This is a genomic window from Autumnicola lenta (assembly GCF_031846515.1).
GTDB classification, from domain to species: Bacteria; Bacteroidota; Bacteroidia; order Flavobacteriales; family Flavobacteriaceae; genus Autumnicola; species Autumnicola lenta.
This window is the reverse complement of sequence record NZ_JAVRHO010000026.1, coordinates 1-47420: the sequence shown is the minus strand read 5'-3', so window position 1 is coordinate 47420 and position 47420 is coordinate 1. Positions and strand designations below refer to the sequence as shown.

Annotated in this window: 28 protein-coding genes and 1 pseudogene; 19 read left to right on the top strand and 10 right to left on the bottom strand. The window is 39.8% G+C overall.

Annotated elements, in window-relative coordinates; genetic code table 11:
* A pseudogene (locus tag RM545_RS17650) lies at positions 1–346 on the bottom strand (MerR family transcriptional regulator); the annotation flags it as partial.
* 22 nt (positions 347–368) lie between these two features.
* Positions 369–2432, bottom strand: a complete 2064-nt coding sequence (locus RM545_RS15065; protein ID WP_311496117.1) for an alpha-amylase family protein — start codon at positions 2430–2432, stop codon at positions 369–371.
* A gap of 228 nt (positions 2433–2660) precedes the next feature.
* Between RM545_RS15065 and RM545_RS15060 the strand changes: the two genes are divergently transcribed.
* From RM545_RS15060 to RM545_RS15045, 4 genes are all read left to right on the top strand, one after another.
* A complete protein-coding gene (locus RM545_RS15060) occupies positions 2661–4874 on the top strand; it encodes a hypothetical protein (protein ID WP_311496116.1) in 2214 nt (737 codons plus the stop codon).
* Between the two features lie 412 nt (positions 4875–5286).
* Complete coding sequence (locus RM545_RS15055; protein ID WP_311496115.1) at positions 5287–6201, top strand: alpha/beta hydrolase; 915 nt, start codon at positions 5287–5289, stop codon at positions 6199–6201.
* A gap of 65 nt (positions 6202–6266) precedes the next feature.
* Positions 6267–8099, top strand: coding sequence for a heparinase II/III domain-containing protein (locus RM545_RS15050; protein WP_311496114.1), 1833 nt, complete (start codon positions 6267–6269; stop codon positions 8097–8099).
* A gap of 121 nt (positions 8100–8220) precedes the next feature.
* Positions 8221–9630: a sialate O-acetylesterase gene (locus RM545_RS15045; RefSeq protein ID WP_311496113.1), complete on the top strand. Its 1410-nt coding sequence runs from the start codon at positions 8221–8223 to the stop codon at positions 9628–9630.
* Between the two features lie 182 nt (positions 9631–9812).
* On the opposite strand, the gene RM545_RS15040 is transcribed toward RM545_RS15045, so the two are convergent.
* The 8 genes from RM545_RS15040 to RM545_RS15005 form a co-directional block, all read right to left on the bottom strand.
* Complete coding sequence (locus RM545_RS15040) at positions 9813–11300, bottom strand: SLC13 family permease (protein ID WP_311496112.1); 1488 nt, start codon at positions 11298–11300, stop codon at positions 9813–9815.
* A 44-nt stretch (positions 11301–11344) separates the two neighbouring features.
* The gene (locus RM545_RS15035) at positions 11345–12760 is read right to left on the bottom strand and encodes a purine-cytosine permease family protein (RefSeq protein WP_311496111.1); all 1416 of its coding nucleotides are present in this window, start codon (positions 12758–12760) and stop codon (positions 11345–11347) included.
* A 4-nt stretch (positions 12761–12764) separates the two neighbouring features.
* Positions 12765–13346, bottom strand: coding sequence for a LutC/YkgG family protein (locus RM545_RS15030; RefSeq protein WP_311496110.1), 582 nt, complete (start codon positions 13344–13346; stop codon positions 12765–12767).
* Positions 13339–14706, bottom strand: a complete 1368-nt coding sequence (locus RM545_RS15025) for a lactate utilization protein B (RefSeq protein WP_311496109.1) — start codon at positions 14704–14706, stop codon at positions 13339–13341. Before RM545_RS15025 ends, RM545_RS15030 begins: the two co-directional genes overlap by 8 nt.
* Entirely contained in the window at positions 14703–15443 is a 741-nt protein-coding gene (locus RM545_RS15020) for a (Fe-S)-binding protein (protein WP_311496108.1), read from the bottom strand. The genes RM545_RS15025 and RM545_RS15020 overlap by 4 nt, the downstream gene beginning before the upstream one ends.
* A 17-nt stretch (positions 15444–15460) precedes the next feature.
* Entirely contained in the window at positions 15461–16846 is a 1386-nt protein-coding gene (locus RM545_RS15015; RefSeq protein WP_311496107.1) for an FGGY-family carbohydrate kinase, read from the bottom strand.
* Positions 16847–16856: 10 nt separating this feature from the next.
* On the bottom strand, positions 16857–18137 hold the full coding sequence (locus RM545_RS15010) for a sugar isomerase (RefSeq protein WP_311496106.1): 1281 nt from the start codon (positions 18135–18137) through the stop codon (positions 16857–16859).
* 103 nt (positions 18138–18240) lie between these two features.
* Positions 18241–20337 carry a bifunctional aldolase/short-chain dehydrogenase gene (locus RM545_RS15005; RefSeq protein ID WP_311496105.1) on the bottom strand — a complete coding sequence of 699 codons (2097 nt, stop codon included), beginning with the start codon at positions 20335–20337 and terminating at the stop codon, positions 18241–18243.
* Positions 20338–20513: 176 nt separating this feature from the next.
* Here RM545_RS15005 and RM545_RS15000 point away from each other — a divergent pair, with 176 nt between their 5' ends.
* From RM545_RS15000 to RM545_RS14930, 15 genes are all read left to right on the top strand, one after another.
* A complete protein-coding gene (locus RM545_RS15000; RefSeq protein WP_311496104.1) occupies positions 20514–21560 on the top strand; it encodes a GntR family transcriptional regulator in 1047 nt (348 codons plus the stop codon).
* A gap of 344 nt (positions 21561–21904) precedes the next feature.
* Positions 21905–24319 carry an alpha-L-rhamnosidase-related protein gene (locus RM545_RS14995; protein ID WP_311496103.1) on the top strand — a complete coding sequence of 805 codons (2415 nt, stop codon included), beginning with the start codon at positions 21905–21907 and terminating at the stop codon, positions 24317–24319.
* A gap of 91 nt (positions 24320–24410) precedes the next feature.
* Positions 24411–25592 carry a glycoside hydrolase family 88 protein gene (locus RM545_RS14990; RefSeq protein ID WP_311496102.1) on the top strand — a complete coding sequence of 394 codons (1182 nt, stop codon included), beginning with the start codon at positions 24411–24413 and terminating at the stop codon, positions 25590–25592.
* Between the two features lie 72 nt (positions 25593–25664).
* Entirely contained in the window at positions 25665–28034 is a 2370-nt protein-coding gene (locus RM545_RS14985) for an alpha-L-rhamnosidase-related protein (protein WP_311496101.1), read from the top strand.
* Between the two features lie 34 nt (positions 28035–28068).
* Positions 28069–29088, top strand: a complete 1020-nt coding sequence (locus RM545_RS14980) for a nucleoside hydrolase (RefSeq protein ID WP_311496100.1) — start codon at positions 28069–28071, stop codon at positions 29086–29088.
* Between the two features lie 548 nt (positions 29089–29636).
* Positions 29637–32825: a SusC/RagA family TonB-linked outer membrane protein gene (locus RM545_RS14975; protein WP_311496099.1), complete on the top strand. Its 3189-nt coding sequence runs from the start codon at positions 29637–29639 to the stop codon at positions 32823–32825.
* A 14-nt stretch (positions 32826–32839) separates the two neighbouring features.
* The gene (locus RM545_RS14970) at positions 32840–34396 is read left to right on the top strand and encodes a RagB/SusD family nutrient uptake outer membrane protein (protein ID WP_311496098.1); all 1557 of its coding nucleotides are present in this window, start codon (positions 32840–32842) and stop codon (positions 34394–34396) included.
* Between the two features lie 145 nt (positions 34397–34541).
* Positions 34542–36239, top strand: coding sequence for an FAD-dependent oxidoreductase (locus RM545_RS14965; RefSeq protein WP_311496097.1), 1698 nt, complete (start codon positions 34542–34544; stop codon positions 36237–36239).
* A gap of 260 nt (positions 36240–36499) precedes the next feature.
* Positions 36500–37873, top strand: coding sequence for a 3-keto-disaccharide hydrolase (locus tag RM545_RS14960; RefSeq protein WP_311496096.1), 1374 nt, complete (start codon positions 36500–36502; stop codon positions 37871–37873).
* Positions 37874–37879: 6 nt separating this feature from the next.
* Complete coding sequence (locus RM545_RS14955) at positions 37880–39220, top strand: Gfo/Idh/MocA family protein (protein ID WP_311496095.1); 1341 nt, start codon at positions 37880–37882, stop codon at positions 39218–39220.
* Between the two features lie 70 nt (positions 39221–39290).
* On the top strand, positions 39291–41594 hold the full coding sequence (locus RM545_RS14950) for a GH92 family glycosyl hydrolase (protein ID WP_311496094.1): 2304 nt from the start codon (positions 39291–39293) through the stop codon (positions 41592–41594).
* A 109-nt stretch (positions 41595–41703) separates the two neighbouring features.
* Entirely contained in the window at positions 41704–43176 is a 1473-nt protein-coding gene (locus RM545_RS14945) for a glycoside 3-dehydrogenase (protein WP_311496093.1), read from the top strand.
* A 95-nt stretch (positions 43177–43271) separates the two neighbouring features.
* Positions 43272–43514, top strand: coding sequence for a 3-keto-alpha-glucoside-1,2-lyase-like domain-containing protein (locus RM545_RS14940; protein ID WP_311496092.1), 243 nt, complete (start codon positions 43272–43274; stop codon positions 43512–43514).
* Between the two features lie 120 nt (positions 43515–43634).
* Positions 43635–44450 carry a ChbG/HpnK family deacetylase gene (locus tag RM545_RS14935; RefSeq protein ID WP_311496091.1) on the top strand — a complete coding sequence of 272 codons (816 nt, stop codon included), beginning with the start codon at positions 43635–43637 and terminating at the stop codon, positions 44448–44450.
* An 85-nt stretch (positions 44451–44535) separates the two neighbouring features.
* Positions 44536–47292, top strand: coding sequence for a family 78 glycoside hydrolase catalytic domain (locus tag RM545_RS14930; protein ID WP_311496090.1), 2757 nt, complete (start codon positions 44536–44538; stop codon positions 47290–47292).
* Positions 47293–47420: the final 128 nt, after the last annotated feature.

Genomic DNA, 47420 nt, shown 5'->3' with positions numbered 1-47420 from the left:
TCAATCATCGCCATCTTAAAGGCGTTAACCGTTCTGTTTTCGACACTGGAAGAAGCAGTAATCGCTTAACCATTTTCCCAATTTCTTCTTCGGAAAGCTTTGAAATTCTGGAAATTTTGTATCCATGCTCATTAAGGAAAGCAATGTTCAGAATCTTTTGAAGGCAGGAGCTATCGTAGGTTCATATGTTAGTTGAAGTGCGATCTGGAGTAAAAATATTATAACGTTTTTCCCAAATCCTGATGGTGTGAGCTTTAATACCACTAAGATGTTCCAGGTTCTTAATGCTGAAATTTTGTTTTACAAGGGTTACGGTGTGGGCTGGTACAAAAAGCTTGAGATCTATAGTCTCAGAACCTGAAAAGGTATTAATTTTCTATTATTTTATAACTAAGCAGACTATAGCTATTGGGCTCTGCTACAGTAAATTCCAGCATTCCGTTTGCCCCTGTAGTTGTCTCAAAAGTTTCTCCCGGATGTAAAAGTGGAGATATCCTTACCGTTTTACTTCCTTCTAACCAGGTTTCCATTTTAAAATTATTTTCCGCATTATTTTCTCTAAAAATCAGGAAATAACCTGTCTTTTCTTGTATAGACTGAAAACCTGTCCAGGTAAAACCTGTTGGCATATTGCCTATTGGAAGTATTGTGCCCGCATGTATGTCGTTCATAACAATTTTATACTTTTTCACGACAGGGGCAACGCTAAAAGCTTCTTCTGGCAGTGAAGATAATTCCATCCAGGCAAGGGGCTGGCTCATCATACTTGTAGCAAAGAGATATTCAAAGTCATAATTTATTGGAGCCAAAGAGTCATTTTCTGCATATTTATCACTATTTCTCCATTTGTTTAAAAACTCTATCTGAAGGTTTTTGGGAGGTATATATTTGGAAAGCATCCAAAGGTTGCGTAGTGTTCTGGTAGGATAGTAGTTTCCCCAATCTGTGTACCTGTTTTCAAGAAAAATATTTCCGTATTCGTTCATATAAAAAAAGCCTGTCCTTCTACCTGCCGTGGCATCAAGGTTAAAGAAAACTTCTCCACCGCTTGCAACTTTAACAGAATCCAGTAAAAACCTGAGGTTCCTATCTGCTTCTTTGTCCTGGATTTCAATACCATCCATTTTAAAGTATTTGATATCGTACCTGCGGTACAAATCGATGAGGATTTCTGCATCCTGGCGCCAATTTTTAAAGCTGCTCCCGCTGCTGGGATGAAACCATAAGGCCGGTTCAATTTCTAAAGATCTTGCTTTCTGTACAACAGGCTCCAGCCCGTTGGGGAAGCGCGTGGGATGCGGTTTCCAACTTTCTTTGTCCCATAGCCTCCATAGTTTTCCTTTCTCACTTCCGGAGTTCTTTGAAAGGCCGGTTTGCCAACCATCATCCAATTGAAAATGAGTTATCCCCAGTTTTGCCCCTGCTTCTAATTCCTGAAGAACAAACTTCTCATTCATTCGCTCATCGCGGCTCCTGTCGCCCCAGGTATTGGCCATGATCATTTTTCCCTGATCCTGATTAAACGGACTTTTAGCTTTTAAGTAGGTTTTTATGGCTGTGAGGGTTTTTAGAGCAGAGTTTCCGCCAGCGCCTATTACATAGCCATAGCCCCTGGTCCAACCTTCGTTGTTTATATCTTCCGGTTCCAGGCCTATGCCGTGAATTGCCAGTTTTCCTGCTTGTACCGTGATGTCATGTCCCGGATATGCGAGTTGCATTTTGTCCAGTGGAGCTTCCTTTAAGATAAAGAACCGGTTTCCAGATGGCAATTCCTCTGCAATAAAAACATTGCCGGACAATTTAATCGGCTTTGTGTAAATAATCAGAGATTTTTCATGCACTAAATTGTTATTATCGTCTGTAGCATCGTTAAACTCCACCGCCTTTATACTCCAATGATTTCCCTGAATCCCCAGAAATCCTATTCTGCCTGCCTCACTTACAGTTTCTGAAGTTTCCACCTCTACCTCTACACCATCCGGATTTACTATTTTACTGTGTTTCTTTTGCCAGGAGACCCGGCCGCGGTAATACAATTCAACTGCAACAGCAGGGGTCTCTGGAAAAATCCTGAATATCTGGCGGAGTTTCCAATTTTTAAAATTTGTTTCTACCGTTGCGCTGGTATGTGCGGGAATATTTGCAGAGGCAGCATTTTCTTCAACTTTGAGATTAGCCGATATTGGTTGCTCTACATTCTCGTCTATAAGAAAACCTGGCTGATCAGTGGAAAAATGGAAAGAGTTTCCAGTGCCTTTTTCCAAAAGCTGAACAGCTTTCAACGCTCCTCCGTTCCAGAGATATGATAATGCGATTTTGTCGTTTTGAAGAGTAAGCGTGTCATCCCGTAAAAAAGCTTCTGCATTTTGTGCTTGAGCTATGGAACAGGTTAAAAATAAAAACAGTAAGGAGTACCAGATCTTTACTTGCATAGCATCAAATTTTATAAAACAGGAGGATTTTGTAGTAGGGAAGATAATATAAAATGACAAATATCGACGTTTTTTAAGAAATCCGGTTCTATCTTTTGAAGACAAAAGTTGTTCTAATGCAGGATACTACAGGATTAGAATCGAATTAAATAGATATACTTTTATTGATGTGGTTCAAAGGAATTTTTCCCACGGTTAGCAAACCATTCTGTTTTTAATGTTTTTACTTTGAAAAATTTTTACGTTTTTATCTTTCTACTTTTAATTTCTCCTGTTCAGGCGCAAGAGCATCTGGAAAACGAAGGAAGTACGAAGGACTGGTTTTCTTTTACTCCTGAGAATACATATGAGCCGGGAGTCATCGGGATGAACAACTGGTTGGATGCCCCTGCCGGGAATCATGGATTTTTACAAATAGACAGGGATATTTTGCGCTTTGAGGATGGTACAAAGTTTAAATTATGGGGTACAAATATTAGCAGTAGAAACAGTTTTGTAGATGCAAAAACTGCAGATGATTTTGCAAATTATCTGGCCAAATTTGGAATGAACGCAGTCCGGTTTCATAAATTTAGCTGGTATGCCTATGATGGTGAATATTCTACACGTTTTGACAGCGAAAAATTTAAACGTTTTGATTATTTCCAGGCTAAACTGAGGGAGAAAGGTATCTATTATGGCTGGTCACACATTTATGGACATAGGGTTCAGCCGGGTGATAGTACAAAAATGCTCGCCTATGATGAAATTCGAAATCTGGAATTTCCATGGTCGCACCTCGACGGTTCTACTGCCAGTCTTGTAAATTTTGCACCAGATCTGCAAGAGCTAAGTATTGCACTTACCGTAGATATGCTAAACCATATAAACCCTCATACCGGATTGAGATATGCCGATGATCCCGGATTGGCTTTTATTGAATTTCAAAATGAAGACAATATTTTTTGGAGCGCTATAGAACTTTCCCTGAAGCAGGCACCTACTTATAAAGCATTGTTGAACAGGCAGTTTTCAGAATGGCTACAGAAAAAATATGGCTCTCAATCTGCCCTGGAAGAGGCCTGGGGGAAAGAAAATATTCCCAAAGGGGAAAGTCTGTCTCAAAAAAACATATACCCCCAACCTAACCATAGTCTTTTTAGCGGGGAATATGAGTCTGCTTTAAAGGAAGATCGAAACATGGTCACCCATATTCTGGACAAAATGCGATTTTTGTACGAGACCCAGGTTAAATTCTATAAAAAATTCGAAAAAGCGGTAAGGGCGACGGGATACAAAGGAGTTTTAGTGGCCTCTTGCTGGCAGGCAGGTTCTGGTATTTCGCATTTTTATAATTTGCATGCAGACTATCAGGTGGGGATGATAGACAGGCACAATTATTTTGGTGGAGGCGAAGGCGGTCACAGGATGACCCCCGGCGCTGTTAAAAATCAGGCGATGGTATCTAATCCGGGATCAGGTTTATTATCAACAGGGCTGCAACAGGTTGTGGACAGGCCTTTTTTTTTTTCCGAATGGATGAGCCTGGTTCCCAACCAGTGGACCGCCGAGGCTGCGCCTATTATTGCCGCCTACGGGATGGGTTTGCAGGGATGGGATGCCTCTTTTTCTTTTGGGACTGATATTCCCAGTTTTTCAGACTATCTTACTTCAAAAAACAGGGGCGTCTACAACGCGACCAGCCCATTGCACACAGGCCTTTACCCGGCACTGGCCCGAATGGTCCTTAGAAACGATGTAAAGGAAAGTCCTGTTATCGCAACCAGGAATGTACATGTTCCTTCCCTGATAGAGGGAGAATTAGGGTTTGAAGAAAAGGTGGATCAGGGTTATGATGACAAAAGATTTTCCGGGTCTGTCTCTCCACAAACAATGGCAATAGGGAAAATTCCGGTCAATTTTACGCAGAAACCCCGGGAAACAGTTGTTCCCGATTTATCGGCACAACAAGATACGGTTAATAAAATAATCCATTCCATTACCGGGGAGCTAAGCTGGTGGTATGGTGAAAATAAATATTTTACCATCAACACTCCGGGAACAAAAGGAGCGGTAGGTTTTTTGCCGAAGGAAAAGATGGTATTGGATAAGTGGGAATTAATGTCAGATAATCCTTTTGCTGTTATTTTGATAACAAGCCTGGAGCAGGGGAAAAACCTAAATCAATCCAAAAGGATCCTTGTAACAGCAGTTGCCAGAGGTAAAAATACGGGCATGCTTTACAACAAATCCGGGGATAGCCTGATTCAGACAGGGGATAGCCCCCTGCTGCTGGAACCTGTAAATTTCAGTTTAAGGATGCCTGGTAAAGAAGAATATAGTATTGAAGTTCTGGATCACAATGGGTTACCTACAGGTAATACCAAAAATTCAAAACAGGGAAAAATTGAAATAAAAGGTCGGGAGAGTAAGAGTATATGGTACCTCATTGAGAAACAGTAGATCGAAAATTGACATTTTTTCATGTGCTCTTTTTTAAGCTCAATATGGAAAAAAAACTCTTTTTTAGCCGGAAAAAGCATTTTTTAGTGATGGATTTAGATCAAAAACGGTCTGAACCAGAGATTTCCGGCCTCTTTTCTCAAATTTGCAATAGTATATTCCCGTTTTTTTCTGAATATGCTATCGCGGAAATAGAATTTACATCTCAATAAGGCCTGTTGTAAGTAAAATTGACATTTTCAGTAATCTGCTTTGGAGGATATGAAGCGAAAATCTTTTCTGTATTCTGATTTTTGATTACAGGGAGGTACAGGATGCACTGCAATCTCTAAAACTCTACTTTTATCTTGAAATCCTGAATCGGGAGAGAATATCCTTTTGAAATTAATCATTATTGTAAGAAAAAATCAATATGAAGCTGTTTTTTACTATTCTATTTGTCATTTCCACCATATCTGTAAAAGCACAGGAACGGTATATTGATGATATTTTTGAATTTCAAGAACCCGTTACAAAGACTTATACTTCCAAAGATGGAGAAGATCTGAAACTGGACCTATACCAGCCGGTAAAGGACAATTTGGAAAAAAGACCACTGATCGTTTTTATGCACGGCGGGGGATTTTCTGGTGGCACCAGGAAAAGTGAATCTGAAGTTAAATTTGCGCAGGCGGCAGCAGCAAAAGGATACGTGGCTGTTTCCATTTCTTATCGGCTAACCAGAAAGGGGAAATCCTTTAATTGTGATTTTGCTGCTGACGGAAAAATCGAGACCTTCAAAATGGCTGCTGAAGATTTTTTAGATGCTGTAAAGTTTCTGATAGATAATAAGGAAGAATTTGGAATAGACCCTTCAAAGATTATCGTGGGAGGCAGTAGCGCAGGGGCTGAGGCGGTTTTAAATGCTGTCTATAACAAGAGCCTGTTGTTTGAAGAAACTGAATATAAGGATATTAAATTCGCCGGGGTTTTCTCCCTTGCCGGTGCTTTACTTGATGCCCGTTATATAACAAGGGAAAATGCCGTTCCTGCCATTTTTTTTCACGGAACTCAGGACAAGGTGGTTCCTTATGTAACGGCGCCACACCATTATTGTGATAAAAGTAAACCCGGATATCTTATTCTGGATGGTTCAAAAACAATAGCGGAAAAACTAAAAGAATTAGACGTTTCCTATGCCTTATATAGCGTAGAAGGTGGAGGGCACGGGGTTTCCCGGATGCCCTTTGAGGATTTGCCCGAAGTATTTGAATTTTTTAAGCGCATGTTCCTGGAAGAAAGTGAAATTCAGGTAAATTTTGTAAAGCAGTTAAATGAACAGAAATAGCTGTGCCTTACAAACACATCCGCTTATAACAAAATCTTTATTAAATTATAATGTGTACGAGGAGTATGTATAAGATTAAAATTTCAGCAGGAATAATTTTCTTTTTCATTTTAAATGTATGTGTTGCCCAGAAGGTAAATATTTCTGGAAATTCTGTTAGTACAAGCCATCCAAGGCTTTTTATTTCCGAAGATTTTAAAGAACAGGTTAAGAGAAAAATCGAAAACGACTCGTCTTTAAATTTTCTTCATGATCAAATTCTTACCGCTTCAGATTCTATGCTGCTTCTAGAACCATTAAGCAGGGAGATGACAGGGCGCCGTTTACTTTCGGTTTCCAGAAAGGCCTTAAAAAGATGTTTGTACCTGGCCTATGCCTATCAAACTACTGGTGAAGAACAATACTTAAAGCGTGCGGAAGAGGAAATGCTCGCAATTTCTGCTTTTTCAGATTGGAATCCTTCCCATTTTCTTGATGTAGCCGAAATGACTGCAGGTATGGCAATTGGTTATGATTGGCTCTACAACGGACTTTCAAAATCCTCTCGGGACACCATTAAAGCTGCAATTATAGCAAAAGGTATTGCTCCTTCCTTTGAGCCCGAATATAACGATTGGCTAAAGGTAGAAAACAACTGGAACCAGGTATGCAATACAGGTATTACAATGGGTGCCCTAAGCATTTTAGAAGATAAACCCGGGTTAGCGGAAGAAGTGCTGGAGAGAACTGTAAGATCTATAGAAATTCCGCTGGAGGTTTACAAGCCTGATGGTGTATATCCTGAAGGGCCAATGTACTGGGGTTATGGAACTAGCTTTAATGTGATGTTGTACGACCTTTTACTGTCTGTATTTGGAAAGGATTTTGGAATTGTGCAGGATGAATTCTTACAATCAGTATATTATTTCATGCACGCGACGGCTCCCAGTGGAGACTACTTTAATTACTCCGACAGTAATACTTCCAGGTCAATAGGAACAGTTCAGTATTGGTTTGCTAATTATCTGGAAGATCCGGGAATTCTAAAGGATGAAAGGAAGTTTCTTGAAAAATACATACAAAATTCAAATGTAGTTTCGCCCACCAGCTCCAGTCAAAGATTATTGCCTTTTGCGGTTATCTGGGCTGGATCTGCAGAGGGTGCTGCCATTTCATATCAAAATTCCTTTTTTGGAAAAAGCGAAGTTCCCGTAGCTATGTATAGGAGCAGCTGGGATGATCCAGATGCCTTATACATTGGTATAAAAGGAGGTTCTCCAAGTGCCAATCATGGCCATATGGATGTTGGTTCCTTTGTTTTTGAAATGAACGGGGTGCGTTGGGCTTATGATCTGGGAAGTGAAAGTTACTCTTCCCTGGAAGCTGCGGGATTGGATATTTGGAAAAGCCATCAGGAAAGTGATAGGTGGAAAGTTTTTAGGTATAATAATAGATCGCACAATACTTTAACCATAGATGGAAAGGATCAGAATGTTAAGGGGCATGCCGAAATTGAGAACCTGCACGGGGAGCTCATGGCAGCTTCTATGGATTTAACGGAACTTTACAAGGAATCCATTGAATTTGCGGAGCGTAAATTTGAAGTTATTGATAAGGATCAAATCAAAATTACTGACAGTATATCCAATAATTCTGAGGGATCAACAGTAAGATGGTCTATGTTAACGAAAGCAGATCCCCAAATTTCAGAAGATGGCATTTTAACTCTGAGACAGGATAATGAAGAAATTGAACTTCAGATACTTTCACCGGGCCGTTTAAACTGGCAGGTTTTTATGAGAGATCCCCGGCCTGCAGAACATGATTCCCCTAACCCTGGAATGAAAGTGGTGGGTTTTGAATATAGGTTACAACCTCAGGAACAACACAATGTGACCGTCCTAATAAAGGGGAAATAGATTTTCTTAAAAAATAATTTTGAGTAATAATTCCGCTAAAAGCAAATAGTTTTAAAGAGAATCTAAATATAAACAGCACTTTGTTAATTTTTTCAACCTTAACAGCTAAAAACGAAACCTTATGATGAAATCCTCACTATTCTGTCTCTTTCTTTTTTGTTGTTTTAACCTTGTATTAGGGCAGGAACCTCAATTGACGACACCTTCTTTTTTTGCTGATAATATGGTTTTGCAGCAAAGAGACACAGTGGCAATATGGGGTAAAGATGCTCCAAATCAAACTGTATCGGTAACGGGTAACTGGGGGGAGGAGAGTGTCGTGGTTAGCAATGAGACTGGTAGATGGAGAGCTAATATTGCTACTCCTAAAGCTGGAGGGCCTTATACTGTTTCCATTAAAGGGAGCAGTACAAAAACGATCAAAAATGTATTAATAGGTGAAGTTTGGCTTTGTTCTGGACAGTCCAATATGCAAATGCCAGTAAACGGATATACTAATCAGCCAATTTATGGGAGCCTTGATGCCCTAATCACAGCTAAAAACAAGAATATAAGGTTCTTTCAGGTAGAAAGAAAAGCAAGTGTGGAACCTCTGGACGACGTGGAGGGAGAATGGGTTTCATCTTCGGCATACACTCTTCAGGAATTTAGTGCTCTGGCTTATTTTTTCGGAAAGAATTTAAATGATGTATTAGATGTACCTGTAGCCCTTATTCATACTTCCTGGGGTGGATCCAGCGCTGAGGCCTGGACAGACAAAGAAACTCTTATGAATATTGATAAAGAAACGGAGTTCCTTACTCAGGTTCCGGAGGAAAATGTCAATAAGAAACCAGCCCTTCTCTATAATGCAATGCTTCATCCTTTTATTGGATATGGCTTTAAGGGCATTATCTGGTATCAGGGAGAATCTAATGTTGGTAGATCAAGTGAATATGAAAAGCTTTTTTCTTCAATGATTACCTCATGGAGACAAAAGTGGAATAAAAACTTTCCTTTCTATTTTGTGCAGATAGCGCCATACAATTATGGTGACGGAAGTAATTCTGCTTTTTTGAGAGAGGCACAGCTAAAAACGATGGAGACTCTGGATAAGACGGGCATGGCGGTAACAATGGACGTTGGGAACTGTACAAATATCCATCCCGGAAATAAAAAAACTATAGCAGATAGATTATCTTATTGGGCGTTGGCTAAAGACTATAACATTGAAGGGATTCCTTTTAGTGGCCCGGTATTTTCCGAGATGGAAGCTGAAGATCATAGGTTGATTTTGCAATTTAAATATGCCGAAAATGGTTTTTATAGTGAAAATGATGAATTGAAAGGTTTTGAAGTTGCAGGCTCTGATAAAAAATTTCATCCTGCACAGGCAATAATCAACAGGAATAAAACAATTACCGTAAGTTCAGAAGAAGTAAAGAAACCTGTTGCAGTACGATACGCTTTTAAAAATTGTATTGAAGGAACCCTGTACAATACATATGGCTTACCTGCCTCTTCTTTTAGAACAGACTCCTGGGCCGAGTAAGTTTTTAACTTAACCAGATTTCCTTTTAATAAAGACTAGTGTTATCCAGAGAAATCTGTATAATACCTACGCAGTTATTTTAAGCTCTAAGATCTTCTTCGAAGCCCTCTCTTGAAAAATACTAAGTACTGTAATTCTGCATAGAGATATTCTGATTAAACAGTTATTTCCCTGTCCCATTGTTAAGGCTGGGGCAGGGGTGTTGTTTCTAACCTCACCGGATACTTAAAAGGATCAAAGTCCCACAAGAGGGGTAATAGAAAATAAACTGCTGCGGTCAATAATATAATTGAAATTATATTCATCCAGAGACCGGTTTTTACCATATCTGCTATCCTGAGGTATCCCGAGCCGAAGACGACTGCATTTGGGGGAGTGGCTACAGGAAGCATAAAGGCACAGGAAGCCGCCACTGTAGTACCTACCAGTAGTAAATATGGGTTTAGGTCCAAATTAATAGCAATGGGTGCCAAAATAGGCAAAAGCATTGCAGTTGTCGCCAGGTTTGAGGTGAGTTCTGTAATAAAGTTCACGCTGCATACAATTACCATTATCAGTAATATTAGTGGCAGGGCTTGCAACAAAGTCATTTGTGTTCCAATCCACAGGGCAAGACCTGTTATTTCAAATCCTGACGCAAGAGCCATACCACCACCAAAAAGTAAAATAATCCCCCAGGGCATTTTCACGGCCTCTTCCCACTTAATTATTTTATCTGTACCGTCTTTTGCAGGTATGGTGAAGAGAACAATGCCGGCCATCATGGCAATAATGGTATCATCAATATTTGGAAAGATCAATTCCAGAAGGAATGGCCGTGTAATCCAGCAGAATGCTGTTAGAACAAATACTGCTAAAACCTTTTTTTCTTCCTTTCCCATTGGCCCCAGTTTAGCAATGAGTTTACTGATTTCCTCCTCGCCACCCGGAAACTTCATTTCCCTGCAAGGAAACGCGACCCGGGTAAGGTAAAGCCAGCAGATAACTAACAGAAGCCCGGCAATGGGCAGTCCAAATTTGAACCATTGCCAAAAAGTAATCTCAATATTATAGACTTCCTGTACATATCCTGCGAGAACCAGGTTTGGAGGAGTACCAATTAAAGTAGCCATACCTCCAATAGAAGCACTATAAGCAATACTAAGCATTAGTGCCTTGCCAAACAAAGGATTTTCCTCTTCCTGAGTGGTTTTTTTTTCCTGTAACTGTTTTACTATAGACATTCCAATAGGTAACATCATTACTGAAGTGGCTGTATTTGATATCCACATGGAAAGAAAAGCCGTAGCCAGCATGAAACCAAGGATGATACTCGATACGCTGGTGCCAACAAGCCTGAGTATGTGCAGCGCAATTCTTTTATGCAAGTTCCATTTTTCTATGGCGATGGCCAGTATAAATCCACCCATATAGAGAAATATATACCTGTGCCCATAGGAAGCTGTTGTGGTAGAGAGATCCACCGCTCCAGAAAGAGGGAATAAGATGATGGGTAGAAGTGCCGTAACGGCAATTGGTACAGCTTCAGAAACCCACCAGATAGCCATCCAAAGAGTAGCACAAAGAATATCAAAAGCACTTTCCGGCATTCCCTGAGGTGCCCCCAATTCTTGTAATACTAAATACAGAACCGGGCCCAGGACTAAAAATATATTTCTTTTAATTCTCACTAATAGTATTTTTTATTAAGTATTTAGGCTTCAGGAGTTTCGCTTTATTCTCTTGAACGTTTCTGAAGTTTGCTGAAGATTAAGAACAGGCAACCGCAAAAAATCCATGCAGGTAAAGTGAGGAAGGAAAGGAATATCTCAAACCGGAGGGATAAAACGTAAAAAACACCAAAGCTTATAAGCCACGCCCAAAATACCGCCTGATTAAATTTGGAACCGGTTTTCTCTGCGTAAAAAGATGTTATTCCTGCTTTCTTCCCAAAGTAATAATCAAACACTATTATTGCTCCTATAGGAGCGAGAATAAATCCATAAAAGGCAACAAAACCTAAAAGTTTCATAGCAAAGGCAGGGAAAAGACCTGCAATTGTAGCTAATCCTCCTGCAATAATAGTAACCCAAAATGTAGATGTTTTGGGGATAATTGCCTGAAAAGCCAGTCCCGCCCGATATATTGTGGGATTAGCTGTTGTCCATCCTGCAAGAATTACTGCTATTATTCCAAAAAACCCAATAGCATTATAGGCTAATGGTCCCGGCGCAACCGGTGGTGCTTCCCCGTTATTTATAAAGACTGCTGCCTCTGGCGATTTCAGATAAACCGCATAGAGCAATGCAGCCGAAATCCAGGCGATATAATGTCCTACATAAATTCCGCCTGCCGTAGTCCATCCCGCCCTGGCATTTTTGGCATAACGAAAAACAGAAAGATCAGACATCCCGATATGCATAGCGGCATTGGTAAACCAGGACCAAAGCACTACGTGCCAAAAGGTGTACTTTATTTGTCCGGGAAAAGGGTCTCCTCCTTCTCCCCAGATATTCCAAAAATCGGAAAAGCTGTTTACATCCAGTTGTACAAGGGCCACTCCTCCACATACCAGGAATGCCAGTACAATAAAGGGAGACATAAAATTGGCTGCTTTTGCAACTGTACTATAGCCCCGGGCTGCAATTAAAGATATAACTGCACCAATACACAATACAATCACAACCCAGGTAAAACTGGTAGGCATAGTATCTGTAAGGCGGGGCATTTCCATGTTAAAAGGAATCCCTACGGCCGTCGCGGAAACGGTAATCATGGAACCTGCCAAAAAGCAAAACAATACACCGTTGGCCAAATTATAAATAGTCACCAAACGGGTCCCGCAGATTTTTTCAAGATGGAAATAAAGGGTGTATCTGAATTTTGTTCCTATTTCTGCGGTTAAAAAGCGCCAGCTTAGTACAGCTAAAAAATTTCCGATCAATAATCCTATAATAAGGTCAAAAGCACTAACCCCGGTGGTTAGGAAGAGTGGTCCTATAATAAACTCTGTCCCTGCAGCATGCTCGCCCGCGTACATTCCCAGAAAACTTTTCCAGTCTTTCCACTGGGATTGCGGCACAGGTTCCCTCTCAAATTCTCCGGAGGTCTGAACTTCCAATACTTCTTTTTCTTGTTGGGCTAAACTCATCTTTTTAGATTATTATAGTGGTATTACTTACCGCTCCCTGTGCACCAACAACCAGGGACTGCTCGATATCTGCGGTTTTCGAGGGACCGGCGATCAATACACAATATCCCGTTTCGGATATTTTGATTTTTTGATAAGCCTGGTGCATTGTGGGAACAATATTTTTATGGTTAATGATCATTAAAGTATGTTCACAGGCAAAGGTCGATATTCGTTGTTTTAAGATGCTGTCATCAAACCAAAGTCCACCGTTCTCTGCCACACCCAGTTTTGCTTCAGCAATAAAAAGATCGACAGGCGTTTGTGTAAAATCTACTTCAGAAGGATTAGCTTCAATTTTTAATGTATCGTAAAAAGTTGTTGCCAATGGAAAATTTTTGCTTATAAACTCCTTCAGGTAAGTTTGCAGAGGAACTTCAGAATCTATTATACTCACCACGTTGCTCATATTGCCAGTGGAAACCGAAATAAAGTCTTTAATAAGTTCTTCCCGCGGCACATCATGCTGAAAAACAGATAAATCGGGCAACGCAACCAGTTCCGGTTTATTCTTCTTTATCTTCTCTAAAATCGCTGACTTACTCATTCCTGTTCTTTTTATACCATTGCTTAAATCCTTCTTTTGGAGCATCGGGTAAATCGCGCTGTTTTCCCCATGCATTGAAATTATTATAAATCATAAAACCTGGTAAATTACGCAGTGAACCCCGGGCAATTTTCCCCAAAGAATTATATACTGAAGGATTCTCGAATACCTTCGTAGTAATTTTCAGCGGAATGGTTTTCGATTTTGGAAGTTCATTATTTTTATAAATTTCCTGTCGCCATTTATACAGCTGCTCATGGATATCAATCTTTACCGGACAAACGTTACTACAGGAACCGCACAAAGTGGATGCAAAAGGTAAATCGCTATACTCTTTAAGGTTCTTGTTTGGTGATAAAATAGCTCCTATTGGACCCGGAATTGTAGAATGATAACTGTGCCCCCCACTTCTCCGGTAAATAGGACAAGTGTTCATACACGCACCACAACGGATGCATTTTAAACTGTTTCTGAAATCTTCTTTTCCCAAATGCGTGCTCCTGCCGTTATCCACGATAACCACATGCATTTCTGCACCGGGTCTGGGTTGGTGGTAGTGGGAAGTGTAAATGGTGCTGGGCTGTCCGGTAGCACTTCTTGCAAGCAACCGGATGAAAACGCCCAGATGTTCCGCCTTTGGAAGCAGCTTTTCTATACCCATACAATGAATTTGCACCGGGGCGGAATGACAGCCCATGTCTGCATTTCCTTCATTTGTGCATATTACCACTCCGCCTGTTTCTGCTATTCCGAAGTTGACTCCGGTTATGGCTGCATCGGCTTCAAAAAACTTGTTCCGCAGATGGGTGCGAGCAGCCTTGGTTAAATATGTAGGATCAGAATTGTCTTTTTCGGTGCCCAACTTTTGATGAAAAAGTTCACCTACTTCTTCCTTTTTTATGTGAATAGCAGGTAGCACCACATGGCTAGGTGGTTCTTTTCGCAGCTGTATTATACGCTCACCAAGATCTGTATCAATAATTTCGATGTCCCTTTCTTCCAGAAAATCGTTTAGCTTACATTCTTCGGTAAGCATGGATTTGCTTTTTACGATCTTCCTCGCGTTGTGCTTTTCCAGGATTTCACCAATAATCCTGTTGTGATCTGCTGCATCTTCAGCCCAATGCACAATAACTCCGTTTTTCTTTGCTTCAGTTTCAAATTGTACAAGATAATTATCCAGATTACTCAGGACATTATCCTTAATTTGTGAAGCAGTCTCACGCAACAATTCCCATTCAGGAAGCTGTTCTGCACTGGCATCCCGCTTTTCCCGTACATGCCATAAGGCCTTATCGTGCCAATCTGTACGAGCTTCATCCTTAATGAAATTATCTGCTCTTTTAGAGTGTTGACTCATAATTGATCTCCGTTTAAAATATTGGCGATATGAACGATTTTGGGTCCGGATTTTTGTCTTTTAGCTATTCCCTGTAAATGCATAAGGCATGACATGTCTCCGGAGGTGAGGACTTCTACATTATTTTGATTATGATCTGCCAGGCGATCTTTTCCCATTTTTACTGAAACGGCTTCTTCTGCAACGGCAAAGGTTCCTCCAAAGCCACAGCACTCATCTGCCCGGTTAAGCATAGCCAAATCGATACCGTTCACCATTTTTAGAACTTTGTCCCATTTTGAAGGAATATTGCTCATTAATTCTGAAGGTTTTCCCAGGTGCATTCCTCGCAGGCCATGACAGCTTTGGTGCAGGCCGACCCTGTGCGGAAAACTCGCTTCCAGATGATCGATTTTCAAGACGTCGACCAGAAATTCAACAATATCGAACGTCTGTTTCCGCAGATGTTTAATTTCTTCTGTTTGCTCAACAATATCATAATGTGATCTTATGTGATGCACACAACTTGGGGAGGGAGCTACTATATATTCGCAGCTGAAAAAAAGGTAGGCTAAATCATGATAAATCTTTTTTCCCTCTTGTTCCATCCCGCTATTTGCCATAGGTTGCCCACAGCAAGTCTGCTGATTGGGAAAAATAACTTCACAATTATGCTTTTCCAGCAACTGAAGTGTTGCAATACCAACTTCAGGAAAGAATTGATCTATATAACAGGGAACAAAAAGTCCTACTTTCATTAGTTATTTGCTTGTATTTAAAATTTCAGAAAAAACGGCATAAGCTTTTTCATTCTGTAATTCTCTTTTAGAAATTTGGACGTAACCTTTTTATTAGATATTACCATAGCTGCACCTAAGGCAGAACCCAATGGAGACTGCGTCGAAAGAATTTTAAATTTACTGAAGTGATGCGACATTAATTTCATAAAAACATCATTATCTGTAAACCCTCCATCAATATAAATCCTGTTAATATCTGAATTGCCAATCGCTTTAGTGATTGTCTGGATTTGAAGCTCCATAAGTTCTATCATTAACTGATGGTATGCTTCTTCAAAAGTTTTAAAAGGTTCCAAATCTGTTTTATGAAGTTGCTTTCTTTTAAGAGAAATACCTTCAAATTTAAAATATATAGAAGGTTTCTGCACCAGTTTCAGATATAGCTCCTGGTCAAACTTCACAGTGCGGTGATAACCATATTCCTTTCCATAATATTTACTAAGGATTTCAACCTGGACACGGTATTCATTTCCCATAAAAAAGCGGGAAGCTTTTACTCTTTTTCCGTCTACCCTTAAGTAATTGAGGCAGTTGTTCCGAACATCTTCTCTGGAAAGCTTTTCAGAATTAAAAGGATTTAAGGCAATGCTCCATGTTCCTGTGGACAGCAGTAAAAACGGCTTCTTTTTACTCAGGATATAAGGCAGCAAAGCCGATGAGCTGTCATGAATCCCTACGCCTATCTTTAATTTTTTTCCTTTGTAAGAAGTGTTAATACTTGCTGAAGTTGGTACTATGGTAGCCAGGATTTTGTCTATGCCTTCCCGATAAACCCAATCATGGTAATCTTCCTTCTCATAATTCCATAAATTGGTGTGGCAACCAACACTTGTGTAATCACTTACAGGAATTCCTGTAAACAAGTAGGATAAATACTGCGGAAGATGAAGACTATACCTGATTTGCTTAAATATCTCCGGTCGCTTCTTCTTTAGCCAATAGAGCTGCATTCCCGAATTAAGCATTCCCGATTGCGGAGAAGCAGTTTCAGTTGCTATTTTGAGTTCTCCACCATACTTTTTGTAGAATTCATTAGAAACAGATTCTTCAATCGATTTCGTGTAATTATATAAAGGGGTAAGCACTTCCCCGTTGTGATCTAAATGAACAAAACTCGCACCGTAGGAAGAAAAATTGACTGCCTTTACTTCAAATTCTTCTCTCTTAAGGATGGCATCAAAAGTAGTTTTAATCCATTTTTGCAGTTCTACTATATTTTCTGAAGGATAACCATCTTCATCTTCGGTTTCCGGCAGGCGTGTATATTCTCTGAAGACCTCCTTATAATTCTTGTCAAACAGGAAGAATTTCTTATTGGTTTTACCAATATCAAAAACGGCTGTAACTTTTACTTTGGTCATTCTAAAAATTTTACAAACCTGTGGCCATTGTTTTTGTTCCTCTTTCTTTAATTAATTCTTTCCGGACTCCCAGTTCCCTGTAGGCTTGTAGTGGATTAACAGCTGCTCCCGATTTCTCCCGAGCAGCTTTCAAGATAGGACGAACATCGTTTCGGTAAGCATCCTGTAAAATTTCCTGGCATCTTACCACATCATGCTCCTGTTGTGCAATTGATAAAGCCTTTTGATCAACCAGAAGTGCCTGGATATAGGCAATTAAAATAGCTTCTAAAGACTGAAGTAAATCTTCCAAAGGATCTTTGGTATTATGACTGGCATCGATCATCCAGGATAAACCCGGGTTTTGCGGATTATTTTTCATTCCATACACTAGCTCGTTAAAAATTAGAAACAAAGCGTAAGGCTTAATAGAACCTACAGTTACATCGTCATCCCCATATTTACTGTCATTAAAATGAAAACCTCCCAATTTTCCCTTCAACATTAAAGTGGCTACAATCTGTTCAATATTAGTGTTTGGTAAATGGTGGCCCAAATCCACGAGCGTATAAGCTCTTTCTCCGCAGGCATTGGCCAGCATAAAAGATGTACCCCAATCCTGAATAACCGTGCTGTAAAAGTTGGGCTCGTAAGGTTTATATTCAATAAATAATTTCCAGTCTTCAGGCATAACTTTGTAAATGCTCTTAAGACTATCTTCGGTGTTATTTAAAGCTCTTTGGAAGTTATTCTGACCAGGAAAATTAGCACCATCTGCCAACCAGACGGTTAAACTTTTAGATCCAAGTTCTTTACCTATTTTAATAACATCTTTATTGTGCTGAATAGCATATTCCCTCGCAGCAGGATCGGTATTGCTGAGTGAGCCGAATTTATAAGTTTCTTTGGCATCAGGCTGATCCTGAAAGGTGTTACTATTCATTGCATCAAAAGCAATTCCGTGGCTTTGAGCCACTTCTTTTATAGCTTTTACATCATCGGGAATGTCCCACGGGATATGTAAGGAAACTGCTCCTGCCGATTTAGTGAGGGCCTGTAAAACACCAATATCGTCCAGTTTTTGTTCTAAAGAAGCAGGTTCCCCCCCATAGGAGAACCTTCCAAAACGGGTCCCGCCCGCTCCCAATGCCCAACTGGGAATTGCCACCTGAAAATCAGCAACTTTTTGTATTATTTTATCAATTGAAATTCCTTTTTTTGAAAATCTATTCTTTAAAAGATCCAGTTCATCGATATAAGAATCTTCCTGTTCTTTATTAAATGCCGATATGTGATCAATGTTTATTCTCATTACCTGATTAACTTTAGGTTAAAATAGAGCCTCACTGTCCCGATCATTATAATCAAAACCCGTGAGGCCATATCTGGATTAACTAACAAACAACTATTTAATCTTACCTAACAAAGGCGTTCGCCATCCCTCCATCTACATTTATAGTGTTACCCGTACTTTTGTCCAATACACCTACAAAGGCAAAAACACCGTTGGCAATATCTTCCGGAAAAATAATTTCCTGTAGTAAATTCCTGTTTGCGTAGTACCTGGGCAGGTCTTCTACTGCCACCCCATATGCTTTGGCACGACCTTCGGCCCATTCTCCTTCCCAAATTTTACTGCCTACAATTACCCCATCTGGATTTACTGTATTTACCCTAATATGGTTACCACCCAATTCTGCAGCGAGCAGGCGGGACATATGTTGTTGTGCAGCTTTTGCTGTACCATAGCCTACATTGTTTGGGCCTGAAACCAGTCCGTTTTTGCTGGCAATACTAATAATATCACCGCCCAACCCCTGTTTCTTCATAATTTCCACACCTTTTTGAGCCATCATGAACTGGCCTTTTACCAGCACATCCTGAAGTATATCCCAGTCTTTAAGTGTAGTATCTTCAAGTGATTTTGAAATGGCAAGTCCTGCAGAATGGACGATAATATCAATTCCTCCAAAGGCTAAACAAGCCTGCTGATAGGCCTTTTCAATAGAATCCTCTATTGTCACGTCACAAACTGCAGCGCTTACCTGATCTTTTTTATAGGTCTTTACAGCTTTTTGTAACGCCTCTTCTGTTACGTCTGTGAGCACAACATTTGCACCTTCTTTTACAAGCTTATCGGCAATTGCTTTCCCTATTCCTCCCGCTGCACCGGTTACAATGGCAACTCTTCTGGAAAGCGGCTTCTCTGCAGGCATTCGTTTTAATTTTGCTTCTTCCAGAAGCCAGTATTCTATATCAAATGCCTCTTGCCTTGGCAATGATGTATATTCAGAAATGGCTTCAGCACCACGCATCACATTAATGGCATTTATATAAAATTCACTTGCCACCCTGGTTGTCTGTTTATTCTTTGCAAAACTGAACATTCCAACTCCCGGATAAATTATAATAACGGGATTAGGATCTCTCACCGCCGGGCTGTTATTGTGCTTGCACTTTTCATAGTATTCTTTGTAATCTTGACGATATTGGGCAAAAGAAGGCTCTAACTTTTTTAATACCTCTTCTGTATCATCTATATCCTCAGAAGCGTCTAAATTTAGAATAAGAGGTTTAATTTTCGTCCGTAGAAAATGATCTGGACATGAGGTTCCCATAGGAGCAAGCCTTTCAAGATCATGACTGTTTATATACTGCAATACAGTATCACTATCTGTAAAATGACCAATCATTTTATTTTCCGAAGAAGCCAATCCGCGTAACAAGGGCATTAACTTTGCGGCCTTTTCTTTTCTTTCTTCGGAAGGGAGACTTTTTATCTTCTGCCCACCAAAAACATCACCTTTTTCTTTAATCTTGTGTTCTATATATTCTGAAGCTGTCTCGATAACTTCCAGGCTGTTCATATAACAATCGTAGGACGTTTCCCCCCATGTAAAAAGTCCGTGGCTTCCCAACACGATCCCTCTTATCCCGGGATTATCTGCCAGGCATTTCTCAAGTTGAAGGCCAAGATCAAAACCAGGCCTTTGCCATGGTACCCAGCCCATACTGTCTCCCCAAATTTCCCTGGTTATTTTTTCACTATCCTTTGCTGCTGCAACAGCGATTAAGGCATCGGGGTGTAAATGATCTATGTGTTTAAACGGAAGCAAACCATGCAAAGGAGTATCTATAGAAGGAGCTTTACTGTTCAAGTCGTAAATACAGTGGTTAAAAAGCCCCACCATTCTGTCTTCATCTTCAAGACCTCCATAAACATTTTTTAAGTTTCTGAGTCTTTCTGTATATAACCCGGCAATACCATCTCTGTCCAGGGTTCCAATATCCCCTCCAGAGCCTTTTACCCACATCACTTCAACATCCTCGTTTGTAAGCGGATCCTTCTCTATGGTTTTACAACTTGTATTGCCGCCGCCATAATTGGTAATCCTTAGATCGGCGCCTAGTATATTAGAACGGTACAGGAATAAAGCAACCTGGTCATCGCCCAAATCGGCGGCTTTTTTCTTATCCCAAAGATAATTTACGTGTTGAAATGTCTTCTCCATAATTTAGGTTAAATTAACAATATATTCCAAAAGTAAATTTTCTATAGAAAGTCTCTGTCCTGTAGTGTACTGCTACTAAAAAAGATTCCTTTAATTAGTATTCAAGTCCTTATAATTACATAATTTTACGGGAATAGCTCATTTTTAGGGAAATCAACTGTTAAAATATTAATAATATGGGGCAAACCATGGACATAAGAATCAATGAAAATTCAAGGGTTCCTAAATATAAACAAATTGTTGATTCTATAATTAATGATATTAGCAGGGGGAATTTAAAGATTGGAGAAAAGATTCCTTCTATAAATGAACTAAGTGAGACCTGCTATCTTTCCAGGGATACCGTAGAAAAAGCCTACAGGGAGCTTAAGGTGCGAAAGGTTATTTTTTCTGTTAAAGGCAAGGGATGTTATACCGCGAAAACAGACCTGATTTCCAAAGTGAATGTTTTTTTTATGGTGAACAAGCCTAGTTCTTATAAAATGATGATCTATAATTCTTTTGTTGATGCTCTTGGTGTAAACGGGCATGTAACCCTCTCTATTTACCATTGTGAAGAATCACTTTTCTTAAAGGCCCTGGAAAAAAACAAAGGAGCTTTCGACTATTACATAATAATGCCGCATTTTAGGGATGAAAACCTGAAACATTTAAGCTTTACAGATGAAGTTTTACAAGCGCTTGAAGATATACCAAAGGACAGGCTTATTTTAATGGACAATCCAAAACCCCAAATATCGGGATCCTATGGTCTGGTATATCAGGATTTTAAGGAAGATATCTATCACGCCCTCATACAGGGAATCAAGAAACTCAGGAAGTACGATAAATTGATACTGGTGTACCCCAGTAAAAGCATTCATCCTTATCCCGTGCGCATCTTGCACGGTTTTCGACAGTTCTGTATTGAATATAACTTTGATTTTGAAATACTGGATCAAATTTATGAAGATATGGAACTTCAAAGCAAGGACACCTACATAACCATTGAAGAAATGGACCTTGTAAATCTGGTAAGACAAATTCGTTGCAAAGGCCTGAAGATGGGGACAGATATTGGAGTAATCTCTTACAATGAAACTCCTCTGAAAGAGCTGTTGGGAATAACTGTAATAAGTACCGATTTTAAAGCAATGGGTGAAGCAGCTGCAAAACTCGTACTTAACAACAAAAAAGAGAAAATAAAGAACGTCTTTAAATTTATTGAACGCAACTCGGTCTAGAAAAGCCTCTTTATTAATCCTAATGTTCTTTAATAGTATTAAAATGAGAATTTTTAGTCCGTTGCCACAAAATCTTACAGGTATTTGCCCTTTGTTCCTAAAAAATTCCGACAGGATCGATAATTGCCATTTTTACCATTGCACCTAAAAATTCCAGGCTCTGTACTTTTTATTTATTCATGTGGTAGCAGGCTGCAATCACTACTACATCAGGTGTTTTTAAAAGATAAATATTGGAATTACTTTAAAAAAGTAGCTGTTGCGCAGCATAGTGCAGGATACATTCAATGTTTAATTTGAATAACTTTGAGCCAATGAAGGATTAAATCTCCCTGAACCTGAAAATGCTACAATTTTTACTACATCATTTACACACAACCGGAAGAATACTTTTTTTATTTCTGTTCATAGGATCTAACTGGAGTTTTAAAACAATAGCGCAGGAGAAACTTAACATTTTAACAGAGGAATGGCAGGCAAAATGGATTACTGCTCCTGAAGGGGGAGCTGAAATTTATGGGGTTTATTTATTCCGAAAAAAAATTAATCTCGATTCAGTTCCGTCATCTTTTGTTATCCATGTTTCCGGTGATAACCGTTATAAATTATACGTTAATAATAATTTCGTTTCCCTTGGTCCGGCAAAGGGCGATGTTGCCCATTGGAATTATGAAACCAGGGATATTGCTCCCTTTTTAAAGAAAGGCGAAAATATTGTTGCCGCAAAAGTATGGAATGAAGGTGATTGGAAACCACTTTCACATATCTCCCTGCGAACAGGATTTATATTACAGGGTGATACCAGGGATGAAGAGATAATTAATACTAACAATAGCTGGCAGGCTAAAAAGGACAACAGCTATTCGCCCTTAGAAGTAAAAATACCAGATCTTTATTATGTTGCAGGCCCGGGTGAACAAATTGATATGCGGGAGCATATAAAGGAATGGAAAACACTGAATTTTGACGATTCCAATTGGTTAAAGGCAACAGAACTTTCCTCTGGTGTGCCAAAAGGTATCACGGTACCGTTTGTCTCTGCAAATAATTGGTTGTTGGTGCCTTCTACGCTTCCTGCCATGGAGATGAAGGAGCAAAGATTAAAGAAAGTGAGGAGAGCAACAGGAGTGGTTATTCCTGCCAGTTTTCCCGCAGAGAAACAATCTGTGGAAATTCCCTCAAATACTGAAGCTACTATTCTACTGGATCAAACATTTCTTACTAATGCATATCCTACTTTTATTTTTAGTGGCGGGAGAGATGCATCTGTAAGCCTTGGCTACGCAGAAGCTTTATATTCTAATTTTCCGGATAAAGGGAATAGAGATGTGATAAAGGAAAAAAGTTTTATAGGAAGAAAGGACAGCCTGATCTCAGATGGTAGCAGGCGCCAGGTTTTCACCTCTTTAAACTGGAGAACGTACAGGTATGTACAGGTAAAAATTTCCACCCGGGATCAACCATTAATAATTGAGGATGTCTTTGGTACTTTTACGGGATATCCTTTTAAATATAATGCGAGACTGGAGGCTCCAGGTAACAAGGTAATAAACGAGATCCTTGACAGAGGCTGGAGAACTGCAAGATTGTGCGCTGTCGACACTTACATGGACACTCCTTATTATGAGCAATTGCAGTATATAGGTGATACTAGGATACAGGCAATGGTTTCACTTTACAACAGTGGTGATGACAGGTTAGTGAAAAATGCACTCTCCCAAATGGACCACTCCAGAGAGCCGGAAGGAGTGACCAGCAGCCGCCACCCCAGCAGGACAAAACAAATTATACCACCGTTCTCACTCTGGTATATTGGCATGTTACACGACTATTGGATGTATGGAGAGGATAGTGAGTTTATAAAGGAAAAGCTGCCGGGAGAAAGGGAGGTACTAAAATTCTTTCGAAGCTATCAGCAAGAGGACGGCTCACTTAAAGATGTCCCATACTGGTCCTTTACAGATTGGGTGGTTAGCAAAGGTTGGGATGCGGGAGTTGCCCCTGCCGGTGAGGGTGGTAATTCTGCTGCTTATGATCTTCAATTACTTTGGGCCTACCAGTTGGCTTCAGAGATGGAAGAGGAATTAGGAATGCAGCAGTATTCTGATCGCTATAAACGGTATTCCCTGGAGCTAAAGAACACTATTCAGAAGAAATATTGGGACGATTCCAGAGGTCTTTTCGCAGATACACCTGAAAAGAACCTGTTCTCCCAGCATGTAAATTCTCTTGCAATATTAACGGGAATGGTTAGCGGGGAAGACGCAACAAAAATTGGGGAAAAATTGTTGTCCAACAAAGACCTGGCCCAGGCTTCAATATATTTTAGATATTACTTGCACCAGGCTCTGGTTAAGGCTGGTTTGGGTAATGATTACATGGAATGGCTGGACGTATGGAGGGAGAACATCAATTTAGGTTTAACCACATGGGCAGAAAAATCACATGTCAGTAGTTCTCGCTCTGACAGCCATGCCTGGGGTGCCAGCCCTAACATTGAATTTTTCAGGACCTTATTGGGAATTGATAGTCAGGAACCCGGTTTTTCAAAAGTAATAATTAAACCACACCTGGGTAATCTAACAGAAGTTAGCGGCGCAATTCCTCATCCAAAAGGAGAGGTTTATGTGAGCTACAGTAAGTTAAAAGAAGTATGGAATATAGAGATCATTCTGCCTTTGCAAATATCGGGTGATTTTAGGTGGAAGGGCAAGAATTACAGTTTGAGGGAAGGCAAAAATAATTTCAGGCTAAACTGATGTTATTTCAAGCCCGAATAAACTTTTACAGATTTTATTTCTGTGTCTATGGGTCCAAAAGGCATATTGTAAAAATAAATTAAAATAAATCATGAGTAGAATTAGCTATTGTTTTATAATCTCTTTTATAGTTCTTGTTGGATGCAAAGAAAGTGGAACCAATCGGGAAGAGGAGACAGCACAGCCTAAGGCTTCCTCGCTTTTAGAGGCACGTTACCAAAAATTGTTGGAGTATGAAGTTGATTCAACAGCTTATCCGCAAAGCATGTCAATGAATATCGGGGAAATTGTAAAAACGGGTTCTAACAGCTGGATTAGTGGCTTTTTTCCCGGGAATTTGTGGCAGCTGTACGAACTTACGGGAAATGAAAAATTTAAATCCAGGGCAGTTAACTGGACTGCTTTTCTTGAAAAGGAAAAGATGAATAATACAACCCATGACATTGGGTTTGTATTAATGGGAAGTTTTGGAAAAGGGCTGGAAATAGAAGAAAAGGAGGAATATAAGGATATTCTTATACAAGGTGCCCGGACATTAAGTACCAGGTTTAATGAAAAAGTAGGGGCACTGCGTTCCTGGGACTTTAATAAGGAGGTTTGGGAGTATCCTGTGATTATAGATAATATGATGAACCTGGAATTACTTTTTGAGGCTACTAAATTAAGCAATGACAGCAGTTTTCACCAGATTGCAGTAAAGCATGCGAATACTACGCTTAAGAACCATTTTAGAGAAGACCATAGTGCATATCACCTGGTTGTTTATGATACAATTTCGGGAGCTGTAAAAGAGAAAATTACGCACCAGGGCTTTAATGACGAGTCGTCCTGGGCAAGAGGACATGCCTGGGCTGTTTATGGGTATACAATGAGTTACAGGTATACGCAGGATACTGCTTATTTGAAGCAGGCAACAGCAATGGCAGATTATTTTATAAATCATGAGAGCTTACCTGAAGATGGTATTCCTTATTGGGACTTTAAAGATCCCCAGATTCCAGATGCACCCCGTGATGTTTCGGCTGCCACCATTATGGCGTCTGCCCTTTTTGAACTTTCTTCCTATGCAGAAAATGAAGATTATCAAAAGTATTCCGAAAAAGTTCTAAATTCTCTTCATTCCGAGAAGTATATTCTATCCGAAGATGTTCAAGGACCTTTTATTCTGAAACACAGTACGGGGCATTGGCCGCACAAGAAAGAGATTGATGAACCAATTATTTATGCAGATTATTATTTTCTTGAGGCTAAACTCAGGGAAAAGAAAAGATAGCTTTATAAGAATTAACAGGGCTTAGTGATAGCCTTGGGAAGAAAAAGTTTCGTTTAAGACATTGATATAATTATGAACAAAATAGTGATTTTACTATTGTTGTTATTTGCTCAAGGATCTATGGATGGCCAGTCAAAACCTTTTGTGAGCCATCCAGATCAATTGGACAAAGATGCTTATGCCGAATGGATTGGTCCTGTTTCTAATCCTGAAGAAGGAGTATTTTATTATAGGAAAAAATTTCGGCTTGATTCTGTTTCAGGATCATTTGTAGTACATACTTCAGCTGACAACCGATATCGTTTGTACGTGAATAGCTCCCTGGTCTCCTGGGGTCCCGCCGTGGGTGACCTGGCCAATTACAATTATGAAACCATAGATATAGCACCTTTTCTAAAAAAGGGAGAGAATATTGTTTCTGCTCAGGTATGGAACAAGGGGAAATACAGAGGCGAAAGACAAATTTCTCATCAAACTGCTTTTATCCTTCAGGGAGCAAAAGAGTTGGAACAAATAATTAATTCTGACAGATCCTGGAAGGTGACCAGAGATGAGGGTTATGAATTTCTCAAAATGACCAGAGAAATTGTGGGTGGGGGATATATAGCTGGGGGTACGGAAAGCCTGGACGGTGGGTTACATCCCTGGGGTTGGAAAACTTTGAATTTTGATGATTCAGAATGGGAAAATGCCAAAGAATTGGGTAAGGGAAATCATTCTGGTCTTGATACCTGGATTGGTACAAGATGGCTCCTGAAACCAAGAACAATCCCTATGATGGAGCAAATAGATGAAGATATTCCCAGTTTAATTTATGTAAGAGGGATGGATTATGATATTTCGAAATATAAGGGGGAACTGGATATAAAAATTCCAGCTAATAAAGAGGTTGAAATACTATTGGATAATAATACCCTTACCATGGGATTTCCGCAGTTATTGGTGAAGGATGGCAAGGGAAGTAAAATAAAAGTGCAGTATCAGGAATCGCTTTTTGAGGAGAACGGGCAAAAGGGAAACAGAGACGAGTGGCAGGGAAAAATCATGAAGGGGTATTATGATATCTTCCGGCCCGATGGGGGGGAGCGGTTATTTCAGCCTTTATGGATAAGGGTTTTTCGATATGTCAAGATAACTATAGAAACTGATGATGAACCTGTAAAGATCCGGGATTTTCATAATATTTTCACGGCCTATCCCCTGGAGCAAAACGGAAGCTTTTCTTCAGATATTCCCTCCCTTGAAAAAATTTGGGATGTTTCCTGGCGTACAGCGAGACTATGTGCATTAGAAACTTATATGGATTGTCCATACTACGAGCAGGTTCAGTATGTCGGAGATACCCGCATACAAGCTTTGATCTCCCTTTATGTAGACGGGAATGACCTGTTGACAAGAAATGCCATTCAGCAATTTTACGGGTCAATGCAACCAATGGGGCTTACAAAAAGTAACCATCCTTCACACAATAATCAAATAATTCCACCCTTTTCGCTGTACTTTATTTTAATGGTACACGATTATAATATGTTGCGCAACGATGAACAGTTTGTCAAACAATTTATTCCCGGAATCAGGTTTATATTGGACTGGTTTGTCGGAAAAATAGCAGATAATGGAATTTTAGGCCCATTACCTTACTGGAATCACATTGATGGAGGAACTTCTTTTACAAATGGATCGCCCCCGGGGATAAGCGAGGGAGGCTCTGCGCACATGTCTATTCTGCTGGCCTATACTATTGATCATGCGGCAGAGTTGTTTAATTATTACGGATATAAAAATGACGCACTTCATTACAAGGAAATATCCACTAAACTGAAGGAGAACACCTTTAACCTGTGTTATGATAATGAAAAGCAACTTGTTGCTGAGACTCCACGGAAACTTGTTTTTTCCCAACACACTAACAGTTTTGCTGTTCTTGCCGATTTATTTAATAACGAAACAGAAAAAAAGCGGGTAGCACAAAGAATTATTCATGACCAATCTTTGGTTCAGGCTACACTATATTTCAAGTTTTATGTGTTTCAGGCTCTTAAAAAAGCTGGTTTAGGTGATCAGGTAATTCCACTTATGGGCAAGTGGGAAGAATTTCTTGACTACGGCCTCACAACTTTTCCGGAACATGGAATAAACAGTAGATCAGATTCTCATGCCTGGTCTGCACATCCTATTTATGATCTCTTAAGTATTGTTGCAGGTGTTGAGCCATCATCCCCGGGGTTTGGGACAATAAGAGTGGCTCCTGATTTAGGCAACTTAAAACATGTAAAAGCGGAAGTCCCTCATCCCTTAGGCACTATAACCCTAAACTTTAAAACTGAAAAGGATAAAACAGTAAAGTGTTTAATTGTCCTGCCAGAAGGTTTAACCGGAAAGCTGATTTTTGATGAAGAGGATTATCCGTTAAACGAAGGGGTAAATCGGTATAATTTGTAGAATAATATTTTTCGACCATTTGAACAGTACAAATATGACAGATTTAAAATTTTTGAAAGGGAAGGGACCTGCACTGGCAGTAATTGTTTTTACTGTTATTTTAGCTTGTGGTACAGCACTAAAGAAAAGTGAGAAGAATAGAATTATTTTTGATACAGACGCCAATAATGAACTGGATGACCAACATGCCTTAGCCTATCTTTTCTTTAATGGTGATCACTTTGATTTGGCCGGGGTTACCGTAAATGCAACTTTTAACGGCGGAGACATCACAGAACATTATAAGGAAGCTGAGAGGGTATTGAAATTGAGCAATATCTATAAAAAAGTTCCGCTGTTAGCAGGTGCAAATAAATCCTTTGAAGAAATACGTCCGGGACTTGATGAAAATACATTTGACGGTCAGGAGGCAGTAGATTTCATTATAAATGAGGCTCATAAGGTAAATAATGAAAAGCTGATACTGATGCCCGTAGGGAAATTGACGAATATTGCTTTGGCTCTGGAAAAAGATCCTTCTATAGCTAACAAAGTGCGAATTGTATGGTTGGGCTCCAATTATCCTGAACCGGGTGAATACAATCAGGTTAATGACACAGTTTCTATGAATTATATTCTTAATACTAAGGTTCCTTTTGAAATGGTAACGGTAAGATATGGAAAAACCACAGGTACGAACGCTGTTACTGCCAACAGGGAAGAGATAGGCAAAAAGATGCCTGGCCTGGGGCCCGAAGCTACAAGAACTGTAACAGGGCGCCATGGAGGCACTTTTAGAAATTTTGGTGATTACTCAGTTAATTTATTTAAACACATCGATTCGCACGACGAAAAAGGTACCCGGGCATTATTCGATATGGCTGCGGTGGCTATTGTCAAAAATCCGGGATGGGCAGAAAAAAAAGAAATTCCGGCACCAGTTTTAATTGAGGGTAAATGGGTAGAGCGGCCTGGGAATATGAGAACTATTATGGTTTGGGAAAATTTCAACAAAGAAGCAATAATGGAGGATTTCTATAGTACAATGAGGAAACCGGTGCTTGTAAAGAAATAATTTTTATTAGCAATTTTATCTTCAGTTTTAGGTTCAAGAATATTCTGAAAATGAAATTGCAATATCTGCTATACTAGCTCCAGGACACGCTTTTAAAGCTTCTTCATTTAGAATTTACAAATTCTAGAAATTATTCTTATTAAATTATCAGTTCAAAAAATTACAGCGATAGGATCTAAAGAAAGTAACTACCGGAATTGATATTCGGCTATCAACACTATTTATGTTAATTTATTTAAAATTTCACTTTTTCTTCTTTCTTCTTCTTCTAAAGCAGGCCGTGAACATATCCTTCTAGTAATCATAGTGGTATACTTACAAATATGGTGATTATATTTATTTGCCGTTTTCTCCTAAAAAGGATACGCACTGGTGAAATAATTGATTTTTTGCAGTACAGTACAGGATACCTTGATGAAAGAAACCTGATATATTTGAAATGTTAATTAATTCCAAATAACGATTTAAATATGAGACATTTCTTAAAAAAAATCCTAAGATGTTCTTTTTTCCTTTTTAGCCTATCAATTTTTGCACAGGAAAAAACTGTGACAGGAACAGTTGTAGGTGATGATGGACTCTTGATGCCCGGGGTAAATGTTTTAATCCAGGGCACAAACGTTGGTACCCAAACCAATTTTGACGGAGAATACGAACTACAAGCTGCACCAGGAGATGTTCTGGTCTTCTCTTTTGTTGGAAGCGAAAATGTAGAAGTAGTTGTGGGAGCCGAGGATATTTATGATGTAGTAATGCAGGAAAGTGCTGACGAGTTAAATGAAGTGGTGGTAATTGGATTCGGATCTAAGTTAAAAAGGGATTTAACGGGTTCTATAAGCAGCGTGGATGCCGAGCAAATCGAAAAAACCGCTTTTGCTTCCCCGCAATTTGCTTTACAGGGAAACACTACCGGGGTAAGGGTAATTAACTCAAGCGGGGATCCTAATTCTCCTCCGGAAATCTACGTTAGAGGTATTGGTAGCTGGCAAGGAAACTCTCAACCATTGTATGTGGTAGATGGACAGATTATCACTCCGCCTACTGCTGGTAACCTTGATTTAATTGGAAGAGGTGGCTCTACTCCTCCTCCAAACCTTTTTACCATGATTAATCCAGATGATATTGCGTCCATAACAGTTCTAAAGGATGCTTCTTCTGCGGCAATATATGGAAGCAGAGGTGCAAACGGAGTGGTTCTTATTACTACTAAAAAAGGTAAAAGAGGTGCCCCGACTGTGGAATTCACTTCCAGAGCAGGGTTTCAGAATATTGATACTTTCAATATGCTAAACACCGAACAATATCGGAATCTTGTGGAGGAAATGTATGCCAATAATAATAATCCTGACGTGTCCATTGAGGAAGATCTTTATGGTAGACTTGCGGCTGATGATATTGTCAGGAGAATTTCTTTTTCTCCTCAGTTCGATCCAACCAGTCCCTTCTATATAAGCTCCAACGAAACTTACGATTGGCAGGATGATTTAGTGAGAAACAATGCCCTGATAAATTCTTACGGATTAAAAGTTTCCGGAGCAGATAAAAATACAGATTACTACGTAGGAATAGGATATGATAATCAGGAAGGTGTCCTGGTAGGAAGTGGACTGGAAACGTACAGAGCTTCAATAAATTTGAATACAAGAATAAATGATTGGTTGAAAATAGGGATGAACTACAAATTTGCCCATCAAAATTCTGAAATTGAAGATACACCGCTGGATGAAATTGCGGCCGTTACACCATGGCAGCCAATTTACGATCCCTCGTCTGATTCAGGATTTGCTGAAGTTTTAGATCCTCCTGCAGGTAACTGGCAACAGGTGAGACGCTTTGGGCAGGGGACCAAGCGAAACTATTTAGCTAACGCAAGTATAAACAGAGGTTTGTTTCAGAACCTAAGGCATATAGGTCAGGGTTACGTAGAATTAACTCCTTTAAGAGATTTGACCCTAAGAACAAGTTTAAGTTTAGATCAGGTTCAACAAGATAGGGTTAGCACAAGGCTTTATTCAACTAACATTTTCCGACCGGACGGACAGGACCCAAGAACCGATTCCCCTGCTGCACCAAATAGCCTTGGAACCCATGAGTCAAGAGCAAACAACATTTTTAATTACCAATTTGATTTCACTCTTACCTATGAAAAGAATTTTGGAGATCATAGGTTCGTTTTTACAGGTGTTGTTCAGGACCAGTATCAAAGAACTCAAACAAAAAATTTAAGTGGTGGAAATATTATAAATATTAATAATATAGATCAAATAGGTTTTGATAATGACTTAGCAAACAATTCTTCTTTTGTAAGCTGGAATGAGCGTTTTTGGTTTGGATACGTAGGGCGGCTTAGTTACAGTTATGGGGACAAGTATTATTTGGACGGCTCCTTTAGAAGAGACGCCAGCTCTGGTATGGCTGAAGAGTACAGATGGGGTAATTTCTATTCCCTCTCGGGTGCCTGGAGGTTAAGTAGTGAAAGATTTATGAATGATGTCGATTTTGTAAATGATTTCAAGCTCAGGGCCGGGTATGGTGAAGCTGGTAATGATGAGGTTGCTGTTGGAAGGTTTGCCTATTTATCACGCGCAGGCGGTGCAGGTTCTTATAGGTTTGGATCAGGAAATGGTGATGCACTTGGGAATTACTTTATAGCTGTTAATTTAAATGATTTTCCTAATGAAGCTCTGGTGTGGGAGGTTGCCGAGACTACCTACGTAGGTTTTGATGCTGCTTTTTTTGATTACAGGCTCAATATGACAATGGAATTATATCAGCGCAGGCAGAATGGAATTCAACAGATTGTGAATCTTCCTCTGAGCGTAGGTACGAGTGATCCCTTGTTCAACGTGGGGGAACTTTTAAACGAAGGTGTGGACCTTTCATTGGGTTATAATGATAAAATAGGGGACTTTAGTTATGGGGCAACCGCAAATATTAGTTTCCTCAGAAATGAAGTTACGCAACTCTATAATAACCAGCCTCTCTTTTCTACCAATCAGTTTGGAAGGACCTATCGTGTAGAAGAAGGACGTTCCCTTGGACATATCTGGGGCTATAAAGTAGGGGGGATTTTCCAATCTCAGCAAGAGATCGATGAATATTACAATACCAACCCAGATCAGACCGTACAAAATATGGACTACGTTGCTCCCGGAGATTTATATTTTCAGGATGTTCAGGGAGATCCTACAGAGGAAGAACCTTTTTATAGCACTACACCAGATGGTCAGGTAAATACCTATGACCAGACGGAAATAGGAAATACAATACCCGGCTACACTTATGGGATAAATATAAACTCAGGATATAAAGGATTTGATCTTTCCCTGAGTTTCTATGGAGAAGGAGATGTCGATAAGTATAACTATGTAAGAGCAGCGCAGGAAGCTATGAGCAGTTCAGGTGTTAATTACAGGACCACCGTACAAAACAGATGGACACCAACTAACACTGATACTAATATGCCAAGAGCTGTTATTGGAGACCCTGCGGGTAATAACAGATTTTCTGATCGTTTTGTGGAAAGTGCTGCCTTTTTTCGCTTAAATAACTGGCAACTTGGATATACTTTACAATCCGGCGCTTTGGCCAGTATGAAAGATGCTATAAGTTCGCTTCGAATTTATGTTGGAGGTCAAAATAACATTTATGTGCATAACTGGAGGGGTATAGATCCTGTTAACGATGCTTATCCTCTTCCTAAGACTTATATGCTTGGCTTAAAAGCTAATTTTTAATAAAAAAAAAGATTATGAAAATTTCTTATAAAATTTTAGGTTGTGTTTTGTTATTGATCGGTATGAGCTGTGATCCCGACAGGGTAGACTCACCGCCATTGGCAAATACTGAAGATAGTTACTTTTCCAATGTTATTGAATTCCGGAATGTTCTTGTTGGAGCGTATGCTAAATTATATGACTTCTATCATTATAATAGAGGGAACTATCCAAATAGCCTGTGGCTGTTACCGGGCGATGACCTTACTGAAACCCAGGCAGCGCGTACGCCAGAGGAATTGTTTGATGGACGGCTAAACTCTACCAATTCCAGACTGGAATGGATTTTTGACAACACCTACGAGATGATTCAAAAATGTAATGTTGTCATTCAGAAGGTGAACAATGTCGATTACTCCAATTATGACGGTGCAGAGGAAATTACGAGAATGGAAGGGGAAGCTTTGTTTTTACGGTCATATGCATATTTTAGCCTATTTAATATTTACGGAAATGTTCCTATAATAACAGAAAGGCTCACGGCAGGAAATACAAATACTCCGAAAAGCGATAAACTTGAAGTTTTAAATCAGGTTGTAGAAGATGCACGGGCGGCAATTCCAATTTTGCCTGAAAGTTGGGATGACAGATATAGAGGAAGAGCAACAAAAAATTCCGCGAGGGGGCTATTGGTTAAAGCGCTGGTATTTAGAGCCAATTATACCGGCGATATGGCAGACCATTCAGAAGCTATTTCTGTTTTCAACAGTATAACGGCTACGCTTCTTACAGATTACACTGATAATTTTGATCATGAAACAGAGAATAATGCGGAATCTCTGTTCGAAATCCAGGCTGCGGCTCCAAATGCCATAAACAATATTCAATTGTACAATGATGGGCCCTGGAGAGGTGTTGAGGATATGAGCGTGTTTAGAGGAATGATGACACCGGCTGGAAACGGTTTGGCAAGTGATGGAGCAGGAACACGATTTATAGTAACAGAAAAGTTATTGGATGGTTTTGGAAATGATCCCCGTATAAGTTTTTTCTTAAGGGAAGATGATAATGAAGGAGGGAGACTTTTTCAGAAGTACACTTTACCAGAATTAGATGAGCGTTTAGCACCACACTTTACCTCTATTAATAATGAGCGGGTCTTAAGGTATGCCGATTTAAAGCTATTAATTGCAGAGGCTCAACTAAAGACAGGTAATCCTTCTGTGGCTATTGAGCATGTAAATGATGTAAGGGCCAGAGCCAGAAATTGGGGAGCGCAGTCTGGGGAAGGTGACGGTTCACTACCTGAAAATTACTCTACTAGTGAAACAAATAACTCAACAATTATGGAATGGATCATGAATGAGAGATTTGTTGAACTGGCCGGGGAAGGTCATAGATGGTGGGATTTGAAAAGGTGGCATGAATCGGGCGATATTAATCTTACAGGTTGGACTGGAAGTGATGATCATTTTAGTACAGCGCTTGCTTCGCCCGTTCAATTTGATGTAAGCAAACATCTGTTGTTTCCAATACCTCAAACAGAAATAAGCAGGAATGATGAGATCTTAAATAATAACCCGGGTTACTAAAAAATTGATTTGATTTGATTTGAGTTAGTTTAGTTTTAAAAGGGGCAGGCTTAGGCTGCCTCTTTTTTAAATTAGGGTGCTACGGAAACCGGGAAGAAATATTAAGCATTAAGTAAGGATATTAAAAGGATTGAAAATTAATATTATGGAAAATAGATTAAAAGTTTTAGTTGTTTTAATTCTTGTCGCATTCAATTCCGGCAAACCGCTATTTGTTCAGGATAAAATAAATCGATTTGATATAGTTGTATATGGGGGTACATCTGCAGGAATAGCTGCAGCTATACAAAGTTCAAGAATGGGAAAATCTGTGGTCTTAATTGAACCATCAAACCGGATTGGAGGTCTTACCACAGGAGGCCTCGGTCAAACTGATATTGGCAACAAACAGGCTATAGGTGGTATCAGCAGGGAATTTTACCAGAACATTAAGAAATATTACGAGGACCCCGAAAACTGGAGATGGCAGGAGCCCGAGCAGTATCAAGATGGGGGGCAGACACGTACAGAAGAAGGGGAAGAAACCATGTGGACGTTTGAACCTTCAGCTGCTTTAAAGGTGTTCAGGGAAATGTTGGCCAGAGAGAAGGTTGAATTAGTTTATAATGAGCGGTTAAACCGTAAAAATGGGGTTCAGAAAAATGGTGTTTCAATTGAAAAAATTGTTATGGAGAGTGGAGAGGGTTACAGAGGTAAAATGTTTATAGACGCTACTTATGAAGGCGACCTGATGGCCACTGCAGGTGTGAGTTATACCGTTGGTCGTGAGGCAAATGATCAATATGGAGAAACATTAAATGGGGTTCAGGCCAATGACCTAAACCTGTCTTTAAAGAAAGATATTTCCTATAATGGTGCTAACCATAATTTTGTTGATGGTGTAGATCCTTACATCATAAAGGGAAAGAAATCTAGCGGACTCTTACCCTACGTCCTGGAAGGTGGGCCCGGTTTCGATGGGGATGCAGATAATAAGATACAGGCATATTGCTTTAGAATGACCCTTACAGATCATCCGGATAACCGGGTTATTTTTGAAAAACCGGCAGGATACGATGAGTTGGATTATGAACTTTTAATTCGTAATTATGAAGCAGGAGAAAGCAGAATTCCCTGGATCAATTCCTCAATGCCCAATCGTAAAACAGATACAAATAACAGGTTAGGGTTTTCAACAGACTTTATTGGACAAAACTATACTTATCCCGAAGCTTCTTATGAGGAGCGGGAGAGAATAATAGAAGCACATCGGAATTACCAGAAGGGATTAATGTGGACACTGGCCAATCATCCGCGCATACCCGACAATATTAAAGAGGAAGTTTCCCGTTGGGGAACCACCGGGGATGAATATGAGAGGGAAGATGGATGGCAGCAGCAACTTTATATTAGAGAGGCTCGTAGAATGATAAGTGATTATGTTATGACCCAACATCACGCAGAAGGTATAGAAGAAGCCGAAGATGCTGTGGGGCTGGCCGCTTATGGTATGGATTCTCATCATGTTCAGCGGTATATCGATGCCAATGGATATGTTCAAAATGAAGGAAATGTGCAAAGCGAAGTGGAGGCTCCTTATTCTATCAGTTACCGTTCTATTATCCCGAGAGAAGAGGAAGCGGTCAATTTACTTGTTCCGGTATGTCTAAGCGCTACACATATCGCCTTTGGGTCTATCAGGATGGAACCTGTGTTCATGGTCCTTGGCCAGTCTGCAGCTACTGCGGCTTCTATTGCTATAGATGATAGGGTAAACCTTCAGGAAGTGGAATACAGTAAACTTAGAAGTCAGCTTCTGGAAGACAAACAGCGTCTTACAAACACTAATTTATCTGAAAAATAACTAATATCATTAATCTCTTACTTTCCGTTGCACACAAAAAATTACTTGTAAATTGCCTTTACACCCCTTTTCAGGGAATTATAGCATACCTTTTCAGAACTAACAAATTCAATTTTATGTTAAATGCAAAGGAACCTCGTCTCAGGTAGGTACAGGATGCAGGGGAATTTTAAATTTAAGAAATTGTAAAATGATTAAATTTTTAACCGATTTAATCGTAAGCTTAGAAAAAAGTTTTTTAAATAAGAATATATTTCAAAATGAAAAAAGGACTGTTTTTAATAAGGTTTTTACTTGTAGTAGTTGTTAGCTCGGCTTTATCCTGTGCAGGAACCAGCAAGGATGAAACTCCGTGGGTTTATCTTTTTAATGGAGAATCTCTTGAAGGCTGGACACAAAAAGGAGGGGAAGCAAATTACAGGGTGGAGGATTCAGTAATTATTGGCACCACCGTTAGTAATACGCCAAACTCTTTTTTGACCACTAAAAAAAAGTACGACGATTTTATCCTTGAGCTGGATTATAAGGTAGATCCCAGTATGAATTCCGGAATTCAGATAAGGAGCAATAGCTTAAAAGAATATATGAACGGGAGGGTTCATGGTTATCAGGTAGAAATAGATCCTTCAGAAAGGGCATGGAGTGCAGGTATTTATGATGAAGCCAGGCGGGGCTGGTTGTTTACATTAAATGATAATCCAACTGCACAACGGGCATTTAAGCAAAATGAGTGGAATATGTATAGAATTGAGGCCATTGGCGACACAATTAAGACCTGGATAAATGGTGTCCCTGCCGCTCATCTCATAGATGATAAAACTTCGAGTGGATTTATAGCACTCCAGGTACATAGCATAGAAGAGGGTGCCAGGGAAGGAACCGAGGTAATGTGGAAAAATGTTAAGATCCTGACTCAGGATCTTGAAACTTATTCCAAAGATTCACCTGTGGAGCCTGTTCATACGAAGAACAACTTAACGGTTAGTGAAGAAGAAAATGGATGGCAGTTGCTTTGGGATGGCAAAACAACAGAAGGATGGCGGGGAGCACGTCTGGACCAATTCCCGGAGCAGGGCTGGGTTATCGAAAATGGAGAGCTTATCGTCTTATCCTCCGGGGGTGAAGAATCTGCCGCAGGAGGTGACATTGTTACAACAAATCTCTATGAAGATTTTGAACTTAAGTTCGATTTTAAACTTACAGAAGGGGCAAACAGTGGTGTGAAATATTATGTGGATACCGATATCAACAAAGGGCCGGGTTCATCTATTGGTCTGGAATACCAGGTTCTTGATGATGAAAACCATCCCGATGCCAAATTGGGTAATCATGAGGGGAGCAGGACTTTGGCTTCCTTGTATGATTTAATCCAGGCAAATCCCAATAAACCTGTTAATCCTCCGGGGGAATGGAATTCTGGCCGCATCGTTTCAAAAGATAATCACGTGGAGCATTGGCTTAACGGGACAAAAGTTTTGGAATACGAGAGGAGGAGTGAAGACTATCGCCAACTGGTTGCTGAAAGTAAATATGACCAATGGCCGCAGTTTGGTGAAAAGGACCAGGGACACATTTTATTGCAGGATCACGGCGATCGTGTGGCTTTTAAAAATATTAAGATCAAAACCCTGTAACTTTATATGTATTCAAGAAGAAATTTTATTAAAAAAACTGCATTGGGAAGTGCCGGTGTTGCTTTGTCGGGTTCAGTTATGGGGATGAGCGCCCAAAGCTATAGGCGCATTATAGGATCTAACGAAAGGTTAAATGTGGCCATCGCAGGTCTCGGCCGTAGACTTTCAGGTTTTTATGAGCCTATAGCCATGAAGGATTCTAATGTGAGGTTAATGTACTTATGTGATGTAATGGAAAGCCAGCGCATTAATGCTTTAAGAAATTTTTCGAAACAAATAGATTACAGACCAGAGCTGGAAAACGACATTCGTAAAGTTATTGATGACAGGAAAGTTGATGCCATAATAAATGCAACACCCGATCACTGGCATACACCGGGATCTATAATGGCATTAAAGGGGGGTAAGCATGTTTATGTTGAAAAACCCTCCAGTCATAATATGAAAGAAAATGAACTGTTAGTGGAAGCAGCTCAAAAGTATGGGAAAGTGGTTCAAATGGGCAACCAGCAACGCTCCTCAGACCATACTATAGAAATTATTAATGAGATTCATAAAGGTGTTATAGGAGTGCCATACAAAGCTGTTGCCTTTTATAACAATTCACGCGGGGAGGTTCCGGTACAGAGAAAGGCTCCGGTACCACAAGGATTGGATTGGGAATTATGGCAGGGACCTGCTTTACGCAGGGATTATACTGAAGAAACCTGGGATTACAACTGGCATTGGTATGGCTGGAATTATGGAACTGCTGAAGCCGGTAACAACGGCACCCATGAGCTTGATATAGCCCGGTGGGCCTTGCAGGTTCGATTTCCCAACTATGCGCAAGTTGAGGCTGCCAAACGTCATTTTATTGATGACGGATGGCAAATGTATGACACCATGGAAGCTACGTTTAAATTTCCCGGAAATAAAATAATTCAATGGGATGGAAAAAGCAGGAATGGCTATTCTACTTACGGTGATGGGAGAGGAACTGTTATTTACGGTAGCGAAGGAACTGTTTTTATTGACAGAGGAAAACACATACTTTACGACAGGAATGGAAAATTGATAAAGGAATTCCGCTCTGTAACAAACGAAGCGGGTAATACTCTTGGTGGTGGTGGGGATATGACCACTATGCATGTCAGAAATTTTTTCGATGCCATCCGTGGTAAAACAGAACTTAACGCGCCTGTTAATGATGCCAATGTAAGTATGGCAATGGTCCACTATGCTAATATTGCCTCCCGCATTGGAAAAGGTTTTAAAATAGATGAGGTTAATGGTCGCATGTACGACCGGGATGCAATGAAATTGTGGGGACGTGAATACGCTCCTGGTTGGGAGCCAAAATTATAGTGCTTACAAAAATTTTTCATCACTTGAGAAACAAGAATTTCTTACAGTACACTAAAGATCATTAATATTTATGAGAGGATTCCTGGTAAACACTATAATAGTAATAGCTTTATTGTCAGAAACCTGGGCGCAGCAGGTCCAGATAACAAAAATAGAGAACCCGGTGGATTGGGTAAATCCGCTTATGGGAACAGATTCTGAATATGGCCTTTCCAATGGCAATGTATATCCTGCCATTGCTATGCCCTGGGGAATGAATTTTTGGACTCCGCAAACAGGAGAAATGGGGAATGGATGGATATATACCTACAATGCCAATAAAATTAAAGGTTTCAGACAAACTCACCAGCCCTCGCCCTGGATGAAAGATTACGGTCAGTTTTCGCTGATGCCCATAACCGGAAAACCAAATTTTAAAGAGGAAGAAAGAGAAAGCTGGTTCTCCCACAAATCCGAAACAGTTACTCCATATTATTACAGCGTTTATTTGGCAGATTACAACTTAACAACAGAAATCACGCCTACAGAACGGGCCGCGCGATTTCGTTTTACTTTTCCGGAAACAGATAGTGCTTATGTGATAATTGATGCTTTTGATGATGGATCTTATGTGAAAATTATACCTCACGAGAACAAGATAATCGGTTACAATACCAAAAATAGTGGCGGGGTTCCGGAAAATTTTAAAAATTACTTTGTAGTGGTCTTCGATAAGGAATTCGATTCTTTTAAAACTTTTAATGATACTACTCTCACACAATCACTGGAATCAAAAGCTGATCATGTAGGTGCAGTAATAGGCTTTAAAACTTCCAAAGGAGAAAAGGTAAACGCTAAAGTTGCATCTTCTTTTATTAGTCATGACCAAGCAGAACTTAATTTGAGGGAGATCGGGGATAGTAATTTTGAAGAGATAAAAGAGAAAGGGAAATTTGTCTGGAATAGAGAACTCGGAAAAATAAAAGTTGAAGGAGGTACTCATCAGCAAACTTCCGTTTTCTATTCCTGCCTTTACCGTTCGTTACTTTTTCCGAGGAAATTTTTTGAATATGATGCAAAGGAAACTATTGTTCATTACAGTCCTTACAACGGAGAAGTATTACCGGGATATATGTTTACAGATACTGGTTTCTGGGATACTTTCCGTGCCCTTTTTCCTTTGCTGAATTTAATGTATCCGGAATTTGTTGGCCAGATGCAGGAAGGCTTGTCAAATGCTTATAACGAAAGTGGATGGTTGCCTGAGTGGGCAAGCCCCGGCCTGAGAAACGTGATGGTGGGAAACAATTCGGCTTCAGTAGTAGCAGAAGCTTTTATAAAAAGCGGAGATGCCTTTAATTATGATATCGAAAACCTTTATAAGGCTCTTGTTCATGGTGCGAATAACGAGGGACCCTTAACTGCGGTGGGGCGTGCGGGAGTTGAATATTATAATGATCTGGGATATGTGCCGTATGATGTTGGAATTAAAGAAAATGCAGCGAGAACACTTGAATATGCATATGACGATTTCGCCATATACAAATTGGCAAAAGCTTTAAACAGACCAGAAGAGGAAATTCAACTTTATAGAAACAGAAGCTTAAATTATAAAAAATTATACGACCCTGAAGCGAAGCTTATGAGGGGAAAGTACGAAAATGGTGATTTTATGAGTCCCTTTAATCCTTTTAAATGGGGAGATGCTTTTACAGAAGGGAATAGTTGGCATTACTCCTGGTCTGTCTTTCATGATATCCAGGGATTAATTAACTTAATGGGTGGAGAACAGGAATTTGTAGATCAATTGGACAAAGTGTTCAGCCTCCCCCCTGTTTTTGATGAAAGTTATTATGGGCAGGTAATTCACGAAATAAGGGAGATGCAAATTGCGAATATGGGACAATATGCACACGGGAACCAACCTATCCAACATATGATTTATTTGTACAACTACGCCCGTAAGCCTTGGAAAACCCAGTATTGGATAAGAGAAACGCTTAACAGGATGTACCAGCCAACACCAGATGGATATGCTGGTGACGAGGATAATGGCCAGACATCTGCCTGGTTTGTTTTTTCAGCAATGGGTTTTTATCCGGTTACTCCGGCAACAGATCAATATGTTGTTGGAGCTCCGCTGTTTAAAAAGGTAATACTTCAACTGGAAAACGGAAAAAAGGTAGTTATTAATGCTCCTGACAATGAAGCCAGTAAGAAATATATTCAAAGTATTGAGTATAACGGAGAAAATTACACGAAAACCTGGTTAAGCCATAAAGAATTAATGAAAGGGGCAGTTATAGATATTAAGATGGCGGACGCACCAAATAAAGCTTTTGGAATAAATACAGAGGACCTGCCCTTCTCCTTATCGAAACCAGGCCAATTATAATATAATTAAAGGAACTTGAAAGGATTATCTTCAAATAAAGAAAATGACAAGCAATTTCAAAATTAATATTTAGTAGCTAAACAAAAATTTTTACAAAACCCGGAATATCATGGATAACAAAAAAGGCAACAAGGTTTCAAGAAGAAATTTTATCGGTACGACAGCTACTGTAGCTGCAGGGATCACAATTGTTCCAAGGCACGTACTGGGAGGAATTGGTTACAAAGCACCTAGTGATACCTTAAATATTGCCGGTATTGGGGTTGGTGGTATGGGCCGGGCCAATTTGAGAGAAATGGCCAGTGAAAATATTGTGGCTCTCTGTGATGTAGACTGGAAATATGCCCAAAGAGCCTTTAATAACTATCCTAAAGCAAACAAGTATAAAGATTACCGTAAAATGCTTGAAGACATGGGTGAAGACATAGATGCAGTGGTAATTGCAACTCCCGATCATACTCACGCAGTTAGTGCTGCTGATAGCATGAAAATGGGGAAACATGTTTATCTTCAAAAACCTCTTACCCATTCTATTTATGAGTCGAGATACCTGACGGAATTGGCTAAAGAAACGGGAGTAGCAACTCAGATGGGAAACCAGGGCCATTCCGGAGAGGGCACGAGACTTTTTGCAGAGTGGATACGCAATGGAGAGATCGGCGATCCTGTAGAAGCACACTGTTGGACAAACCGGCCTATCTGGCCGCAAGGGCTGGAAAGACCGGAAGAAGAGCCTCCGGTTCCTTCTACTCTGGACTGGGACCTCTTCATAGGTCCGGCAGAATATCGCCCTTATCATCCCGCTTATACTCCCTGGAACTGGAGAGCCTGGTGGGATTTTGGTACGGGAGCATTAGGTGATATGGGTTGTCACTTAATAGATCCGGTATATTTTGCTCTGGATCTCGGACATCCGGCAGCTTTTGAAGGAAGTTCTACTCAGGTTAATACCGAGAGTGCTCCAGTAGCAGAAAAAGTAATTTATTATTTTCCTGAACAAATACCACTTGAAAAAATAAAAAGACCAGAGCTAAAATTAACGTGGTATGATGGAGGATTAATGCCTGAAAGGCCTGAGGGAATTAAGCCCGGAAAAATAATGGGTGATGGTGGCGGAGGTGCTATGGTTGTAGGAACGAAAGGCACTATTATTTGTAGTACTTATGGTCGTGATCCTTATATCATAGGAAGAGAAGATAACCCTCCTCAAATCAATAAAACTATTCCACGAGTTAAAACAAGTCATGAAATGGATTGGGTAAGGGCCTGCAAAGAACCTAAAGCTAAACGTGTGGAGGCAAGTTCTCATTTCGGTTACTCGGGTCCTTTTAATGAAGTTGTGGTGATGGGGAATTTAGCTGTACGTCTTCAGGATCTGAAGAAGAAATTAATCTGGGATGGAAAGGATATGAAGATCACCAACATTGGAGATAATGAAGAAATTAAGGTGGTGACCACAAACAAATTTACGGTTATAAATGGAGATCCAAAATTTAATACCCAATACACCACTATTAATGCTAAGGAAGCTGCTGAAGAATATATCAAGCACAGTTATAGAAAAGGCTGGCAACTAACTTAGGTAATTCGTTTTACCAATTTTATTATTCCTTATACACTATAAAAACTAAACTATGTCTGCCGGAGTTTACTAAGCAGACCGCTATACTACCACTCATGCTGATTTTTATCCGCGGATTATTAACCAGTTGTGGAGAGCAAAAAGAAAAAACTGTAGATGATCAAAATGATAGAAGACATCCTGATGCAAGATTAGGAAAGGATGGAAACCGCCAGGTGGGTTCTTTATATGATCTACTTAAAAATGCCACACCTGTAGGAGAATGGAACCGGGTTTCAATCATCGTATATAGAGGAACTATTGTACACATACAGAACGTAAAAACCGTGGTGGAATAGTTTTCATTTCAATAAATGTCTGAGGAAGGCGCTAATCATCTCAGTAAAAAGATTCTAAGAAATATTTTTAGAATAAATACAGCAAATAATATGCTAAGATTATATTCAATTTTGATTCTTATGTTGATACCTGTGGGATCTATTTGTGCCCAATCACCTCGTCTGATTATCCGTGGAGACGATATGGGTTATACACATTCTGCAAATGAGGCTTTATTAGAAAGTTATAAGGAGGGGATAATGACCACGGTAGAGGTTATGCCTATTACTCCCTGGTTTCCTGAAGTTGTGAAAATGTGTAATGCAAATCCGGATCTTGATGTGGGAATTCATCTTTCCCTAACTAGTGAATGGACAAATTTAAAGTGGCGACCATTAACTTGTAGTTCCAGTCTTACGGATAATGATGGTTATTTCTTTCCTATGATTTGGCCTAATCAGAATTATGAAGGACAGGCTTTAACAGAAAATGATTGGAAACTGGAAGAAATAGAAGCCGAAATAAGAGCACAAATTGAGTTGGCTATTAAAAAGATTCCTCATATCAGTCACGTCACATCACATATGGGATGGACAGCCATGGATCCACGAGTGACAGAACTTGTGGAAGAGCTTTCTCGCGAGTATGGGATCGATATAGATCCTAATAAATGGAACGTGCAGCGGGTACGTTATGAAGGAGAAAAAAAAACAGAGAAAGAAAAGTTTAAAAGTTTTTCTCAAATGCTAAAAGGTCTTCAAAAAGGAAAAACATATTTGTTTGTAGATCATCCCGCTTATAATACACCCGAGCAGCAAGCAGTAAATCACATTGGATATGAAGATGTTGCTGTAGACAGAGATGGTGTTGCGAGGATATGGACAGATCCAGAGATAAAGGAACTCGTACAACTACTGGACATTGACTTAATCAATTATAAGGATTTAAGAGATTAAAACTTAATTATGTACAGGAATTTTTGAAATGCCAAATTGAAGAGACAATAATATAAATGTGTGTATTTTACTAAATTAAAGAGGAATGGTTTATAAGCTCGGTTTTTTGTTACTATTAATTATCAATCCATTTATATATTCCAATGAAGAGGCGAAAATTGTTCCTTCCCAACTTACTTGTGAATATCTTTCCAGCCCTTCTGTGGTAGACGTACTTCAGCCGCGCTTAGGATGGAAAAACTTGAACTCTTCTCAGGAAAGAGGGCAAAAGCAAACAGCATATCAGGTGCGGGTGGCGAGCTCAGAGGATAAATTAAATAATCCTGATCTTTGGGACAGTCAGGAGGTAGAATCGGCAGAATCTATCCGGATCCTTTACAAAGGAAAGAAGCTCTCTTCGAGGCAGGAATGCTGGTGGCAGGTAAGAGTGTGGGACCGGGATGGAAATGTTTCGGCATGGAGCAAACCCGCTCACTGGCGAATGGGAATTCTGGATAAAAATGAATGGAAGGCGAAATGGATAGGTGCTCCCTGGCAGGGAGAAGAAGCATTACCCAGGCCAAGAGGACCTTTCGAAAAGCCAGAAGAATACGGTCCTCCCGCACCCTTTTTAAGGAAAGAATTCGAATTAAATAAAGAAGTGGAGAAAGCCGTTGCCTATGTCACTGGTCTCGGGTATTTTGAGTTTTATGCTAACGGAGAAAAAGTTAGTGATAATGTTTTAGTTCCTAATCAAACTAATTACGGTCATAGGCCTGAATTGTCTAAAACTTCTATTAACGTACCTGATGATTTTACCCAATACAAGGCTATGTACCTGGCCTATGATATTACTGAATATCTAAAAAAGGGTAGGAATGCAGTGGGAAGTATTCTTGGTAACGGTTTTTACAATCCTGCAAAATTTTGGTCCGGAGGCTATGGAACACCGAGGTTTTATGGTCAGATTTATGTTACCTACAAAGATGGAACCGGGGAGTTAATAGTTAGCGACGAATCCTGGAAGGCTGCAAAAAGTCCCATTCTAATGGATATGGTATATTACGGGGAAATTTATGATGCCAGAGAGGAGATACCCGGCTGGGCAAATGTAGGTCTGGATGATTCCGATTGGAAAAACGTAGCAATCCGAAAAGCTCCTGAAGGTCAATTAGTGGCCCATACAGCGAACCCGGACAAAGTAATGGAAAGGATAGAACCTATCTCTATTGTAAAAACAGGAGAAGGTAATTACACTGTAGATTTTGGTGTGGAGATATCTGGATGGGTCAGACTGAACAATGTAGAAGGTCCTGCAGGACATAAAATCGATATTTCCTTTATTTCTAATCAATACTCAGGTGAAAATAGTTACATCTTCAAAGGAAACGGCCTGGAGACATATGCTCCCCGTTTTAATTGGTTCGTATTTAGTGCAGTGGAAATAACAAATTGGCCAGTGGAATTAAAGGCAGAACATCTTACTGCTGAAGCTGTCTATACCTATGTGGAGGAATCAGCTGATTTCAGTACTTCCAATCAACTTTTCAATAACATCAACAAAATATGGCGAAGGAGCCAGGTGGATAATATGCACGGGGGTATAGTTAGTGATTGTCCGCATCGGGAGCGCAACGGCTATACGGGTGATGGACAAGTAGCTTGTGCTACTGTTATACATAATTATGATGTAAGAAACTTCTATTTTAAATGGATTGGAGATATGCTGGATTCTCAGGTGGTTAGCACTGGTTATGTCCCTAACTGCTCTCCCTGGCAACCTGGCTGTGGAGGTGGTGTTGCGTGGGGAGCAGCAATAGCAATAATGCCATGGGAATTTTATAAACATTATGGAGCATTAGATATGCTTGAAATCAGCTATGAACCTATAAAGGGGTATATAGGTTATATGCAAGACTGGGTTTCAGAAGAAGGTATCATGTTTTCCCAAAGACGAGGCGAAGATGGAGAGCTTTTAAAGTGGTTCAATTTAGGAGAATGGGCACCGCCGGGAGAGTTTGTAAGGGATGATTTGGTGCATACATTTTATTATTGGAGGTGTCTTGATATTGTTGCAAAAATGGCAAAGATCTTAGGAGAGCAAGAGGAACACGAGAAATTTCAATCTCTTGCCGAAGAGACAAAAAAAGCTTTTAGTAAAGTGTTTTATGATAAAGAAAAAGGTACCTATGGAGATGCTGGGGGTGATATTTTTGCTCTTAAAATGGGAGTGCCGGACTATCAATATGAAAAGGTAAGAAACTCATTAGTAGAAAATATCAAACAAAATGATGGACATTTGGATACCGGTATATTTGGTACGAGATATTTTTTTGAGGTACTTGCAGAGAATGGTCTTCAGAAATTTGCTTATGAAGTAATGAATAAGAAAACTGAACCTGGTTTTGGTCATTGGGTCGAGATAGGTTCCACCACGACCAGGGAACATTGGGATGAAGGGGGGTCCCATAATCATCCTATGTTTGGAGGTGGGTTGGTCTGGTTTTATCAAAACTTAGCTGGAATGAACGCCGACCCGGAAAACCCAGGTTACAGACATATAATTTTCAAACCCCAGCCAGTAGATGATCTTGAATATGTTAGCTACAAGAATGATACTCCTTATGGGGAAGCAGGAATAACGTGGAGAAATAACAAGCACAATTTTGGTATAAATATCGTTGTTCCTGTGGGTTCAACTGCCACCGTTTACATACCGGTCGGAGATAATAGTATAATAGAAGAAAAAGGTAAGGACGCCGAAACTTCAGAAATGGTAACCTTTGTTAAGATGGAAGGACGATATGCCATTTACAAAGTAGAAAGTGGGACTTATGATTTTGCGGTGGAAGAAAACGAGTAGACAGAATTTTAAATATGATCAATATTAATTACAATAAGTTTTAAATCAGAGTTTTCACCCTTCAATAGACCAAAAACAATTTTTATATGAAAAGGTTGCCAGGATTATATTATTTAGGGCTACCTTTT

Excerpts from the sequence above, each read along its gene's own strand:
- RM545_RS15065 (WP_311496117.1), bottom strand. The coding sequence starts at position 2,432 with ATGCAAGTAAAGATCTGGTACTCCTTACTGTTTTTATTTTTAACCTGT.
- RM545_RS15055 (WP_311496115.1), top strand. The coding sequence starts at position 5,287 with ATGAAGCTGTTTTTTACTATTCTATTTGTCATTTCCACCATATCTGTA.
- RM545_RS15050 (WP_311496114.1), top strand. The coding sequence starts at position 6,267 with ATGTATAAGATTAAAATTTCAGCAGGAATAATTTTCTTTTTCATTTTA.
- RM545_RS15045 (WP_311496113.1), top strand. The coding sequence starts at position 8,221 with ATGATGAAATCCTCACTATTCTGTCTCTTTCTTTTTTGTTGTTTTAAC.
- RM545_RS15035 (WP_311496111.1), bottom strand. The coding sequence starts at position 12,760 with ATGAGTTTAGCCCAACAAGAAAAAGAAGTATTGGAAGTTCAGACCTCC.
- RM545_RS15030 (WP_311496110.1), bottom strand. The coding sequence starts at position 13,346 with ATGAGTAAGTCAGCGATTTTAGAGAAGATAAAGAAGAATAAACCGGAA.
- RM545_RS15025 (WP_311496109.1), bottom strand. The coding sequence starts at position 14,706 with ATGAGTCAACACTCTAAAAGAGCAGATAATTTCATTAAGGATGAAGCT.
- RM545_RS15020 (WP_311496108.1), bottom strand. The coding sequence starts at position 15,443 with ATGAAAGTAGGACTTTTTGTTCCCTGTTATATAGATCAATTCTTTCCT.
- RM545_RS15015 (WP_311496107.1), bottom strand. The coding sequence starts at position 16,846 with ATGACCAAAGTAAAAGTTACAGCCGTTTTTGATATTGGTAAAACCAAT.
- RM545_RS15010 (WP_311496106.1), bottom strand. The coding sequence starts at position 18,137 with ATGAGAATAAACATTGATCACATATCGGCATTTAATAAAGAACAGGAA.
- RM545_RS15005 (WP_311496105.1), bottom strand. The coding sequence starts at position 20,337 with ATGGAGAAGACATTTCAACACGTAAATTATCTTTGGGATAAGAAAAAA.
- RM545_RS15000 (WP_311496104.1), top strand. The coding sequence starts at position 20,514 with ATGGGGCAAACCATGGACATAAGAATCAATGAAAATTCAAGGGTTCCT.
- RM545_RS14995 (WP_311496103.1), top strand. The coding sequence starts at position 21,905 with ATGCTACAATTTTTACTACATCATTTACACACAACCGGAAGAATACTT.
- RM545_RS14990 (WP_311496102.1), top strand. The coding sequence starts at position 24,411 with ATGAGTAGAATTAGCTATTGTTTTATAATCTCTTTTATAGTTCTTGTT.
- RM545_RS14985 (WP_311496101.1), top strand. The coding sequence starts at position 25,665 with ATGAACAAAATAGTGATTTTACTATTGTTGTTATTTGCTCAAGGATCT.
- RM545_RS14980 (WP_311496100.1), top strand. The coding sequence starts at position 28,069 with ATGACAGATTTAAAATTTTTGAAAGGGAAGGGACCTGCACTGGCAGTA.
- RM545_RS14970 (WP_311496098.1), top strand. The coding sequence starts at position 32,840 with ATGAAAATTTCTTATAAAATTTTAGGTTGTGTTTTGTTATTGATCGGT.
- RM545_RS14965 (WP_311496097.1), top strand. The coding sequence starts at position 34,542 with ATGGAAAATAGATTAAAAGTTTTAGTTGTTTTAATTCTTGTCGCATTC.
- RM545_RS14960 (WP_311496096.1), top strand. The coding sequence starts at position 36,500 with ATGAAAAAAGGACTGTTTTTAATAAGGTTTTTACTTGTAGTAGTTGTT.
- RM545_RS14955 (WP_311496095.1), top strand. The coding sequence starts at position 37,880 with ATGTATTCAAGAAGAAATTTTATTAAAAAAACTGCATTGGGAAGTGCC.
- RM545_RS14950 (WP_311496094.1), top strand. The coding sequence starts at position 39,291 with ATGAGAGGATTCCTGGTAAACACTATAATAGTAATAGCTTTATTGTCA.
- RM545_RS14945 (WP_311496093.1), top strand. The coding sequence starts at position 41,704 with ATGGATAACAAAAAAGGCAACAAGGTTTCAAGAAGAAATTTTATCGGT.
- RM545_RS14940 (WP_311496092.1), top strand. The coding sequence starts at position 43,272 with ATGCTGATTTTTATCCGCGGATTATTAACCAGTTGTGGAGAGCAAAAA.
- RM545_RS14935 (WP_311496091.1), top strand. The coding sequence starts at position 43,635 with ATGTTGATACCTGTGGGATCTATTTGTGCCCAATCACCTCGTCTGATT.
- RM545_RS14930 (WP_311496090.1), top strand. The coding sequence starts at position 44,536 with ATGGTTTATAAGCTCGGTTTTTTGTTACTATTAATTATCAATCCATTT.